The 56,194-nt window shown below is 61.8% G+C and carries 51 protein-coding genes and 5 pseudogenes (2 of these 56 only partly in view); 30 read left to right on the forward strand and 26 right to left on the reverse strand.

Annotated features, from left to right (window positions below; all coding sequences use genetic code 11):
- Positions 1-1,600, forward strand: a pseudogene (locus AC15MQ_RS02045) (DUF3427 domain-containing protein); its annotated part reaches 908 nt to the left of the window's first position; the annotation flags it as partial.
- Between the two features lie 283 nt (positions 1,601-1,883).
- Here AC15MQ_RS02045 and AC15MQ_RS02050 read toward each other — a convergent pair.
- Entirely contained in the window at positions 1,884-2,693 is an 810-nt protein-coding gene (locus tag AC15MQ_RS02050; protein WP_287670797.1) for an inositol monophosphatase family protein, read from the reverse strand.
- A gap of 65 nt (positions 2,694-2,758) precedes the next feature.
- On the opposite strand from AC15MQ_RS02050, the gene AC15MQ_RS02055 reads away from it, so the two are divergent.
- The 12 genes from AC15MQ_RS02055 to AC15MQ_RS02110 all read left to right on the forward strand — a co-directional run bounded on the left by AC15MQ_RS02055 (position 2,759) and on the right by AC15MQ_RS02110 (position 11,717).
- On the forward strand, positions 2,759-3,550 hold the full coding sequence (locus AC15MQ_RS02055; RefSeq protein WP_483079167.1) for an RNA methyltransferase: 792 nt from the start codon (positions 2,759-2,761) through the stop codon (positions 3,548-3,550).
- 60 nt (positions 3,551-3,610) lie between these two features.
- Complete coding sequence (gene cysE / locus AC15MQ_RS02060) at positions 3,611-4,363, forward strand: serine O-acetyltransferase (RefSeq protein ID WP_287655015.1); 753 nt, start codon at positions 3,611-3,613, stop codon at positions 4,361-4,363.
- 60 nt (positions 4,364-4,423) lie between these two features.
- The gene (gene iscR / locus AC15MQ_RS02065) at positions 4,424-4,918 is read left to right on the forward strand and encodes a Fe-S cluster assembly transcriptional regulator IscR (RefSeq protein WP_324571919.1); all 495 of its coding nucleotides are present in this window, start codon (positions 4,424-4,426) and stop codon (positions 4,916-4,918) included.
- Between the two features lie 13 nt (positions 4,919-4,931).
- Entirely contained in the window at positions 4,932-6,089 is a 1,158-nt protein-coding gene (locus AC15MQ_RS02070; protein WP_483079168.1) for a cysteine desulfurase family protein, read from the forward strand.
- Positions 6,090-6,142: 53 nt separating this feature from the next.
- A complete protein-coding gene (locus AC15MQ_RS02075) occupies positions 6,143-7,354 on the forward strand; it encodes an IscS subfamily cysteine desulfurase (protein WP_287670801.1) in 1,212 nt (403 codons plus the stop codon).
- Between the two features lie 23 nt (positions 7,355-7,377).
- Positions 7,378-7,773, forward strand: a complete 396-nt coding sequence (iscU, locus tag AC15MQ_RS02080; protein ID WP_287655011.1) for a Fe-S cluster assembly scaffold IscU — start codon at positions 7,378-7,380, stop codon at positions 7,771-7,773.
- A 36-nt stretch (positions 7,774-7,809) separates the two neighbouring features.
- Positions 7,810-8,133: an iron-sulfur cluster assembly protein IscA gene (gene iscA, locus AC15MQ_RS02085; RefSeq protein WP_287655010.1), complete on the forward strand. Its 324-nt coding sequence runs from the start codon at positions 7,810-7,812 to the stop codon at positions 8,131-8,133.
- Positions 8,134-8,203: 70 nt separating this feature from the next.
- On the forward strand, positions 8,204-8,731 hold the full coding sequence (hscB, locus tag AC15MQ_RS02090) for a Fe-S protein assembly co-chaperone HscB (RefSeq protein ID WP_483079169.1): 528 nt from the start codon (positions 8,204-8,206) through the stop codon (positions 8,729-8,731).
- 169 nt (positions 8,732-8,900) lie between these two features.
- Positions 8,901-10,802, forward strand: a complete 1,902-nt coding sequence (hscA, locus tag AC15MQ_RS02095; RefSeq protein ID WP_350496830.1) for a Fe-S protein assembly chaperone HscA — start codon at positions 8,901-8,903, stop codon at positions 10,800-10,802.
- Entirely contained in the window at positions 10,799-11,140 is a 342-nt protein-coding gene (gene fdx, locus AC15MQ_RS02100) for an ISC system 2Fe-2S type ferredoxin (RefSeq protein ID WP_287670806.1), read from the forward strand. The genes hscA and fdx overlap by 4 nt, the downstream gene beginning before the upstream one ends.
- Positions 11,137-11,331 carry a Fe-S cluster assembly protein IscX gene (iscX, locus tag AC15MQ_RS02105; RefSeq protein WP_287655006.1) on the forward strand — a complete coding sequence of 65 codons (195 nt, stop codon included), beginning with the start codon at positions 11,137-11,139 and terminating at the stop codon, positions 11,329-11,331. The genes fdx and iscX overlap by 4 nt, the downstream gene beginning before the upstream one ends.
- Positions 11,328-11,717 carry a DUF2237 family protein gene (locus AC15MQ_RS02110; protein ID WP_287655005.1) on the forward strand — a complete coding sequence of 130 codons (390 nt, stop codon included), beginning with the start codon at positions 11,328-11,330 and terminating at the stop codon, positions 11,715-11,717. The genes iscX and AC15MQ_RS02110 overlap by 4 nt, the downstream gene beginning before the upstream one ends.
- A 42-nt stretch (positions 11,718-11,759) precedes the next feature.
- On the opposite strand, the gene AC15MQ_RS02115 is transcribed toward AC15MQ_RS02110, so the two are convergent.
- From AC15MQ_RS02115 to AC15MQ_RS02125, 3 genes are all read right to left on the reverse strand, one after another.
- Entirely contained in the window at positions 11,760-13,445 is a 1,686-nt protein-coding gene (locus tag AC15MQ_RS02115) for a mechanosensitive ion channel family protein (RefSeq protein ID WP_483079170.1), read from the reverse strand.
- A 42-nt stretch (positions 13,446-13,487) separates the two neighbouring features.
- Positions 13,488-14,078, reverse strand: coding sequence for a lysophospholipid acyltransferase family protein (locus AC15MQ_RS02120; protein WP_287655002.1), 591 nt, complete (start codon positions 14,076-14,078; stop codon positions 13,488-13,490).
- Between the two features lie 280 nt (positions 14,079-14,358).
- A complete protein-coding gene (locus AC15MQ_RS02125) occupies positions 14,359-14,826 on the reverse strand; it encodes a hypothetical protein (RefSeq protein ID WP_483079171.1) in 468 nt (155 codons plus the stop codon).
- A 375-nt stretch (positions 14,827-15,201) separates the two neighbouring features.
- On the opposite strand from AC15MQ_RS02125, the gene AC15MQ_RS02130 reads away from it, so the two are divergent.
- From AC15MQ_RS02130 to AC15MQ_RS02155, 6 genes are all read left to right on the forward strand, one after another.
- Complete coding sequence (locus AC15MQ_RS02130) at positions 15,202-15,933, forward strand: c-type cytochrome (RefSeq protein ID WP_483079172.1); 732 nt, start codon at positions 15,202-15,204, stop codon at positions 15,931-15,933.
- A gap of 128 nt (positions 15,934-16,061) precedes the next feature.
- Positions 16,062-17,225, forward strand: a complete 1,164-nt coding sequence (locus tag AC15MQ_RS02135; RefSeq protein WP_483079173.1) for a cytochrome D1 domain-containing protein — start codon at positions 16,062-16,064, stop codon at positions 17,223-17,225.
- Positions 17,226-17,230: 5 nt separating this feature from the next.
- The gene (ahbB, locus tag AC15MQ_RS02140; RefSeq protein ID WP_287654995.1) at positions 17,231-18,214 is read left to right on the forward strand and encodes a siroheme decarboxylase subunit beta; all 984 of its coding nucleotides are present in this window, start codon (positions 17,231-17,233) and stop codon (positions 18,212-18,214) included.
- Entirely contained in the window at positions 18,207-18,686 is a 480-nt protein-coding gene (locus AC15MQ_RS02145; protein WP_483079174.1) for an Lrp/AsnC family transcriptional regulator, read from the forward strand. Before ahbB (AC15MQ_RS02140) ends, AC15MQ_RS02145 begins: the two co-directional genes overlap by 8 nt.
- Complete coding sequence (gene ahbB / locus AC15MQ_RS02150; protein ID WP_483079175.1) at positions 18,683-19,168, forward strand: siroheme decarboxylase subunit beta; 486 nt, start codon at positions 18,683-18,685, stop codon at positions 19,166-19,168. The genes AC15MQ_RS02145 and ahbB (AC15MQ_RS02150) overlap by 4 nt, the downstream gene beginning before the upstream one ends.
- A gap of 107 nt (positions 19,169-19,275) precedes the next feature.
- Entirely contained in the window at positions 19,276-19,788 is a 513-nt protein-coding gene (locus tag AC15MQ_RS02155; RefSeq protein WP_483079176.1) for a PilZ domain-containing protein, read from the forward strand.
- A gap of 84 nt (positions 19,789-19,872) precedes the next feature.
- Here the strand turns inward: AC15MQ_RS02155 and AC15MQ_RS02160 are convergent, their stop codons facing one another.
- From AC15MQ_RS02160 to AC15MQ_RS02185, 6 genes are all read right to left on the reverse strand, one after another.
- A complete protein-coding gene (locus AC15MQ_RS02160) occupies positions 19,873-22,071 on the reverse strand; it encodes a mechanosensitive ion channel family protein (RefSeq protein ID WP_483079177.1) in 2,199 nt (732 codons plus the stop codon).
- Positions 22,072-22,354: 283 nt separating this feature from the next.
- A complete protein-coding gene (locus tag AC15MQ_RS02165) occupies positions 22,355-23,344 on the reverse strand; it encodes an aldo/keto reductase (protein ID WP_483079178.1) in 990 nt (329 codons plus the stop codon).
- Positions 23,345-23,425: 81 nt separating this feature from the next.
- Entirely contained in the window at positions 23,426-24,778 is a 1,353-nt protein-coding gene (locus AC15MQ_RS02170) for a carbonic anhydrase (RefSeq protein ID WP_483079179.1), read from the reverse strand.
- Between the two features lie 150 nt (positions 24,779-24,928).
- The gene (locus tag AC15MQ_RS02175) at positions 24,929-26,593 is read right to left on the reverse strand and encodes a cation acetate symporter (RefSeq protein WP_287654983.1); all 1,665 of its coding nucleotides are present in this window, start codon (positions 26,591-26,593) and stop codon (positions 24,929-24,931) included.
- A complete protein-coding gene (locus tag AC15MQ_RS02180) occupies positions 26,590-26,910 on the reverse strand; it encodes a DUF485 domain-containing protein (RefSeq protein ID WP_287654982.1) in 321 nt (106 codons plus the stop codon). The genes AC15MQ_RS02175 and AC15MQ_RS02180 overlap by 4 nt, the downstream gene beginning before the upstream one ends.
- Positions 26,907-27,119 (reverse strand): hypothetical protein, encoded by a 213-nt coding sequence (locus tag AC15MQ_RS02185; RefSeq protein ID WP_287654981.1) that lies wholly within the window; start codon positions 27,117-27,119, stop codon positions 26,907-26,909. Before AC15MQ_RS02185 ends, AC15MQ_RS02180 begins: the two co-directional genes overlap by 4 nt.
- A gap of 134 nt (positions 27,120-27,253) precedes the next feature.
- Here AC15MQ_RS02185 and AC15MQ_RS02190 point away from each other — a divergent pair, with 134 nt between their 5' ends.
- The 6 genes from AC15MQ_RS02190 to AC15MQ_RS02215 all read left to right on the forward strand — a co-directional run bounded on the left by AC15MQ_RS02190 (position 27,254) and on the right by AC15MQ_RS02215 (position 34,336).
- Positions 27,254-29,212 (forward strand): AMP-dependent synthetase/ligase, encoded by a 1,959-nt coding sequence (locus tag AC15MQ_RS02190; RefSeq protein ID WP_483079180.1) that lies wholly within the window; start codon positions 27,254-27,256, stop codon positions 29,210-29,212.
- Entirely contained in the window at positions 29,212-29,994 is a 783-nt protein-coding gene (locus AC15MQ_RS02195) for an ABC transporter ATP-binding protein (RefSeq protein ID WP_332336243.1), read from the forward strand. Before AC15MQ_RS02190 ends, AC15MQ_RS02195 begins: the two co-directional genes overlap by 1 nt.
- Positions 29,995-30,005: 11 nt before the next feature.
- Positions 30,006-30,935 (forward strand): branched-chain amino acid ABC transporter permease, encoded by a 930-nt coding sequence (locus AC15MQ_RS02200; RefSeq protein WP_483079181.1) that lies wholly within the window; start codon positions 30,006-30,008, stop codon positions 30,933-30,935.
- 15 nt (positions 30,936-30,950) lie between these two features.
- Positions 30,951-32,027, forward strand: a complete 1,077-nt coding sequence (locus AC15MQ_RS02205) for a branched-chain amino acid ABC transporter permease (RefSeq protein WP_287670826.1) — start codon at positions 30,951-30,953, stop codon at positions 32,025-32,027.
- 83 nt (positions 32,028-32,110) lie between these two features.
- Positions 32,111-33,448 carry an ABC transporter substrate-binding protein gene (locus AC15MQ_RS02210; RefSeq protein WP_287670828.1) on the forward strand — a complete coding sequence of 446 codons (1,338 nt, stop codon included), beginning with the start codon at positions 32,111-32,113 and terminating at the stop codon, positions 33,446-33,448.
- A gap of 78 nt (positions 33,449-33,526) precedes the next feature.
- Positions 33,527-34,336, forward strand: a complete 810-nt coding sequence (locus tag AC15MQ_RS02215) for an ABC transporter ATP-binding protein (RefSeq protein ID WP_287654974.1) — start codon at positions 33,527-33,529, stop codon at positions 34,334-34,336.
- A gap of 366 nt (positions 34,337-34,702) precedes the next feature.
- Here AC15MQ_RS02215 and AC15MQ_RS02220 read toward each other — a convergent pair whose 3' ends face one another.
- Positions 34,703-34,915 carry a hypothetical protein gene (locus tag AC15MQ_RS02220; RefSeq protein WP_287654973.1) on the reverse strand — a complete coding sequence of 71 codons (213 nt, stop codon included), beginning with the start codon at positions 34,913-34,915 and terminating at the stop codon, positions 34,703-34,705.
- Between the two features lie 216 nt (positions 34,916-35,131).
- On the opposite strand from AC15MQ_RS02220, the gene AC15MQ_RS02225 reads away from it, so the two are divergent.
- Positions 35,132-37,531: a penicillin-binding protein 1A gene (locus AC15MQ_RS02225; protein WP_483079182.1), complete on the forward strand. Its 2,400-nt coding sequence runs from the start codon at positions 35,132-35,134 to the stop codon at positions 37,529-37,531.
- A 131-nt stretch (positions 37,532-37,662) separates the two neighbouring features.
- On the opposite strand, the gene AC15MQ_RS02230 is transcribed toward AC15MQ_RS02225, so the two are convergent.
- The 12 genes and pseudogenes from AC15MQ_RS02230 to nhaR all read right to left on the reverse strand — a co-directional run bounded on the left by AC15MQ_RS02230 (position 37,663) and on the right by nhaR (position 49,993).
- Positions 37,663-40,347, reverse strand: coding sequence for a DEAD/DEAH box helicase (locus tag AC15MQ_RS02230; protein WP_483079183.1), 2,685 nt, complete (start codon positions 40,345-40,347; stop codon positions 37,663-37,665).
- Entirely contained in the window at positions 40,344-41,297 is a 954-nt protein-coding gene (locus AC15MQ_RS02235) for a PDDEXK nuclease domain-containing protein (protein WP_483079184.1), read from the reverse strand. The genes AC15MQ_RS02230 and AC15MQ_RS02235 overlap by 4 nt, the downstream gene beginning before the upstream one ends.
- A 3-nt stretch (positions 41,298-41,300) precedes the next feature.
- A pseudogene (locus AC15MQ_RS02240) lies at positions 41,301-42,023 on the reverse strand (DNA methyltransferase); the annotation flags it as partial.
- Position 42,024: 1 nt separating this feature from the next.
- A complete protein-coding gene (locus tag AC15MQ_RS02245) occupies positions 42,025-42,543 on the reverse strand; it encodes an IS630 family transposase (protein ID WP_483079185.1) in 519 nt (172 codons plus the stop codon).
- A gap of 37 nt (positions 42,544-42,580) precedes the next feature.
- Positions 42,581-43,027, reverse strand: a complete 447-nt coding sequence (locus tag AC15MQ_RS02250) for a helix-turn-helix domain-containing protein (RefSeq protein WP_483079186.1) — start codon at positions 43,025-43,027, stop codon at positions 42,581-42,583.
- A 77-nt stretch (positions 43,028-43,104) separates the two neighbouring features.
- A pseudogene (locus AC15MQ_RS02255) lies at positions 43,105-43,998 on the reverse strand (site-specific DNA-methyltransferase); the annotation flags it as partial.
- Positions 43,999-44,035: 37 nt separating this feature from the next.
- Complete coding sequence (locus AC15MQ_RS02260) at positions 44,036-45,784, reverse strand: AAA family ATPase (protein ID WP_483079187.1); 1,749 nt, start codon at positions 45,782-45,784, stop codon at positions 44,036-44,038.
- A pseudogene (locus tag AC15MQ_RS02265) lies at positions 45,774-46,071 on the reverse strand (DUF2130 domain-containing protein); the annotation flags it as partial. The gene AC15MQ_RS02260 and the pseudogene AC15MQ_RS02265, both read right to left, overlap by 11 nt.
- Entirely contained in the window at positions 46,051-46,749 is a 699-nt protein-coding gene (locus AC15MQ_RS02270; protein ID WP_483079233.1) for a helix-turn-helix domain-containing protein, read from the reverse strand. The pseudogene AC15MQ_RS02265 and the gene AC15MQ_RS02270, both read right to left, overlap by 21 nt.
- 170 nt (positions 46,750-46,919) lie before the next feature.
- A pseudogene (locus AC15MQ_RS02275) lies at positions 46,920-47,756 on the reverse strand (ISAs1 family transposase); the annotation flags it as partial.
- Between the two features lie 100 nt (positions 47,757-47,856).
- Complete coding sequence (locus AC15MQ_RS02280; RefSeq protein WP_483079188.1) at positions 47,857-48,762, reverse strand: Tim44 domain-containing protein; 906 nt, start codon at positions 48,760-48,762, stop codon at positions 47,857-47,859.
- A gap of 211 nt (positions 48,763-48,973) precedes the next feature.
- The gene (gene nhaR, locus AC15MQ_RS02285; RefSeq protein WP_287655418.1) at positions 48,974-49,993 is read right to left on the reverse strand and encodes a transcriptional activator NhaR; all 1,020 of its coding nucleotides are present in this window, start codon (positions 49,991-49,993) and stop codon (positions 48,974-48,976) included.
- A gap of 111 nt (positions 49,994-50,104) precedes the next feature.
- Between nhaR and AC15MQ_RS02290 the strand changes: the two genes are divergently transcribed.
- Complete coding sequence (locus AC15MQ_RS02290; RefSeq protein WP_287655419.1) at positions 50,105-50,506, forward strand: HPF/RaiA family ribosome-associated protein; 402 nt, start codon at positions 50,105-50,107, stop codon at positions 50,504-50,506.
- Positions 50,503-51,384 carry a protease HtpX gene (gene htpX, locus AC15MQ_RS02295; RefSeq protein ID WP_287655420.1) on the forward strand — a complete coding sequence of 294 codons (882 nt, stop codon included), beginning with the start codon at positions 50,503-50,505 and terminating at the stop codon, positions 51,382-51,384. The genes AC15MQ_RS02290 and htpX overlap by 4 nt, the downstream gene beginning before the upstream one ends.
- Before the next feature lie 158 nt (positions 51,385-51,542).
- On the opposite strand, the gene AC15MQ_RS02300 is transcribed toward htpX, so the two are convergent.
- The 3 genes from AC15MQ_RS02300 to AC15MQ_RS02310 all read right to left on the reverse strand — a co-directional run bounded on the left by AC15MQ_RS02300 (position 51,543) and on the right by AC15MQ_RS02310 (position 54,800).
- Positions 51,543-52,442 carry a recombination-associated protein RdgC gene (locus tag AC15MQ_RS02300; RefSeq protein ID WP_483079189.1) on the reverse strand — a complete coding sequence of 300 codons (900 nt, stop codon included), beginning with the start codon at positions 52,440-52,442 and terminating at the stop codon, positions 51,543-51,545.
- 162 nt (positions 52,443-52,604) lie between these two features.
- Positions 52,605-53,693 carry a calcium:cation antiporter gene (locus AC15MQ_RS02305; protein ID WP_483079190.1) on the reverse strand — a complete coding sequence of 363 codons (1,089 nt, stop codon included), beginning with the start codon at positions 53,691-53,693 and terminating at the stop codon, positions 52,605-52,607.
- Between the two features lie 216 nt (positions 53,694-53,909).
- Positions 53,910-54,800 carry an SdiA-regulated domain-containing protein gene (locus tag AC15MQ_RS02310; protein WP_483079191.1) on the reverse strand — a complete coding sequence of 297 codons (891 nt, stop codon included), beginning with the start codon at positions 54,798-54,800 and terminating at the stop codon, positions 53,910-53,912.
- 242 nt (positions 54,801-55,042) lie between these two features.
- Between AC15MQ_RS02310 and AC15MQ_RS02315 the strand changes: the two genes are divergently transcribed.
- Positions 55,043-56,071, forward strand: a complete 1,029-nt coding sequence (locus AC15MQ_RS02315; RefSeq protein WP_483079192.1) for an amino acid ABC transporter substrate-binding protein — start codon at positions 55,043-55,045, stop codon at positions 56,069-56,071.
- Positions 56,052-56,194, forward strand: the 5' portion of a protein-coding gene (locus tag AC15MQ_RS02320; RefSeq protein WP_483079193.1) for an amino acid ABC transporter permease. 829 nt of this gene lie beyond the right edge of the window; the window shows 143 of its 972 coding nt (coding positions 1-143); it begins with the start codon at positions 56,052-56,054; the stop codon falls past the right edge of the window. The genes AC15MQ_RS02315 and AC15MQ_RS02320 overlap by 20 nt, the downstream gene beginning before the upstream one ends.

Here is a 56,194-nt window from a genome sequence, read left to right on the forward strand (position 1 = left end):
CGCTTGCGATGACGACACCGATTTTTCTCAGGTGCCCTGGGAGCAGCCGGGAGAGCTGGCGGCCATAGACGAGTTGGTCACTGGCAATGAGGTGCGCGCCCGGCTTGTTCTCAACGAGTGGCGTCGTCTGGCTGGCGACCCTGCCCGGTGCCGTGCCTTGGTGTTCTGTGTTTCTGTGGCGCACGCGCTGTACATGACCCAGAAACTGAATCAATCCGGGATCCGAGCGCTTTGCGTGGTGGGAAACACCCCTGACCAAGAGCGACGTCGCGCACCCGAACTGCTCGCAAGTGGTCAGATCTGTGCCCTGGTCACCTGTGATCTCTACAACGAGGGGGTGGATCTGCCTTCGGTTGATACGCTGTTGTTGCTGCGGCCCACCCAAAGCCCGGTCTTGTTTCAACAGCAGATCGGTCGTGGCCTGCGACTGGCCAAGGGCAAGGAAAGCTGTCTGGTGCTCGATTTTGTGGGTCGCCATCGGCAAGACTTTCGTTTCGATCGTTTGCTCGCTACCATCACCGGCCTTTCGCGTGGACAGTTGATCGATGCAGTCGACCAAGGGTTTGGCTCACTTCCGCCAGGCTGCCACATCCACCTGCAACGTCAGACCCGCGATCAGGTATTGAGCAGTCTGAAACGATTGGTACAGCAAAACTGGCGTCGCTTGCGTGCCGAGTTGCAAACCTATGTGGCTCTCAAAGGGCGCGTCAACGTTCGTCTGGCGACCTTTCTACGCGAGCAGGCTGTTGATCTCGAAGACATCTATCGAGGCGCCGGCCGTTCCGGTTGGACAAACCTGAAGCGCGATGCCGGACTATTGACGACTCCGACTGGGCCAGAAGACGATTATTTTGGCGGTCGCTTCGCAGACCTCCTGCATTTCGATGACCCGGCACGCATCAACTTGCTTCTCAAAGTGGGGGAACCGGACGCCTCTTATTTTCCCGAAGTCAAGTCTGAGCAGCCACTGCTACAGATGCTGGCGTATCAGGTGGATGGGCAACACCACCGGACCGGGCGGGGTGCAGATTTTCTGCAGCGATTGAGTGTCCAGACCGATACGAGAAACGAACTGGCCGAGATCGCGGAAGTGCTGCAGGGGAGAAGCACCCTCAGTCATCAGGCGGTTCCGGGGCTGGAAGGCACGCCTCTTTGCTTGCATGGGGCGTATGGTATCCGTGAAATCCTGACCGCCGTGGATTGGCTGACTGCAGAGCGCCGTACGCCATTTCGGGCAGGCGTGCTAGCTTTGCATGCGCAAAAGATTGAACTTCTGTTCGTGACCCTGGACAAGCGAGTCGGATATCATCAGCGCATTGCTTACCACGATTTCGCCATCAGCACCGAGCGTTTCCATTGGCAATCCCAGAATAGTGCGGCTCCGGATACGCCATCGGGCCGCCGTTACCTCGACAGTTCCAGTAACGGCTGGAGTTTTCAGCTGTTCGTCCGCTGCGCCAGAGGAAGTCCATACCGGGCATGTGGCCCAGTCACTTTAGAGCATGCCGAAGGCGCAAGGCCGATGACCATCTATTGGAAACTCGGTAGACCGCTTCCGCTTCGCCTGTTTCAGGAGTTCAGCATCTTGCGCGGCGAGTAGACCAGCATGACCATTGGCAAGGCCGGTACCGCAGTTTCTGTTCGAGGGCTTGAGGATTGCCCGGCACTATGGTGCCGCATTTGAAATGCGGCAAGTCCCGGGGCTTTCGTCCGGCCACAATCGAGGGCTGTTGTCCGCCGCCGGCCTTGGTGACGTCGTTAAGGTAAGAGCGTCTGTCAGTGCCGTCCATCCCGACGCGAGCTTGCCTGGAGCGGGTACCCTTGCTTACGCCAATCGCAACGCACGCCGGACACGCCATCGGCGGTCAACCCGCGCTACGCCCTCACGCCATCAACCCCGGCGTCCGGTGGCCGTCGATCACCTGCAGCAGTTGCGCAAAGACTTTCGGGTTGCCGGCGACCAGGTTACCGGTCTGCAGGTAGGTTTCGTTGCCGGCAAGGTCGCTGATCAGGCCGCCGGCCTCGGAAATCAGCAGCGCGCCACCGGCGATGTCCCAGGGCGACAGGCCGAACTCCCAGAAGCCGTCGAAGCGCCCGCAGGCGACGTAGGCCAGATCGAGGGCGGCGGCACCCGGGCGGCGGATGCCGGCGCTCTTGCGCGCCAGTTCCTTGAAGATCGCCAGATAGGCGTCGATGTGGTCATAAATGCGGTAGGGGAAACCGGTGCCGATCAGCGCTTCTTCGAGGCGCAGGCATTTGCTGACCCGGATGCGGCGTTCGTTGAGGAAGGCGCCGCCGCCCTTGCTGGCGGTGAACATTTCGTTGCGTACCGTGTCGTAGACCACCGCTTGCGTGACCTGTCCGCGGTGAGCCAGCGCGATCGAGACCGCGTACTGCGGCAATCCGTGGATGAAGTTGGTGGTGCCGTCGAGCGGGTCGATGATCCACTGATACTCGCTGCCGCCGGCGCTGCCGGCGGTCTGGCCCGACTCTTCTGCTAGAATGCCGTACTCGGGATAGGCCTCGCGCAGCACGTCGATGATTGCCGCCTCGGCCGCCTTGTCCACTTCGGTGACAAAATCGCTCTGACGCTTGGTGGTGATCTGCAGGTGCTCCAGATCCAGAGAGGCGCGGTTGATGATCTGACTGGCGCGCCGCGCCGCCTTGATGATGATGTTGAGAGCTGGATGCATGGTTTTGGAGAACCTGACGGGCGGCGGTTGTCGCCCGATTGGTGTGGAGGAGTCCCGATTCTAATATGAACCGGCCTGCAAGGTCTCATTCTTCGGGCTCGCTGCTCGACAGGGTGCGCGTCGTGTTGTCGCATCCCAGCCATCCGGGCAACATCGGTGCCGCCGCGCGAGCGATGAAGACGATGGGCCTGTCGCGCCTGACCCTGGTCAATCCCAGGCGTTTTCCGGACGACGAAGCGGTGGCGCGTGCGGCGGGAGCCGGCGACATTCTCGCGCAGGCACAGGTGTGCACGAACCTCGATGCGGCGCTGGCCGACTGTATGTTTGCGTACGCCGTGTCGGCGCGCCACCGCAACCTCGGGCCACCGGCGCTGCAGGCACGTCAGGCCGCCGCTGAGGTACTGGCGAAGGCCAGCACGGGCGAGGTGGCGCTGTTGTTCGGCAACGAGACCGCCGGTCTGTCGAACGCCGAGGTGCAGCGTTGCCGGTGTGCGATCTTCATCCCCGCCAATCCGGAGTACACCTCGCTCAACCTCGCTTCGGCGGTGCAACTGCTGGCCTACGAACTACGGCTGGCTGCCTTCGACAGCCAGCCGCCGGTAGTGACCCGTGCTGTACCCTTTGCCTCGCCGGCGGCAAGCCACCAGGACATCGAACGCTTCCACGCGCATCTGGAGCGGGTGATGGTGAGCAGCGGTTTTCTCGATCCGCAGCAGCCCAAACGGCTGTTGCCCAAGCTGCGTCGTCTTTTCGCGCGTGCCGAGCTCGAACGTGACGAGATCAACATCCTGCGCGGACTGCTCGACGCGGTCGAGAAGCAGGTTGCCGGTGCCGCTGCTCCGGATAGTGCACTGTAATAGTATGGTATTGTACCAGCGCCCCGGCATTGAGGGGTGACCGCTTAGGACTCTCGTTTCATGTTCAACCACCTGCGTGAAGACATTCAATCGGTATTTGACCGTGACCCCGCTGCCCGCACGTTCTGGGAGGTTCTCACCTGCTACCCGGGGGTGCATGCGATGGTCACGCACCGTCTTGCGCACTGGTTGTGGGTGCATCGCCTGCGCTGGCTGGGGCGCCTGGTTTCGCACCTCGGGCGCTTCTTTACCGGCATCGAGATCCATCCCGGAGCGAGCATCGGACGCCGCCTGTTCATCGATCACGGCATGGGTGTGGTGATCGGTGAAACCGCGGTGATCGGGGACGACGTCACCCTCTATCACGGCGTTACCCTCGGTGGCACTTCCTGGAACAAGGGCCGGCGCCACCCGACCCTGGCGAACGGGGTGGTCGTCGGCGCCGGCGCCAAGGTGCTGGGACCGATCACCATCGGGACGTCGGCCAAGGTCGGGTCCAATGCCGTGGTCGTCAAGGATGTGCCGGTGGGGGCAACGGCGGTCGGCAATCCGGCGCGGATCATCGACAGTGCGCAGGCGCAGAAGCGCGAGGAGATGGCCGGGAAACTGGGGTTTTCGGCGTACGCGCTGGCGGGCGATCAGGATGACCCGCTGGCCAAGGCGATTCATGGCTTGCTCGACCATGCAGTCGAGGTCGATCGGCGGTTTGTCCTGCTGCTCAGCAAGCTTGAGGAGGCTGGCGTGCATGTCGAGGGTCCGCTGGTCACCAGCGACCAGTTCGACCCGCAGTACTTGAGTAAAATAGTTGACTAAGCTTCAGTGCGTCGCTATAGTGTACCAATCCAATCAACTATTATGATACGTGGAGGAACCATGAGACTAACGACCAAAGGACGTTTCGCAGTAACCGCGATGATCGACCTGGCACTGCGCTGCAGCGAGGGACCGGTGTCTCTGGCCGGAATCAGCGATCGGCAGAAAATCTCGCTTTCATATCTCGAACAACTGTTCGGCAAGCTGCGCCGCTATGGCCTGGTGGAAAGCGTGCGTGGTCCGGGCGGCGGTTATTGTCTGGCGCGCCGGACCAGCGAAATGACGGTCACCGACATCATTCGCGCCGTCGATGAGCCGCTCGATGCGACGCAATGCGGCGGCCGCGAGAACTGCCGCGACGACGAGCGCTGCATGACCCATGAGCTGTGGACGACGCTGAACGACAAGATGTACGAGTTCCTGAGTTCGGTGACGCTGGCGGAACTGGTTGATCAACAACTGAGAAAAACCGGCGGTCACGTGGCGATCATCCAGGACGCGCGGCGTTTCAAGCCGCGGGCACGTGCCAACAAATCGGTTTCCCTCACCAATTGAACGTCTCTTAGCCATGTTCGCGCCCGTCTATCTCGACCATAACGCCAGCACTCCCGCCGAACCGGCGGTGGTCGAGGCGATGCTGCCCTACCTCTCGGCGCACTTCGGCAACGCGTCGAGCCGGCACGAGTACGGTCGGGCGGCGCGGCGCGCGGTTGACGAGGCGCGCAGCAAGGTGGCCGCCGCAGTTGGCGCACATCCTACCGAAGTGATCTTTACCAGCGGCGGGTCGGAAGCCAACAATCTGCTGATCAAAGGCGCTGCCGCGTGTCTGAAACCCGGTGTGCTGGCAGTGAGTGCCATCGAGCATCCCTGCGTGCTCAAGCCGGCGGAGCAGCTGGAAAGGCGCGGCTGGACGCTGGATCGCTTGGCGGTGGACGCCGACGGACGGATCGACGCCAGCCGCTTCGCCGTGGCCATGGGCCGCAAACCGAAGATCGTTTCGGTGATGCTGGCCAACAACGAGACCGGCGTGGTGCAGGATCTGGGACTGCTGGCCGAGCGTGCGCGTCTCACCGGCGCCTGGTTTCATACCGACGCCGTACAGGCGGTGGGGAAGATTGTCGTCGATTTTCGCCGTCTGAATGCCGCGGGCGTGCATGCGCTGACCGTGTCGGCACACAAGATCGGCGGGCCGAAGGGCGCTGCGGCGCTGGTGCTCGACAAGCGCATCGAGCTTGAACCCCTGATTGCCGGTGGTGGTCACGAACGTGGTTTGCGGTCGGGTACCGAGAATGTGGCGGCGATCGTCGGCTTCGGTGTCGCCTGCGAACTGGCGGTGCAACGTCGGGCGGCGCTGGCACAGCGCCTGCTCAAGCTGCGCGGCGAACTCGAACACGGGCTGCGCGGCTGCGGTGCGACGCTCTTTGGCCAGGCCGCCGAACGCTTGCCGAATACCGTCTATTTCGCGATCCCGGACGTCGACGGTGAAACCCTGGTCGGCCACCTCGACCGTGCCGGATATGCGGTGGCCAGCGGCGCCGCCTGCTCAAGTGCCAATCCGGAACCTTCGCATGTGCTGCAGGCGATGGGTGTCGCGCCCGATCTGGCACGCGGAGCGGTGCGTGTCAGTCTGGGTTACGGCAACACGGCAGAACAGGTCGCCGGTTTTCTGAGTGCCTTGCAGGCCACCGTGGCCCGCCTGCAAGGGCTGACCGCGATGGCCGTCTAGCGGCCCGGCCACATGAAAAACTGCATAACCATGGACAACCCGGAGCAAGATCAATGTTGAAACAGCCTATCTATCTCGACTATTCGGCCACGACCCCGGTTGATGTACGCGTGGCGGAGAAGATGATTCCCTATCTGGTCGAGAAATTCGGCAATCCGGCCTCGCGCTCGCACGCTTTCGGTTGGGAAGCCGAAGCGGCGGTCGAAGAAGCACGTGAAGAAGTGGCCAGACTGGTCAATGCCGACCCGAAAGAGATCGTCTGGACGTCGGGCGCGACCGAGTCGAACAACCTGGCACTCAAGGGAGCGGCACAGTTCCTGGCCGGCAAGGGCAAGCATCTGGTAACGGTGAAGACCGAGCACAAGGCCATTCTCGATACCTGCCGGGAACTCGAACGACAGGGCTTTGAGGTCACCTATCTCGACGTCAGGGACGATGGCCTGCTCGACCTCGAAGTGTTCAAGGCGGCGCTGCGCCCGGACACCATCGTGGTGTCGGTGATGTTCGTCAATAACGAGATCGGCGTCATCCAGCCCATCGCCGAGATCGGCGACATCTGCCGCGCCAGGGGAATCCTCTTCCACGTCGATGCAGCGCAGGCGACCGGCAAGGTGGTGATCGATCTGGCGGCACTGAAGGTCGATCTGATGAGCTTTTCAGCGCACAAGACGTACGGCCCGAAAGGTATCGGTGCCTTGTACGTGCGTCGCAAGCCGCGCGTTCGCCTGACGGCGCAGATGCACGGTGGCGGGCATGAGCGCGGTTTCCGTTCGGGCACGCTGGCGACGCATCAGATCGTCGGTATGGGCGAGGCGTACCGACTGGCACGCCTGGAAATGGGCGCCGAGAACGAGCGCATCCGCATGCTGCGCGACCGCCTGCTGAAAGGCCTGTCGGACATCGACGAGGTATATGTGAACGGTGACCTCGAACGGCGTGTGCCGCACAACCTGAACATCAGCTTTGCGTACGTCGAAGGCGAGTCGCTGCTGATGGCGATCAAGGATCTCGCGGTGTCGTCAGGTTCGGCGTGCACCTCGGCGTCTCTGGAGCCCTCGTACGTGCTGCGTGCCCTCGGTCGCGAGGATGAGCTCGCGCATAGTTCGATTCGTTTCACGCTCGGCCGCTTCACTACCGAGGAGGAGATCGACTACGCGATCAAGCTCCTGCACGACAAGATTGGCCGCTTGCGCGAACTCTCGCCATTGTGGGAGATGGTGCAGGAAGGCGTCGACTTGAGCACGGTCCAGTGGGCCGCGCATTGATGAAGCATTGAAGGAGAAACAGCATGGCATACAGTATCAAGGTCCTGGACCACTATGAAAATCCGCGAAACGTCGGTTCCTTCGGCAAGGAGGAGGAGGGCGTGGCGACCGGCATGGTCGGTGCGCCCGCTTGTGGCGATGTGATGAAGCTGCAGATCAAGGTCGGCAAGGGTGGCGTCATCGAAGATGCCAAGTTCAAGACCTACGGCTGTGGTTCGGCGATCGCTTCGTCGTCACTGGTGACCGAATGGGTCAAGGGCAAGACCATCGATCAGGCTCTGGACATCAAGAACACCCAGATTGCCGACGAACTGGCGCTGCCGCCGGTGAAGATCCACTGCTCGATTCTCGCCGAGGATGCCATCAAGGCGGCGGTCGCCGATTACAAAAAGAAGCACAGCGAACAGGTTTCCGTTTGACACGGTTTGTCGCAACTACAGCAGGAGGTCTTTCGAATGGCTGTGACGCTTTCTGAACGGGCAGCGAGCCACGTCGCCAATTACATGGTCAAGCGCGGCAAGGGTATCGGGTTGCGCCTGGGTGTGCGCACCAGCGGCTGCTCGGGGATGGCCTACAAGCTCGAATTTGCCGATGTCGCCCACCCGGACGACATCCAGTTCGAATCTTACGGGGTCAGGGTGCTGATTGATCCGAAGAGTCTGCCTTACCTTGACGGCACCGAACTCGATTATGCGCGCGAAGGTTTGAACGAAGGTTTCAGGTTCAACAATCCGAACGTCAAGGACGCCTGTGGCTGTGGCGAAAGCTTCAATGTCTGAGTGCTGGCGTGACCCGGTGGCAGACGGGCTTGCTGTTTAAGCGCGCCCGGATCTGAAGGAGGCGCGCCGGATGGACTTCAACGCCGATCACTTCTCGCTGTTCGATTTGCCGCCAACGTTCCGGCTGGACCAGGCGCTGCTTGACCGCCGCTATCTGGAGATGCAGTCCAAGGTGCATCCGGATCGCTTTGCGAGTGCCGGCGAGGCCGAAAAGCGGCTCTCGCTGCAGTGGGCGACACGCGTCAATGAAGCCTACCAGACCCTCAGGAAGCCGCTGGCGCGGGCGCGTTACCTGCTGCATCTGGCAGAGTACGATCTTGGCAGCGAGAACAATGCCCTGATGCCCGCGGACTTCCTCGTTGAGCAGATGGAATGGCGCGAGGCGGTTGCCGAAGCGCGCGCTGCCGGCGAACACCATGAGCTGGAGCGTCTGCACCACCGCTTGCAGCGCGAGATGCGTGAACGCCATGAGGAAATCGCCGTGCTGCTCGACGATCGGCATGATCTGGAGCAGGCCGCTGATCGCGTGCGGCGACTGATGTTTCTGGAGAAGCTGCTCGCTGACATCGACGACGCGATTGCGGCGTGTGAAGAATAGGCCGTACACCTGTATGCGATTGGCCAGCCGGTTTCCAGGGGGCAAGGAGCCGTTGAACGTTTGCCTCACCCCCCGCCCATCGCCCGCAGGCAGGCGATGGGGAGCGCCGTGAGTCGCTGGCGCGACCTCCACGTCATCCACGAAACAAGCTTCAGGACCTCTTTTCTTCATGGCTCTATTACAGATTGCGGAACCGGGCGAATCGGCAGCGCCGCACCAGCACCGGCTGGCTGTCGGCATCGACCTCGGGACGACCAATTCTCTGGTGGCGACGGTGCGCAGCGGTTTGGCCGTCGTCCTCAGCGACGAGTTGGGTCGCCCCTTGTTGCCTTCGGTGGTGCGTTACCTGCCGGACGGCAGCAGCGAAGTCGGCTACGAAGCGCAGGCCAGACAATCGCTCGATCCGCGCAACAGCATCGTTTCGGTCAAGCGCTTCATGGGCCGCGGGCTGCAGGACATCGCTCATCGCGAGGGCATGCCCTACGTCTTCGACGATGCGCCGGGAATGCTGCGCCTGCAGACCGCCGCCGGCCGGAAGAGTCCTGTCGAGGTCTCGGCCGAAATCCTGCGCACCCTGCGGTTGCGGGCCGAGGCCTCGCTCGGTGGGCCGCTGGTCGGTGCGGTGATCACCGTCCCGGCCTATTTTGACGACGCGCAGCGCCAGGCGACCAAGGACGCCGCCAGGATCGCCGGACTGCCGGTTCTGCGCCTGCTCAACGAGCCGACGGCGGCGGCGATCGCCTACGGGCTCGACAACGCCTCCGAAGGCATCTATGCGGTCTATGACCTCGGTGGAGGCACCTTCGACATCTCGATCCTCAGGCTCGCGCGCGGCATCTTCGAGGTGCTGGCGACGGGCGGCGACTCGGCGCTGGGTGGCGACGATTTCGACCATCGCATCTTCTGCTGGATGCTCGAAGCGGCCCAACTCAAACCCTTGTCGGTCGAGGATTCGCGGATGCTGCTGACGCGCGCGCGCGAGGCCAAGGAATACCTGACCTTTCATGGCGTGGCCCCGATCAACGCCCGTCTGAACAGTGGCGAGGCGGTGGATCTGACGCTGACTACGGAGATCTTTGCCGAGATCAGCCAGACGCTGGTGGCGAAGACCATTCAGCCGGTCAAGAAGGCCCTGCGCGATGCCGGGCTGTCGGTGGCCGACGTCAAGGGGGTAGTCATGGTCGGCGGCGCGACGCGCATGCCGCAGGTGCAGCATGCGGTCGGTGAGTTCTTCCGGCAGGAGCCGTTGAACAATCTCGATCCCGACAAGGTCGTGGCCATTGGTGCGGCGAAGCAGGCCAATCTCCTGGTCGGCAACGGTCTGGCCGGCGACGACTGGCTGTTGCTCGACGTGATTCCCCTGTCGCTGGGGCTGGAAACGATGGGTGGTCTGGTCGAAAAGATCATCCCGCGCAATGCCACCATTCCGACGGCGCGGGCGCAGGAATTCACGACTTTCCGCGATGGCCAGACGGCGCTGGCTGTCCATGTGGTGCAGGGCGAGCGCGAACTGGTCAGCGATTGTCGTTCATTGGCCCGTTTTGAGCTGCGCGGCATTCCGCCGATGGTCGCCGGCGCCGCACGCATCCGCGTCACTTTCCAGGTCGATGCCGACGGTCTGCTGGCGGTGACGGCCCGCGAGCAGACCGCCGGAGTCGAAGCCAGCATCGTCGTCAAGCCGTCCTACGGGCTGTCGGATGGCGAGATCGCCGGCATGCTCAGGGACTCGATGCTGCACGTCAGGGATGACGCGCTACAGCGCGCTCTCAAGGAATCGCAGGTGGACGCGCAGCGGCTGATCGAGGCGGTAAGTTCGGCACTGGCGACGGATGGCGACCTGCTCTCCGGCGAAGAACTGGCGCGGGTAGAGCACGGCATCGTCAAGCTCCAGGGTGCGGCCGGCGGTGAGAACCGTCGGCAGATCATGCTGGCGATGGACGACCTCGAAGCCGAGACCAAGGATTTTGCGGCCAGGCGCATGGACAAGTCGATCCGGCGGGCCTTCGCCGGGCGCAACATCAGCGAACTGGACAGCGAAGTGCTCGCCACGCGGGCGGGGGAAACAGCATGACCCAGATCATCGTTCTGCCGCATGTCGAACTCTGCCCCGATGGCGCGGTGATCGACGCCCGTCCTGGTGAATCGCTGTGCCAGAATCTACTCGAGAACGGCATCGCCATCGAACATGCCTGCGAGATGTCCTGTGCCTGCACCACCTGCCACGTCATCGTTCGCGAAGGCTTCGAGGCGCTCGAACCGTCCGATGAGGTCGAGGACGATCTGCTCGACAAGGCCTGGGGACTGGAACCGAATTCTCGCCTGTCGTGTCAGGCGATGGTCAATGAAACGCCGTTGCTGATCGAGATTCCGCGCTACTCGATCAATATGGCCAGGGAGGGCAAGCGATGAAATGGACCGACATCAACGACCTCGCCGTCGAACTTGCGGAGAGGCACCCCGACGTGGACCCGATGAAGATCAACTTCGTCGATCTGATGCACTGGGTCCTCGCCTTGCCCGGCTTCGAAGACGACGCGAAGCATTGCGGCGAGAAGGTGCTGGAGGCGATCCAGCAAGCCTGGATCGATGAACTGACATGAAACCAGATGATTTCGGCGGCAGCCAGCGCAACGTCCTCGGCGGTTTGCTCGGCTCGTGCAGCGAGGCACCGATTACCGGGTTCTTTCGTGATGGTTGTTGCAACACCAGTGACGAAGACCTCGGCAGTCACACCATTTGCGTCGTGCTCACGGCAGATTTTCTGGCGTTTTCGAAAGCGCGCGGCAACGACCTGTCCACGCCCAGGCCGGAGTTCGATTTCCCCGGCCTGAAGCCCGGCGACCGCTGGTGTCTGTGTGCCGCCCGCTGGCGCGAAGCCCTGCAGGCCGGCAAGGCGCCGCACGTCGTGCTCAATGCCACCAACGAAGCCGCTTTGCTGATCGTCAGCCTGGACGACCTCAAGCGCCACGCGATCGACCTCAACTGACGAGCTGGCCGGTGGGAGGCGCGCTTGCCGGGCGTCCGCCCCTTAACCCGGCAATGGCCGTTGCGTGCCACTCGCCGTTGCCGGCGCGTCGTCGACGGGTCCGGAGACCGCCGGCGCCGCATACCATTGATCCCTGGGGACCACCTTGGGCTGCTTCGGATCGCCTTCATAGGCCGGGGTCATGATCTGAACGTCGTATTCGTTGAACAGATCAAGGATGTTGCGGCGGAGTTCGGTATACAAGTGCTCCATCATCCTGGCGTCGTTGCAATAGGCATTGATCTCGTAACTGACGCAGAAATCCCCGAGTTCCTTGTGCATTACGAAGGGTGTGGGTTCCGCAAGCAGCCCCGGAGTGCGCGCCGCCGCCTGCAGCAGCATCGCCTCCACCTGCCGCCACGGCGTCTCGTAGCCGATACCGACTGTCGCGTGCAGGATCAGGCCCTGTTTCTTGGCCAGGGAACTGTAGTTCATCACGTGCCCATTGAGGATCTGCGAGTTGGGAATCGTCACCTCTTCGTTCTTCAGGGTACGCAGATGGGTGACCTGCAGCCTGACCTGCGTCACGTCGCCGGTCACTTCGCCGATGCGCACCCGGTCGCCGACCCTGAACGCGCGTCGGTAGGTGATCATCAGGCCGGCGATCAGGTTGGCGATGATCGACGAGGAACCCAGCGAAACGACTACGCCCAACATCAGTGTAACCCCCTTGAAGGCAGCCGATTCCGATCCGGGGATATACGGGTAGGCCACGATCACTGCCAGGACCAACAGCGCGAAGCGTGCGATCTTGTAGGTTGGCCGGGCCCATTCGGCTTCGAAGTGCAGGAGGGTGACCGAACCCTGTGCAACGGCGTCGAAGAACAGCCGCAACAGGCGCAGGACGAAACGGACCAGCAGCGCCAGCACGATCAGGAAGATCAGGTCCGGGAAGTAGCCGATCAGGCCCTCCCCGATGAGTCGCAGGGGGCGAAGGGCGAAATCGGTCAGATTCCCGGCCAGCCAGCGCGTCCACGGAAAGCGGCTGAGCACGAAATCGAGGTAGATGAAGCTGACGATCAGGATTGACAGCATGCGCAGTGCCGACAAGGCGGCGCGCAGCCCGGCCCAGATGCTTTCGGCCCGTACAATCTCGAAAGACTGGATACCGAGGTGATGGATTCGGCTCCGGAAGCGCCGCTCCAGCAGGCCATTGAGCTGGCGTGCCAACCACAGCAGCAGTGTCACCATCGTTGCCAGCGCCGCCGTGGCACCCGCAGCCTCCAGGCCGCGTCGCTGCAATACCTGCGTGTCCCGGTCGTGGCGGTATTCGTCGATGGCCTTGCCGATCCGCTCGCACAAGGCCAGTCCAAGGGTTTCGCGTGCGACTTCTTCGATGCGCGCGTCCGAATCGAAGAGCGCCATGATCCTGCGGTCGCCGGCCATGATCGAGGAATAGCCGCCGGACTCGACGAGCCGTACTGAATCCGCCGGCAGCGCCGGATCACCCGCCAGTCGCTTGATCCGCTCGGTGATCGCCGCCGCACGCTCGCGTGCGGGGAAACTGCTGACGCCGCGCACGCGGAACAGTACGCGGCCGTCGACTTCGACGGCTGCCGTCGCGACGGTGGCGTCGGGATGGAGATCCAGATCCGCCGGTTGAACGCTGCCGGCGGCGGCAAGCGAACCGCCGCTGGCGGCGCTGAGCAGAATCAGGATCAGCAGCCACCGCACACGCTCAATCATCATTCCTCTACTCTCCTCAAACAGCCTGCCCACGATCACGCTGGCCTATTCGGGGTCGAACAGCCTGGCGTTGCGACCCTTGAAGGGCGCGTAGAACGACTTGATCGATGCCATGTCGCGTTCGATATCGCCGGTGGGCGTGAATACCGGACCCAGACCGCTCACTTTGCGATCGTAGTCCATGTAGGCCATGACGATCGGCACTTCGGCGCCGAGGGCAATGTGGTAGAAACCGGTTTTCCAGTGGCGCGTACGGCCGCGTGTGCCCTCCGGGGGGACGACCAACTGCAGTCCGTCGGTGGCGGCCTTGATCGCCGCCACCGACGCGAGCACGAAGCCGGTCGACTTCTCGCGGTTCACCGGGATGCCGCCCAGCCACATCATCAGACCGCGAAAGGGTGGATTGAAGAGGCTCTGTTTGCCCATCCAGTAGATGTGCAGGCGCAAGCTGAACGCCACCATCAGCGTGTAGGGCAGGTCCCAGTTGCTGGTATGCGGTGCGGCGATCAGTACGCATTTGGCGGTGCCTGGTGGCAGACGGCCTTCGACAGTCCAGCCGGTGAAGTGCAGAAAGGCCACGGAGCCGGCGCGCAACAGCGTGCTCACCACCGGGGTATCGAAGATCGTGCGGTGCATGCGGGCAGTGTCCCAGGCGACGAGTCGGTTGCCGAGCCGCTGCGTGTCGCGACGCCGAGCGCGTGACCGGCAATGGTGCAGGACTCGAGGTGTTGCTGCGGTTGCAGTGGATCGGGCGTCGCCACCCTGATTCCCGGTCAATGGATTGTGGCTGCAAATGTAAACACTTTGCGCATCATCGGCAAGGCGGAGGCGCTGCAGGGCGTTGCCCTGGAATCATCTCCGGGCTTGCGGATGGACGCGAGCTCCGGCGAGCGAGGCCGGTAACGCGGGCAGGGTATTACTTGCCGCTGAGGAAGCGGAACGGCACCGCGACGATCGCCCTGCCGGTATCGATCAGCAGCGTCGCTTCCCATTCCATGCTTCCGGTGATGCATACCGGCAGGCTCGCCATCCCCACGAAATGATCGCTGCTGCCTTCCTGCCTTTCCAGTTGCAGTCGGTTGTAACCCATTTTCATGTCCGTGCCGGTGAAATCGACCTCGATCCTGCGTACCTCGCCACCCGTGAGCGTGGCTTGCAGCTTCAGCGGTCGGAGTACCGGAATCGGTCGCGGTTCGATCGCGAACTCGATTCGAGTCCCGTTGGGGAGCGTCGCCGCGCAGGCTCCCTGACCGAGGTCGCAACTCGAAAGCGGCAGGGCAATGTCGGTTTTCGGGTTGAGCAACGGCGCCAGTTGGTAGCCGACGGTGCCGAGGATGGCGAGTCCCAGCAGGATGGCGACGTCGAGCAGCAGGTTCTTGGTCATCGGTTCAGTGTAGCGCGGGTCGGTGCGTGCAGGGTGCCGAGTGTTCGGGAATACCGCCCCGAATCTGCGGGATAGGCCTGAAAGATCGACGGATTGGCGGGGCTGTGGTGTGCGGCAGGGGCAGCCTGGCGAAAATTGATTCACCCAAATTATCTCGCAGGGCTTGTCCGCACAATGTGCGATATATTGCCGCAGAAGCGTTCAGTCGCACGGCAATGGGGGTGAGGAGTCGTCAAGTGGAACTTCTTCAAGCCTTGATCCCATAAATGCGTGGTCGATACGCACCGCTTGCGCGCGTCTTGACAATCATCAACGCCGGGCGGCGGGTTGCTTGCTAGATTTGCGGGTATCGATTCTCAAATAATGGGGGTAACGATGAACAAGCTGATACTGGCGGTTTCCCTGGCGACGATCGCCGGTATTGTGCAGGCCGGCCCGCCATCGCCGAAGACTCAGGGCATCGAGAGCAAGGATTACAAGTGGAATGCCCAGGGGGGCGAGAAGAGTGAAGCGCTGAAACTCAAGGGCGACAGGAAGCGCGGTGAAGAAGCGTACGAGGTCTGCAGTGATTGTCACTTGCCGTCGGGTGCCGGCCGTCCGGACGGTACTTTCCCGCAACTTGCGGGTCAGCACACCACCGTGCTGATCAAGCAGATGGCCGACATCCGTGCCGGCCTGCGCGACAACCCGACGATGTACCCGTTTGCCGTGACCTTGACCGATCCACAGGAACTGGCTGATGTCGCGGCCTTCATCGAGCAGTTGTGTATCCCTGTCGAACATGGTCGTTACGAAGGCAAGGATCTCGCCAGGCAGTTGGCGACAGGCAAGGAACTCTACGAGAAGGGGTGCAAGGAGTGCCACGGTCAGAACGGCGAAGGAGCCAAGGAAAAGTTCTTCCCGGTGATCGCCGGTCAGCACTACAAGTACCTGTTGCGCCAGATGACCGAAATTCGCGACGGTCACCGCCGCAACGCCAATCCCGACATGGTGAAAATCATCCAGAAGTACAACAACGATCAATTGGTCGCTATTTCGGCCTACCAGTCCAGCCTGGTGATGCCGGGCAATATGTGCAAGGCCAAGGCTGCGGCCAAGAAGAAGTGAGTTCGATGATCGCGGGGCGAATCGCTCTCAACATGGTCTCGCGCCAAGTTGACCTTCTGTCCCCTTGCCTGGCCAGGATCGTCTCGATTTGTCATGCGCCTTGCTGGCGCTGTTTGGAGTGAAGACCCATGGGCAGACTGCTGACCGTGTTGACGATGGTGCTACTTTGTGGCTGCGCCGCGCAGCAATGGCGTGGTACCGGCGACCTTGGGCTGGTCATCGAGCGTGCGAGCGGGCAGATCAGCCTTGTCGATACCAGTCGACGTGCGCCTTATGCCCATGTGGCAGGGCTTGGTGACCTGTCGCATGCCTCGGTGGTCTACTCGCGCGATGGCCGCTACGCCTACGTCTTCGGTCGCGATGGCGGACTGACGAAAGTCGATCTGCTCGCCGAGCGGATCGTCAAGCGGGTGCTGCAGTCGGGCAATGCCATCGGTGGCGCCATCTCGCAGGATGGCAGCATCGTCGTCGCCCAGAACTATACACCCGGAGGCATCAAGGCTTTTGACGCCGAAACGCTGGAACTGCTCGCCGAAGTGCCCGCCGAATACGCGCCGGGGAGATTTTCCAAAGTCGTCGGGCTTGCCGATCTCTCTGGCAACCGCTTTGCATATGCCCTGTTCGATGCCGGCGAGATCTGGGTGAGCGATTTTTCCGATCGGCGACGCCCGCAGACGCAGCGCTACCCGGCCGGGCTGCAACCCTATGACGGACTCGTCACGCCGGATGGGCGATATTATCTGGCCGGACTGTTCGGCGAGGACGGCGTCGCGCTGCTCGATACCTGGCAGCCGCAGCCGGTAACCCGACGCATCCTGCAGAGCTACGGGCGCGGCCAGGAGAAGTTGCCGGTTTTCAAGATGCCGCATCTGCGTGGTTGGTCGTTGGCGCAGGGCAAGGCGTATCTGCCGGCGATCGGGCGCCACGAGGTGCTGGTGGTGGCCGTCGGTAGCTGGCAGGAGGCCGGCCGCATCCAGGTCAGGGGTCAGCCGGTTTTCGTCATGGCGCAACCCGATGGCCGGCAGGTGTGGGTCAACTTCGCGTTTCCCGACAATGGCTGGGTTGAGGTGATCGATACGCTGAGCGGCAAGGTGGTGCGCACCCTTGCACCAGGGAAAGCCGTCCTGCACATGGAGTTTACCCCGCGTGGCGAGCACGTCTGGATTTCCGCACGTGACGACAACCGCGTGCTGATCTACGATACGGCGACTTTCGAAAAAATTGGAGAATTTGCCGCCCAGGCACCGAGCGGCATATTCTTCACCAGCCGTGCCAACCGCACCGGATTCTGACCAAGATGCTCAATGAGGCGCTCGATTTTCGCTTGCTCAATGATTTCCAGAGAGACTTCCCGCTCTGTTCGGCGCCTTTCGCGGAATTGGCATCGCGGCTGGGTGTTGCCGAAGCGGCGGTCCTGCGGATGCTCGAAGGGCTGCGCCGCGAAGGAAAGATTGCACGCGTCGGCGCGGTCTTTGCTCCGAAGCGCATCGGCGCCAGCATGCTGGCCGCGATGGCCGTGCCGCCCGAGAAACTGGCCGCTGCCGCCGAGGCGGTGAATCGCTTCCCCGAGGTAAACCACAATTACGAGCGCGAGCACCGCTACAATCTGTGGCTGGTCGTCACGGCCGGTTCGGAAGGCCGCCTGCAGGCCGCCCTCGGCGCCATAGAACAGGCGGCTGGCTGGCCGCTGCTACGCTTGCCCCTGCTGCAGGAGTACCACATTGATCTCGGTTTCCCACTGGATGGCAAAGGGCAGAAGCCGGCCACCAGCGGTGGTGTACGCTGGCAGCCCTTCGTGCCGCCGAAGCCGCTGGATGAGGGTGAGCGCCGTCTGGTCAGTGCCTTGCAGGAAGGCTTGCCGCTGTTCATTCGTCCGTTCGCGGTTCTTGCCAGTCGTGTCGGCTGCGACGAGAGCGAGGTTCTCGAAAGAATCCGTCGCTGGTGCGCCGAAGGCATCATCAAGCGTTTCGGAGTCATTGTCAGGCACCGCGAACTCGGGTATATGGCCAATGCGATGCTGGTTCACGACATCCCCGACGCCGATGTCGGCGAGATCGGCGAGAGGCTGGCCTGTGCCACCGGAGTGACGCTCTGCTACCAGCGTCCGCGGGTGCCTCCCGAGTGGCCCTACAATCTGTTCTGCATGATTCACGGTCAGGACCGTGCGCAGGTCGAGGCAAGTATCGCCGAACTGCGCGCCAGGCTCGGTCTGACTGGCTACGCGCATGACATCCTGTTCTCGCTGACCCGTTTCAAGCAGCGCGGCGCGCATTATGCGTGAGGCGATCGAACTCGACACGATCGATCGCGCGATCATCGACACGCTGCAGGGCGGTTTTCCGATCTGCGAACGGCCCTACGCTGAAGTGGCCGGGGGGCTGGGGATTGCCGAGGCGGACTTGCTCCGGCGCCTGCAACGCCTGCTCGACCGGAGCGTGCTGACTCGCTTTGGCCCGCTCTTTCAGGTCGAACGTATGGGTGGCGCCTTCGTTCTGGCGGCGATGCGCGTTCCTGAATCGGACTGGCAGCGAGTGCTCGCGGTCGTCAATTCACTGCCCGCGGTTGCCCACAACTACCGCCGCGAGAGTGAGCGGAACAGCGAGTTCAACATGTGGTTCGTTCTTGCTGCCGAGAGCGAGGCCGGTATCGATGCGGCCATCGGGCAGATACAACAGAGCAGTGGTTTGCAGGTCTTCAGCTTCCCGAAGCTGCAGGAGTATTTCGTCGAGATGAAACTGCCGGTGCGGCCATGACGGGCGGCCTCGACCCGATCGATCGCCGCCTGGTGTTATCGACCCAGAGCGGTCTGCCGTTGGTGCCGCGCCCCTATCACCAGTTGGCCGAGGAGGTCGGCATTTCGCCGGCAGAGGTGATGACGCGGTTGGCGCGCATGCTTGAGAGTGGCGCCATTCGCCGCATAGGCGCCGTGCCCAATCACTACGCGATTGGTTATACCGCCAACGGCATGAGTGTTTGGGATGTTCCGGACGAGCGTATTGATCAACTTGGCGCTCGTGTCGGAGCGCTCGATTTCGTCACCCACTGTTATCACCGGCCGCGCCGACTTCCCGAGTGGCCGTACAACCTGTTTGCCATGGTGCATGGTAGTTCACGGGCGGAAGTGCGGGACAAGGTGGCGAAGATTGCGGCGGTCATCGGGTGCGATTGCCGTTCGTACGATGTCCTCTTTTCGACCAGCATTCTCAAGAAAACGGGCCTGCGGATCGGTGCTTGAGTAGTGCTTCCCTGCGCGTACCTAGGCCGAGCCGCTGCTGCACGGCCGATCGACATCTGCCGTACAATTCGACCGTCGGTGCTCAAACCGGCTTGCACACTTGCCTGATGGAACTGTTGGTGATCGCTTTCCCCGACCGGGGTCAGGAGGTCGAACTGGAGGAGGGCTGGCAGATGGGATCGGCACAGGTGGGACGCGGTTTTCTTCGGCATCCGGCAGACATTCCGATCGAGATCGATGCCGAGGTGCCTTTGCCGACGAGGTTGCGTCGTCTGAAGGACATCAGCCTCGGTGGGTTGGCCTGTCGCTCGGAGCGGCCCCTGGAGGTCGGGTCCGGTGTACGGCTGACCATCCCGCTGGTCAAGCCGGCCTTTCACGCGGCGGGTTCGGTGGTATGGTGCCGTCGCCATGGCCCGTACTACGAAGTCGGTATCCGGTTCATGGAATCCGATGATGTTTTCGCTGCCCGCATGGTGGAGCAGATCTGCCAGATCGAACACTACCGCAAGGAAGTGTTGCACAGCGAAGGACGAGTGCTCGACGGCGAGGCCGCGGCGCTGGAGTGGATCGCGCATTACGCTGCGAAGTTTCCATCCCTGGACACGACCAGTCGCCACTGAGGATCTGCAATGCCGATCACCGTCAGCGCTGCGGTACGCATCGGCGATGGGCCTGTAACGCCGGCCGGCAATCGTGCAGGGGTTTCAAGCGTTGTCGGCGGGGGTTCGCGTCAGCCGTACCGGTAACGGTTGTGAAATGTCGAGATGCACATCACGCTGCGGGAACGGAATCGGAATTCCTGCGGCTTCCAGACGCTGCCCGACCGCATGCCGGAGGTCGCTATCCACCCTGCGGGCAACCAGATTCGGTCCCAGTTCGACCCAGAAGACGAGGACCAACAGCAGCGCATTGTCGCCGAAGTCTTCGAAGAAGACTTCCGGTGGCGGATCCTTCAGGACCTGCGCGTGATCCTCGGCACAGCGCGCAATAATCTCGGCGGCCGCTCGGATCGGTGACCCGTAGGCGATGCCCAACCGGATCTCACGGCGGATGCGCGGGTTCGAATAGGTCCAGTTGACGACCTGGTTTTCGAGAAAGCTGGAATTCGGCACCAACGCTTCGACACCGTCGAAGCCACGCACCGTCGAAGCGCGCAGGTCGACGGCAATGACATGGCCGGTCATGCCGCCCAGGGCGATGATGTCGCCTACGCGGATCTTGCGTTCGAAGAGGATGATGATCCCGCTGATCACGTTCTTGATGATGGTCTGGGTGCCGAAACCGATACCGATGGCCAGTGCCCCACCCATGAACGCGAAGACCGTCAGGGGAATGCGCGCCAGATTGAGAATGAAGATGATCAGCGCCACCGCCAGGGAGATCATCGCCCAGCGACGAATCACGCTGGCCATTTGCTCGTTGACCCCGAAGCGGCTCACCATCACTCGCTGCAGGCGCCGTGAAAGCAGTGCGAACAACCAGTAGCCGAACAGGAAGAGCAGCAGTGCACCGATGCTCTTGCCGACCGTAACCCCGTAGGTGACGGTCACCGTCTTGCCATCGATGACTGTCGAATCCTCGACGGCAAACATCTCGAAGTTCCAGATCGACTTCAACGTCTGCGCCAACTGCAGGGCGCCAAGCTGCCAGTCGTCGGCGCTGGTGGTCCTGGCAGTGAATCCGAAGTCATCGAGCCAGCGATCGAGTTGACGTTCCATCCGGGCACTCGCCCGTTGCAGGCGCTGGTACGCCCGCGCCCGCTGTTGCAGCGCTTCGTACAGGCTCGAATCCTTGTCCGTGGCGTCCGGGTCAAGCGACGTTCCACCCAGGCGCAACTGCTGCTCGTGGACCGCAACGCGCGCTGCCTGCTGCAGTTCGTCGACAATCTGCTTGCGGCCGGCCAATTCTTCCCTGCTCTGGCTCAGACCCGAGATCACAGACTGGCGGGTGTTGGCATCCTCGGAATGAAAGCCGACGTAACGCTGTGCCCAGGCGTCGCTTGCCACCTGCAGCGTCGTCTGCAACCAGGTCAGCGTCAGCAGTAGCACGCGGTCGGTTTCCAGGCGTGCGTCAAGCAACTCCAGTCTGTCCGCCTGCGACGCGCTGCTGCCGGCCTCCGCCACGAGTTTGTTCAGTTGTTGACGTTCCGTGGAGCGCCGGCCGTTAGCGATCACGAGCGCATCGATCTCCGCGATGACCACGTTCAACTCCTTGCGCAGCAGCGCTTGTTGCTGTTCCAGTTCCTCCTTGCCGAGGCGTTGTTCAGGTCGCACGCGGGTCAGCAAACGCTCCAGTTCGGAGTTGAGTGTCTGCACCCCCTTCCTTTCCAGGCGGACCCTTTCGAGTCCCATGCCGATGTTGGCCAGTTCTGCTTCGGCGAGTTGCCGACGCAGAATGGCCAGTTCCCGGCCCAGGCGTTCCTTGTCAATAGCGCTCTGACCGTCGGCCCGGGCGAGTTTGTCCTCTGCCAGGCGAACCGCTTCCGCCGCGCGCTGTTGCGTCTCAAGCCGTCCGACTTTGAGCGTCTCCAGTGCGCGTTCCGTCGACGCCAGACTGTTCAGGCGTTCCTTTCCTGAATCCACAAGGTCGCGCAAGGCATCGACCCGTAGCGCGGAGTAGGGCGGCGGGCCGGCGAACTCCGCCATCAGGGTCTGCTTGTGCGGGTTGTCAGGTTGCGCGGTTTTCACGCTCTCCAGTTCGTCCAGCAGTTTGAGTTGTTCGCTATAGGCAATGACCAGGCGGTCAAAGAGCCGCTGGCGATCGCTCGCCGGCAATTCCTCGGCACCCGGAGTTCCCCCCTCTTCCAGATGCCCGGTTTCCTGCCGACGGCGCGCCTCGCTCAGTTGTGCTTCGATCTGGGTACGCTGGTCCACCGTGGTGGCGACCGCTTCAGGCTTGGGCACGCTGCTCTGCGCTGTGGGTATCGGGATCTGGCCGTGCGCCAGCGTCGTGCACACCGCTACCAGGAGGGTTCCGAGCCATGTTGTGAAGTTGCGGGAGCCGGACTTCGCGGATGTGGCAGCGTTACGCCTTTGCCAGCCAAATAAACGCGGGATCTGCTGGCCGCAGCACGCGGGTGTTTGCGGAGCGTCATCAACATTCCGAGGTGCATCTGTTGCCATCAGGTTTTTCCAGATGGCGGCGAACTGAGCGCGGCTTGTCCGGCGAATGCGCGCTGTCCGATCGTCAGCGATTGAGCGCGCCCATCATGTTTGCCGGGTAGCGCTCCCCTGCCGCGGCGTTGAGCGGAAAAATCGCATCCAGCGCCGCCAGTTGTTCCGGCGTCAGCCGCACCGCCAGAGAACCGATGTTCTCGTCAAGATATTTTCGCCGCTTGGTGCCGGGGATCGGGACGATATGTTCGCCCTGTGCGAGTACCCAGGAGAGCGCGAGTTGACTGGGTGTGCAACCGATCTCGGTGGCCAAGGCCCTGACCTGTTCGACCAGGGCCAGGTTCTTGGCGAAGTTCTCGCCCTGGAAGCGTGGGCTGTAACGGCGGTAATCGTCGGCCGCGAAGTCGTCGGGGTGGGCAATCGCGCCGGTGAGGAAGCCGCGCCCGAGTGGGCTGTAGGGCACGAAACCGACTCCGAGCCGGCGGCACGCGGCGAGCACGCCCGCTTCCGGGTCGCGAGTCCACAGCGAGTATTCGCTTTGCAGCGCGGTGATCGGATGCACTTTGTGCGCGCGTTCGAGCGTCGCAACCGAGGCTTCGGAGAGACCGAGGTAGCGTACCTTGCCGGCGCGCACGAGATCGGCGAGTGCACCGACCGTGTCCTCTATCGGCACCTTCGGGTCGACCCGATGCTGGTAGTACAGGTCGATGGTGTCGACGCCCAGGCGCCGCAGACTGCCTTCGATCGCGCTGCGTACATACGCCGGTCGGCTGTCGAAGCCGCGCAGCGACGCGTCCTGCGGATCGCGCAGAATACCGAACTTGGTGGCCAGGAAGACCTCGTTGCGACGGCCCCTGATCGCACGTCCGACCAGTTCCTCGTTGGTGAACGGACCATAGATGTCGGAAGTGTCGAGGAAGTTGAGGCCGAGGTCGAGCGCGCGATGGATCGTGGCGATCGACTCCACATCGTCGCGACCCGCATAAAAGTCGCTCATGCCCATGCAGCCCAGGCCAAGAGCCGATACCGAGGGGCCACCAGAACCCAGTTGTCGCATTTGCATTGACGTCTCCGGCAAGACAAAGCAACAGCTTAGCACTTCACGGCAGGCGACCGCCAGAACAACCGGGGCGCGTCGCGGGATTCAGCGTGACTCCTTGATCATGCGGGCGAAGTTTGCCTGCACCGGGCGCGCGTTGTGTCGGTAGAGGCGCGCAAAAATGGCCAGTTGCTCGGGCGAGATCGGTTGTGCCTGCTTGAGCACCAGCCAGAGCACGCCTTCCGAGCACGGCGGCGTGGTCAGAGACCCCATATAGGTGTAGTAGCTTCGGTCTTCAGGTAGCAACTGTGCGACATCGATGGTGAGCCCAGGCGGTGTCACGTAGTCGTTCTTCTCCAGCGGCAGGTTGTTCCACACGCTCTGGATCAGCGGATGCTCCATCCCCTTTTCGAGCAGCACTGCGACGACCGCAAGCTTGCCATCCTCCGATTTGTGGACCAGGTGGGCGACCATGTCGAAGGACTTGCCATTCACCCGTTCCTCGGAAGGGCGGTGAAAATGGAATTGGGCCAGTTCGTAGGTCTTGCCGAGCAGGCTGATGTGGCTGCCGCTGACCTCCACCTGGATGGTGTGACCGTTGTCGACGACACGAAACGGTGATGGTCGGTAGCTGAACTGAATCGCTTCGAGATCGACGCGAAAACCGTCGCGAATATCAATCGGTGATTGCCGTTTGCCGCTCGCGCAGGTCGCATATTCGGGCTTCAGCTTGCCCCAGTTCTCCGGCCCCCCCTCACCCTCGTAGCTCCAGTGGATATGTGCATGCGTGTCGCCGGTAACGGCGTTGCCGGTGGGGAAGTGTGAGCGGGCGACGCGAGCGGGTACCGCGCCCGCGGTCACCGCGATCGGAGCGTGTGCCGCGGGCTTGGCATGCGCTGCGGGTTTCGCTTCGGGTTCGGTCTTTTCCGGAGACGGCGTTTGCAGGTTGGCCCGTTTGACTTCCTTCTGCACCAGCGCCTCATTGGCTTTGCGTAGCTCGCCGGCGGCCTCGTTGACCTTGTCGGCGGTGCGGCTGGCAGCCAGTGTGGCGTCGCCGCCAGGTTTCGGGCGGCAGACTTCGCGCAGCAGCTTGTCGTCTAGCATGCCGGTGCGCACCGGCATTTCGACCTGTACCTTGACGTCCTCTTCCCGCAGCAACTCGCCTTCGTCCTTGAAATAGCTGCGCTTCAGCGTGCTGTAGCTGCGCGACCCGCAATCGTAGCGGTTGACAGCCTCGACGATGCGATACGACATCGAGGTCTTGGGATCGATGATGGCCTTCTCGAGAATGATCCGTCCGCGCGCGATGCTCTTGCCGGTTTCGTCCTTCTTGATAGAGGCACGATCGAGTTCGACACGCTTCCCGGGTTCGGCCGAGATCACCTGCCAGGCAGCGCTAGCCATTCCCGGCACGAGTGTCAGCAGACAAAGGAGCAGTCGCCTGAGGGTTGGATACATGAAAGGACTCCCGTCGTTCGCTCTTCTCATCCTCCTGTCAACGGAGGAAGGGCTGGCAACTTTAGCCGGCGATGCCGATACGCCACTTCGCACGCGAAAAAAAAACCCTGGCGGGTACGCCGCCAGGGTCTTGTGTGGTGCAGCGAGTGCCTAGTGGCTGGCGCCGGAAGCGCCAAAACCGGTCTGGGCGCGCACGTACTGGTCTTCGAAAGCCTCCTTCTCCAGCTTCGAACGTGGACCGGTGTCGCTCTTCGAGAAGATATAGGCGAAGATGAACGCGATGGGCATGGCGAACAGCGCGGGTTGGGTGTAGGGGAACAAGGCGGCCTTGTTGCCCAGCACGTCGACCCATACCGACTTCGAGAACAGCACGAACAGCACCGCGGAAATGACGCCGCCGTAACCGCCCCACAACGCGCCGCGAGTCGTCAGGCCTTTCCAGTACATCGACAGGATCAGCACCGGGAAGTTGGCCGCGGCAGCGACGCCGAAGGCCAGACCGACCATGAAGGCGATGTTCATCTTCTCGAACAGGATGCCGAGAACGATGGCCAGCATGCCGAGGCCGATGGTGGCGAAGCGGGAAACGCGGATCTCTTCCTTTTCCGTTGCCGAGCCCTTGCGGATGACACGTGCGTAGATGTCATGCGAGATCGCCGAGGCGCCGGCCAGGGCCAGACCCGAAACGACGGCCAGAATGGTGGCGAAGGCCACCGCCGCCAGGAAGCCGAGCAGCATGTTGCCGCCGACGGCCTTGGCCAGGTGCATGGCGACCATGTTGCCGCCGCCGATGATCTTGCCGCCGACCACACCCCCTTCGAAGAACTCGGGGTTCTGACCGACGATGAGGACCGCGCACAGGCCCATCAGGAAGATCACGTTGAAGAAGAAGCCGACGAAGCCGGAAGCGTAGAGCACCGATTTGCGTGCTTCCTTGGCGTTGCCGACGGTGAAGAAACGCATCAGGATGTGCGGCAGACCGGCGGTACCGAACATCAGGCCGAGGCCCAGCGAGATCGCCGTGATTGGATCGGCCAGCAGGCTGCCCGGAGCCATCAGCTTGGGACCCAGCTTATGCACGGCTTCGGCTTTTTCGAGGAGCGTCGTCAGCGAAAAGCCGAACTGCGAGTAGGCCAGGATCAGCGTCAGCGTGCCACCGAAGAGCAGCATGCAGGCCTTGATGATCTGCACCCAGGTCGTTGCCACCATGCCACCAAGGGTGACATAGACCATCATCAGGATGCCGACGACGAAGATCGCGATGTTGTAGTCGAGGCCGAAGAGCAGCTTGATCAACTGCCCGGCACCGACCATCTGCGCGATCAGGTAGAAAACGACCACCACCAGCGACGAGATTGCGGCCATCGTCCGCACCTTGCCCTGGTCAAGCCGATACGAGGTGATGTCGGCAAAGGTGAAACGCCCCAGGTTGCGCAGCCGCTCGGCCATCAGGAACAGGATGATCGGCCAGCCGGCGAAGAAGGCCAGCATGTAGATATAGCCGTCGTAGCCCGAGGTGTAGGTCATCGCCGTCAGCCCGAGCAGGGTGGCCGCCGACATGTAGTCGCCGGCGATCGCCAGACCGTTCTGGAAACCGGTGATGCCGCCGCCGGCGGTGTAGAAATCGGCCGTGGACTTGGTGCGTCCGGCAGCCCAGTAGGTGATCCCCATGGTCATCGCCACGAAGATCAGGAACATGATGATCGCGTGCCAGTTGGTGGCCTGCTTGGCCCCCGAGGCATCCATCGCCGGGCCGGCAAAAGCCAGGCCGGAAAGGAGCAGCAGGGTGAGTGCCGATGTCAGTCGTTGCATCATAGCTTCTCCTTCTGGGCTTCCTTGATCAACTCCGCGGTCAGATCATCGAATTCCCCATTGGCACGACGGACGTAAACCACCGTCGTCAGCCAGAAGAAGACGAACAGACAAAGTTCGATGGTGTAGCCGATCGGCCACATCGATCCCTCGGCAATCTTCTGTCCGAGCAGGCTCGGGTTGAAAGCGACCAGCATGAAGAAGCCGTAGAAAAGGACCAGCACGATGGTTGCCAACGTCCAGGCGAAGCGTCCCCGCTCGTGCACCAGTTTCTGGAATTTGGGATTCACCCGCATTCGCTCGTACATAACACTACTCATGTTTTCTCATCCTCCGGTTTTGTTTTGTTGAAGCGGTATTGCTGCGGATTCTGCAGCGTATCGACCAGGTTTTGACAAGACCTTCCCCTCGCCGCGCGGAATACTAACCCAGATCCAACGGCTTGTTCAATCAAGGCTGCTGCCCGGTAGCGCAGCGGAATGAACAGCGAGGCCAGGAAACGTGCCAGACCGGCATCCGTGTCGAGCAAGCGTACATGCGATATCGTGCAGTTGCCGCGCTGCACAATTGCGATTGGCAAAAACCGACTAGAATCGCAAGCGAAAAATAGACAACAAGGGCTGGCCGTCACGCTGTGGCGGCGAATGCACCGGAGGAGACAAGATGCGGGAGATGGCTTCTTCCCAGGCGCGGGATACCTTTCCTCGCCTGCTGCTGCAGCACGCGCAGGTCCGCGGCGACAAACCGGCGATGCGCGAGAAGGACCTGGGTATCTGGCAGTCGTGGACCTGGCACGATGTCGCCGAGGAGGTGCGTGCGATTGCCTGTGGACTGGCCGAAATGGGCTTCAGACGGGGCGAGAACCTGGCCATCGTCGGCGAGAACCGGCCGCGCATGTACATGATGATGACCGCCGCGCAGTGCCTCGGGGGCGTGCCCTTGCCCCTGTACCAGGACGCCGTGGCCAGCGAAATGTTGTTTGTCCTGCTCGACGCGGAAATCCGCTTCATCTTTGTCGAAGACCAGGAACAGGTCGACAAGGTGCTCGAGATCCAGGCCGAATTGCCGCAGCTCGAACATCTGCTCTACGACGACCCGCGTGGCATGCGCCATTACACGTTGCCGTTCATCCACGACATCCGCGAGTTGATGGCCATGGGGCGGATACATAACCGCAACCATCCCGATCTGTTGGCCAGCGAGGTTGCGGCGGGCGCCGCCGATGATGTCAGCGTGATGCTCTACACTTCTGGAACCACCGGCAGGCCGAAGGGTGTGCGGCTGACGCACCACGCTTTCATCAGCGCGGCGCGCGGCGGCGCCGATTTCGATGGCCTGACCGCCGATGAAGACATCCTGTCCTATCTGCCGATGGCCTGGGTCGGTGACCACCTGTTTTCATTTGCGCAGGCGATGGTCACCGGGTTCACGATCAACTGCCCGGAGTCGGCCGAGACGGTGATGACCGATCTGCGCGAGATCGGCCCGACGTATTACTTTGCGCCGCCACGCGTCTTCGAGAACCTGCTGACGCAGGTGATGATCCGCATGGAGGACGCCAGTGTCGTCAAGCAGATGATGTTCCACTTCTTCATGGCGGTTGCCCGGCGCAGCGGCGCCGAGATTCTCGATGGTCAGCCGGTCTCGCTCGGCGATCGCCTGCTCTATGCTTTGGGCAATATCTTCGTTTTCGGTCCGTTGAAGAACGTGCTGGGGATGAGCCGTATCCGCGTCGCCTACACTGCCGGCGCGGCGATCGGTCCCGACCTGTTCCGCTTCTATCGCTCGATCGGCATCAATCTGAAGCAACTCTACGGCCAGACCGAAACCTGCGCCTACGTTTGTCTGCAGCCCGATGGGCAGATCAGGTTCGACAGCGTCGGCAAGCCGGCGCCCGGCGTCGAGGTGAAGATCGCCGACAACGGCGAAATCCTCGTCAAGGGGCCGATGCTGCTCAAGGAGTATTACAAGCGGCCTGATGCGACCGCCGAAGCGATCGACGCCGACGGCTACTTCATGACCGGCGATGCCGGATTGTTCGACGATGACGGCCATCTGAAGATTATCGACCGCGCCAAGGATGTCGGCAAACTGGCCAATGGGGCGATGTACGCGCCGAACTATATCGAGAACAAGCTGAAGTTCTTCCAGTACATCAAGGAAGCGGTGGTCTTCGGTGACCGCCGCGAGATGGTCTGCGCCTTCATCAACATTGACATCGGCGCCGTTGGCAACTGGGCCGAGCGGCGTGGCATTGCCTATTCGGGTTATACCGACCTGGCGGCGAAGCCGGAGGTCTATGGGCTGATCCAGGACTGTATCGAACAGGTGAATGGCGAGCTGGTGGGCGAGGGTGCTCTTGCCGATTCGCAGATTCACCGTTTCCTGATCCTGCACAAGGAACTCGACCCCGATGACGACGAACTGACGCGCACCCGCAAGGTGCGCCGTGCCTTCGTCGCCGAGAAATACGCGCCGTTGATCGACGCGCTGTATGGCGGCCGGAGTAGCCAGTTCATCGAAACTGCGGTCAAGTTCGAGGACGGGCGGCAAGGCAAGGTCGCCGCGGACCTCGTCATCGGCGATCCGAAGACCTTTGCAATCGCTCGGAGGGCCGCCTGATGAGTCGACAGATCGGCGAGGTCATTCTCGACTTGAAGAAAGTGTCGCTCTCCTTCGGCGGCGTCAAGGCGCTCACCGACATTTCCTTCGATGTACGCGAGCACGAGATTCGCGCGATCATCGGCCCGAACGGCGCCGGCAAGAGTTCGATGCTCAACGTGATCAACGGCGTGTATCGGCCGCAGGAGGGAGAAATCATTCTGCGTGGCCAGCGTTTCGCGCGCATGAACCCCTACAAGGCGGCCAAGGCCGGCATCTCGCGCACCTTTCAGAACATCGCCCTGTTCAAGGGCATGAACGTCATCGACAACCTGATGACCGGGCGCAATCTGAAGATTCGCACCAATCTGATCCAGCAGGCGTTCTGGTGGGGGCCGGCGCGGCGCGAGGAACTGGCGCATCGCGCGAAGGTTGAGGAAGTGATCGATTTCCTCGAGATTCAGCATATTCGCAAGACGCCGGTGGGTCGCCTGCCCTACGGTTTGCAGAAGCGCGTTGACCTCGGTCGCGCGCTGGCCATGGAGCCGAGCATCCTGCTGCTTGACGAACCGATGGCCGGGATGAACGTCGAGGAGAAGCAGGACATGTGTCGATTCATCCTCGACGTCAACGATCAGTTCGGTACGACGATCGTACTCATCGAGCACGACATGGCGGTGGTGATGGATATCTCCGACCGCGTGGTGGTTCTCGATTACGGCAGGAAGATCGGTGACGGGGACCCCGACGAGGTCCGCGCCAATCCGGAGGTCATCAGCGCGTATCTTGGCGCCAGTCACTGAGGAGCGGTCGCATGGGTTTCTTTCTCGAAACGCTGATCGGTGGCCTCATGGCCGGGATGTTGTACTCCCTGGTGGCGCTGGGTTTTGTGCTGATTTTCAAGGCCTCTGGGGTGTTCAACTTTGCGCAGGGAGCGATGGTGCTGTTCGCGGCCCTGGCCATGGCGCGCTTCGCGGTGTGGATTCCGGGCTGGCTCGAGATCGACAATCCGGTGCTGGGCACCGTGCTCGCCTTTTTCGCCGCTGCGGTGCTGATGTTTGCGGTGGCCTGGCTGATCGAGCGCCTGGTCCTGCGCCATCTGGTCAATCAGGAGGGCGCGACCTTGCTGATGGCGACCCTGGGTATCGCCTACGTTCTCGAAGGCCTGGGCACCAGCCTCTTCGGCAGCGACATCTACAAGATCGACGTCGGCATGCCAAAGGATCCGGTGATGATCCTCGAGGGGACCTTCGAAGGCGGGTTGCTGATCAACAAGGAGGACTTCGTGGCGGCGCTGATCGCCGCCGTGCTGGTCGGCTTGCTGGCCTTGTTCTTCCAGAAGACCAGTACCGGCCGGGCGCTGCGGGCGGTTGCGGACGACCATCAGGCCGCGCAGTCGATCGGCATCCCGCTCAATCGCATCTGGGTGATCGTCTGGTGCGTCGCCGGGGCGGTGGCTCTGGTGGCCGGCGTGATCTGGGGTTCCAAGCTCGGCGTTCAGTTCTCGCTGGCGACGGTGGCGCTGCGGGGCTTGCCGGTGGTCATCCTCGGCGGCCTGACGTCGATCCCTGGGGCGATCATCGGCGGATTGATCATCGGTGTCGGAGAAAAGCTGTCGGAGGTCTATCTTGGCCCGATGATCGGCGGCGGCATCGAAATCTGGTTTGCCTACCAACTGGCGCTGCTCTTTCTGCTGTTCAGACCGCAAGGGCTGTTCGGCGAAAAGATCATCGACCGCGTCTGATCGGGGAGCAGGCCAATGCTATATAGAGAAAACGGTCAGTTCAAGACTTCCTACGCCGCCGACCAGCAAATCTTTCCGATCGCTCAGGATCGCTGGGCCATTCTCGGGCTTCTGCTGTTGGCGTTCATCGGGGTACCGCTGCTGGTTGACGAGTACCTCTTCCGCGCCATCCTGATTCCCTTTCTGATCCTGTCCCTGGCGGCCCTGGGCGTCAATATCCTGGTCGGTTTCTGCGGCCAGATCACGCTCGGTGCGGGGGCCTTCATGGCCGTTGGCGCATACGCCGCCTATAACTTTCACATCCGCATCGAAGGCATGCCATTGCTGGGTTCGTTTCTGCTCGGCGGTTTCACCGCGGCGCTGGTCGGAATTTTTTTCGGAATCCCCAGTTTGCGGGTGCGTGGGCTTTATCTTGCCGTCGCGACGCTGGCCGCGCAGTTTTTTACCGACTGGGTATTCCTGCGTGTGCCCTGGTTCACCAACAACGCGTCCTCGGGATCGGTGTCGGTCTCGAACCTCCAGATCATGCACTGGCAGATCGTCACCCCGGTCGACAAGTATCTGTTCTGCCTGAGTTTCGTGACGGTATTTGCGTTGCTGGCGAAGAACATGACGCGCTGCGCCGTTGGCCGGCAATGGATGGCCATTCGCGACATGGACGTCGCCGCCGAGGTGATCGGCATCCGGCCGCTGTTTGCCAAGCTCTCGGCTTTTGCCGTCAGTTCCTTCTTCGTCGGCACCGCCGGCGCGCTCTGGGGTTTCATCCACCTTTCGTCGTGGGAACCGGCCGCGTTCTCGGTCGATCGCTCGTTCCAGTTGCTGTTCATGGTCATCATCGGCGGCCTGGGATCGATCATGGGCAGCTTCTTCGGTGCGGCCTTCATCGTCATCCTGCCGATCGCCCTGAATCAGTTCCTGCCGGCCCTCGGAAGCGTGTTCGGGATCAGCATCTCCACGGCCGGCGTTTCACACGCCGAACTGATCATTTTTGGCGGACTGATCATCTTCTTTCTGATCAAGGAGCCACATGGCCTTGCGCGCCTGTGGTCGACCGGCAAGGAAAAACTGCGGCTCTGGCCCTTTCCGCATTGAGCGGCGCTCCGGAGTTGGGTTTCGCGGCCATTCGTGGCTTTCGGGCAGCAACCGCACTTCGATTACAACAAGAGGAGACACTGATGAAGCTACGCAAGCTCGCACTGACCGCGTCGGCGGCCGCCGTCGTCCTGTCGTCGCTGTTCACCGCGCCGGCCGCGCTGGCTCAGGCCAAGGAGCAATTCTTCCCGGTCCTGGTCTACCGTACCGGCGCTTACGCGACCAATGGCGCGCAATGGGCCAATGGTTACGTGGACTACCTGAAGCTGGTCAATGCCAGGGGCGGTATCAACGGCGTCAAGATTTCCTTCGAGGAGTGTGAGACGGCCTACGCGACCGACCGTGGCGTCGAATGCTACGAGCGCCTGAAAGGCAAGAATGGCGGGGCAACCGTGTTCCAGCCCTTGTCGACCGGCGTGACCTTCGCGCTCACCGAAAAAGCCCCGGTCGACAAGATTCCGCTGATTACCGCGGGTTACGGTCGCAGCGAATCACAGAACGGTGCCGTCTTCACCTGGAACTTTCCGCTGCTCGGGACTTACTGGGTAGGCGCCGAGGTCGCCATCCAGCACATCGCCAAGAAGGAAGGCGGCGTCGCCAAGCTGAAGGGCAAGAAGATTGCTCTGGTCTACCACGACAGCCCGTACGGCAAGGAACCCATTCCGGTGCTGCAGGAGTTGGGCAAGACCTATGGTTTCGAGGTGCAGTTGCTACCAGTGGCGCATCCCGGCGTCGAGCAGAAAGCCACCTGGCTGCAGATCCGGCAGCAGAAACCGGACTACGTCCTGCTCTGGGGGTGGGGGGTGATGAACTCGACCGCGCTGCGCGAAGCCCAGTCCACGGGTTACCCGCGTGACCGGATGCTGGGTGTCTGGTGGGCGGGTGCCGAACCCGACGTCAAGGATGTGGCCGAAGGCGCCAAGGGCTACAGCGCGCTGACGCTGCAGCATGGTGCCGAGCCCAACTCCAGGGTCGTCAAGGACATGCTCGAACTGGTCTACGCCAAGGGCCAGGGTACGGGCCCGAAGGGCGAGGTCGGGCAGGTGCTCTACATGCGCGGTTTGCTGTCGGCGATGCTCGGCGTGGAAGGTGTGCGCAAGGCGCAGGAACGCTTTGGCAAGGGCAAGGTCATGACCGGCGAGCAGGTTCGCTGGGGGCTGGAAAACCTCAACCTCGACCAGAAGACGCTCGACAGCATGGGCTTTGCCGGGGTGATGCGGCCGGTGCAGACGTCCTGCCTGGACCACATGGGGTCGTCCTGGGTGCGTGTACACACCTGGAACGGCAGCAAGTGGGAGTTCAGCTCGGACTGGTATCAGGCCGATGAGAAGGTGATTCGCCCAATGGTGATGCTGGCATCGAGCAAGTATGCCGAGGAGAAAAAGCTCAAGCCGCGTACGCCCGAAGAGTGCAAGAAGTAGCTTTCGGGTAGACCCGAAGGAGAGTTTCTCTACCGCCCTCCCGCGTGCGGGAGGGCTTCCAGCCAGCGAAGAGACGCCATGAGCCCCAACATCCTGCTCCGGGTAAACAGCATCGAGGTGATCTACAACCACGTGATCCTCGTCCTCAAGGGGGTTTCGTTCAGCGTTCCCGAGGGGGGGGTCGTGGCTTTGCTCGGCGGCAACGGCGCCGGCAAGACGACTACCCTGCGCGCGGTCAGCAATCTGCTGCGCGGCGAGCGCGGCGAAGTGACCAAGGGCACGATCGAACTGCGCGACGAGCGCATCGAGGCGCTGACGCCGGCGCAACTGGTCAAACGCGGTGTGATCCAGGTCATGGAAGGACGGCACTGCTTCGCCCACCTGAGCATCGAGGAAAACCTGCTGACCGGCGCCTACACGCGCAGCGATGGCAAGGCGGCGATTGCCGAAACGCTCGACAAGGTCTATGCGTATTTTCCGCGCCTCAAGACGCGCCGCAGCAGTCAGGCGGCCTATACCTCGGGCGGAGAGCAACAGATGTGCGCCATCGGACGCGCGCTGATGGCCAGTCCGCGCATGGTGCTGCTCGACGAGCCGTCGATGGGCCTCGCACCGCAGATCGTCGATGAAGTGTTTGCCATCGTCAAGGATCTGAACCAGAAAGAAGGCGTGACTTTCCTGCTCGCCGAGCAGAATACCAACATGGCCTTGCGCTACGCGGACTTTGGCTACATCCTGGAAAACGGCCGCGTGGTGATGGAGGGTGCGGCCAGGGATCTGGCGGCCAACGAAGACGTCAAGGAGTTCTACCTCGGGCTGTCCTCGGTGGGGCGCAAGAGTTTCCGGGACGTCAAGCATTATCGCCGCCGCAAGCGCTGGCTTTCGTGAGGCAACTAAGGCGTTAAGCAAAAGTAACTTGAACCTTTGTGGAAATTGGCCTTTGGTTTCAGCACGGATCAAGAGTGATGCGTGCCGCCACCCTCGCACCCGAACTGGTCGGCCCAGGGACAGGAACGTCCGCAGTACCGCAAATGGCACGGTAATCGGGGGAAAGGCGCTGAAAAAAGGTAGATCCAGGCCGAAAAGCTAGTCAAAACATACATTCCGCATATTCCGGCTCAGGCTGGCGCCAGCATCCAGTCGCGCTGACTGTGGCGCAGAAGTGAAAAATTCACAGCCCCTGAGATCATTGAGCTCTGCTGAAGTCGTATCGGCGGCAGACGTCAGGCGGACAGTCTAGCCGCGCACAAGCGCTCACACCGTGCGTTTCGCCGAACGCTTTCCGTTGATCACCTCATCGGCAATCTCGGTCAAATCACGGATGAGCGCGGCGGGCGACTCGAAGCTGCGAAAGCAGCCAGCGTCGGTGTCGACCATACCGATGTGGGCGGCTTCGCGCAGCGCATGGAGTCGGGCAGTGTCCTGTGCCTTGCGATCCTCAACCAGCCGCAGCCCATCGCACCTCACCTCGCTTTACGTTTTGGTCGCGTCCGGTGCGCGACATTGCCGGCTTTCGAAGCGCAGGAGGCCTATAGGCTCTTCGGCGCCCATGGGCCGTGAGAAAATCCCCGAAGCAGGGGGACATGCCGATACACTGTCCTGTAAATATTGCTTCTCCCTCCCGAAAAATCCTTGGCAAGAACGCTTGCGCACGAGCCCATTCGTGCTTGATACGAACCCTTCATGGCCTCAATACGTTCCCTGCTCGGTGAACTGAAACAGCGGGCGACCCGGATTGCCCCGGGCCTTTCTAGCCGCCTCGCCGGCACGCTCGACGCTTGCCGCCATCCCACCCGGCGGGGGGTCATCCGGGCACTGCTGGCGGTGCCTGCGCTGTTGCTGCTGTATGTGTTGATCCTGATTCCCTTCACGCCAAGTATCAGCAACATCCGCAAGGCGTCATCGGAGCAACCGGCTCAGGTCGTCTCGGCGGATGGCAGGAAACTGGCCGAGTTCAAGCAATCCAACCGGCAATGGGTGGCTCTCTCCGAGATTTCGCCACAGGTCATCAACGCCCTGATCGCCACTGAAGATCACCGCTTCTACGACCATTTCGGTCTCGACTGGCGACGCACCGCGGCTGCCGCGCTCAACACCTTCCGCGGCGATCGCCAGGGGGGTTCGACCCTCACCCAGCAGCTTGCCCGCAACCTCTACCCCGAGGCGATCGGCCGGGACCAGACGCTGACGCGCAAGATCAAGGAGGCGATCACGGCGTTGAAGATCGAGGCCATCCACAGCAAGGACGAAATCCTCGAAACCTACCTCAACACCGTGCCCTTCCTCTACAACGCCTACGGCATCGAGATGGCGGCACGCACCTATTTCGATACCTCGGCCGACCAACTCGATGTACTGCAAAGCGCCACGCTGGTCGGCATGCTCAAGGGCAACAGCTACTACAACCCGGTGCTCAATCCCGAGCGATCCTTGCAGCGCCGCAACACGGTGCTGAAACAGATGGTCAGGCGCGAGAAATTGACTCAGGCGCAATTCGACGCGCTCAGCAGGAAGCCCTTGCGTATCGACTTCGAGCGGCAAACGGAACCCCCGGGGCCGGCCCCGCATTTCGCCAGGTATCTGCGCAAGTGGCTGATCGCCTGGGCCGACCGCAACGGTTACAGCATCTACGGCGACGGGCTGGTGGTACGCACCACCATCGACTCCCGGCTACAGGCAACGGCCAACCAGGCCGTGACGCGCCAGGGCAACAGCTTGCAGAACATCGCCAACGCGGCCTGGGGAAAACGCTCGGCGTGGAGCACCGACTCCAGCCTGGTGCAGGCCTTCATCCGCGAATCGCCGGAATACGCCGCCGCCATCGCCAAGGGCCGGACACCTGAGCAGACTCTGCAGGAATTGTCGGCCGACAAGGCCTTCATGCGCGCGCTGCAGCGGCAAAAGACGCAGATCCAGATCGGTTTTCTGGCCATCGATCCGCGCAACGGCCACGTCAAGGCCTGGGTCGGCAGCCGCGACTTCGAGCAGGATGCCTTCGACCATGTCGAGCAGGCGCGTCGCCAGCCCGGCTCGACCTTCAAACCCTTTGTTTATGGCGAGGCGTTCCGCCAGGGCGCCAGCCCGGACGACCGATTGATCGACCAGGCGGTGGAAATCCACGTCGGCGGCGCGGAGGTCTGGCGGCCAACGGATGGCACGCCGCCAAGCGGCGAGGCCATGCGCCTGAGCGATGGGCTCGCCTATTCGAAGAACACCATCACCGCGCAACTCATCCAGCAAGTCGGCCCCGCCAAAGTGGCCAAACTCGCTCGCCACATGGGCGTGCGCCAGAGCAAGCTCGAAGCCGTGCCATCGCTCGCCCTGGGCACCAGCCCCGTCACTCTCAAGGAAATGGTTGCCGCCTACGGCACGATCGCAAACGGCGGCGGCTACCTTGAGCCGCTGCTGGTCAGCCGCATCGAAGACCGCGACGGCCGGGTCATCGAAGAATTCGGCCCGCCAGCCCCCGACGTCGCGCTCGAGCGCGACGTCGCCTACACGCTGCTCGACAGCCTGCGCGGGGTCATCAACCGCGGCACCGGCAGGGATATCCGCGGCCGCTACGGCATCCGCGCCGACGTCGCCGGCAAGACCGGCACGACGCAGGACAATGCCGACGGCTGGTTCATCCTGATGCACCGGCAGTTGGTGGGCGGGGCATGGGTCGGTTTCAACGACAGCCGCGTCACGCTGCGCAGCGACTACTGGGGGCAGGGGGCACACAGCGCCCTGCCGGTAGTCGGCGACTTTTTCGGGAGTGCCTTGCGCGCCCGCCTCATCGACCCGCGTGCCCGCTTCGCGGCGCCGGAGGAGAGTGGCCTCTGGGCACGCGTCAGGAACTGGTTCCGGAGCCTCTTTTCACAGGAACCCGCCGCCGAAGCCAGGCCACAGCGGATCGTCAAACCCACCCGAAAACAGGAACCTCCCCAGGAACCGGCAACGCCTGCGCCGGTCGCATCGCCCCCACAAGCTCAGGGCGATCCGCTGCAGGAGAAGATCGATCAGATCATGAAGGAGAGCGACGAAGCCGAACGGCCGCCAACGGATTCCTCACCGGCGGCGAAGGCGGAGGAGTCCCGGTGAAGCGGGGCGTGCCGCGCTTCTCTTTTCGTTGGAGCGGTGACCGGGCAGGCGGGCTGGCCCTTGTCGGCATGGCGCAGGTGTCTCACCGCTCCCGGCTCCATGAGGACATTACCCTCTTTACGGGAACAAACTCAAGCAAACCGTGCCGCAAACCCCTCAAGCGTAATGTTCTCTGCGATCGCGTCATGCGGAATCAGCACGTAACACCAAGGCTTGCCGCCATAACTTGCCGCATGGTCTGAGGCATTCGCGCACCACTTCACGGCGGCTTCCTTCTTGGCGACGACAACCGGGTCTTCAAGCTCCGTGCGCTTCTTGGGTTCCAGCATGTAGATCGTTGCAGCAGTTTCGGCAACGAAGTCCGGCTGGTATTCCGGATGATCCGCGCCGTTCTGGTAGAAAATCTGGAACTGGCCCTTGGCAGGCTTGAACCACTTGAGTGAATCGCGCTCCAGAATCACCGCCAGCTTGCGTTCCGAGTCGGAATCGAACTTCTGCACCGGATACAGACACTTCTGGAAGCCGCCGAACAGGTACCTGGCCATGTTGCTCTTGTCGGCCGGCTCCACTCGGTAGTTGGCAGTCGGTTCCTGTACTGAATGTGAGTAGGCGCTTTGCTTCAGTTCGGTGTAGCCCTTGCTGATTCTCACCTCGTAGCCGGCCACGTCCTCCCAGTAATGCGCCTGCATCTGGGCGTGGATGAATCGCGCGATGTCCCGCTGATAGCAACGTAGTACCTTGCGGGTGTCCTCCTCGGACAGGTAAGTCTTGAAGTGCTGCACGGTCTGGGTGGCCAGGTCGTAGAGCAGATCGGCGTGTTCGTCGTAGGAAATATCATCGAAATCGACCAGGCCGCTGACCACGTAGTCTTCCAGCCGTGCTTCCTCGATGCCACCGTGGCCTAGCGACACCACTTCCAGATGATTGGTGCGCAGGTGCTGAATCCAGAGCTCGTCGGATACCGCCGGGTATTTGAGCGTGGAGAGCTCGAGTGTGAAAGGTTTGAAGCCGGATTTCACTTCACCCTTGGGCACCACCAGAATACGCGGAATGTCGATGGTCTGTTGCGTGACCAACACGACGGTTTTCGCCACCACGGCGGCGAAGTCCGGCTTCTCCGTCACCCCGTCCAGTTCCAGTTGAGTCGGCTGGTGCTGTTCCTCGACCGCCTTGACGATGGCGGCCTGGATATCCGGCTTCTTCAGGTATTCGATGGTGGGCAATGTCTGCGGCTGGTTTTCCAGTCTGCGGATGACTTCATAAGTGATCTGCGCGATCTTCTGCTCCTCCGGCCTGGTGAAGACAGGCGCCTGATCCTGCCCCGCCATCGTCGTGCTGCTCGTCGCGTGGGCAGGCTTCAAACCTAGCTGGGTCGCCAGTTGCGATTGCGACACCACCGTGGTTGTTTTCTGCCCGAGCGCATCCGCATCCAGCACCAGGGTCTGCAGGTGGATCGCCGAGTCCGGCTTGTTGGCCTCGGCGATGATCTCCTGAAACTTGTCATGGGCGACGATGTTCAGCCGATCCACGGCAGTCACTCCAGTACGCTTGCCATAGGGCAGGCGCAGGCCACGCCCGATGGATTGCTCGATGAGGATGCGGGCGTTGGCCGCCCGCAGCGGCACTATGGTGTAGAGATTGGTGACGTCCCAGCCTTCCTTGAGCATGTTGACGTGAATCACGATCTCCGTCGGCTCGTCGGTATGTTCCACCTTGAGCAGGCGGCCGATCATCTCCTCTTCTTCCGCGCCGGTCTTGCTCGAATCCACCTGGATGACCTTGTCGCGGTAGCGTCCCTCGAAGAAGCTCTCGGACTTGATCAGCTCGGAAAGTTGCCCAGCATGGGTGGTATCGCGGGCAATCACCAGCAGGAAAGGTTTGACGATGGGCTTCTCGCTCTCGCGGGCGTAAGTCTCCAGTTCCACCTTCACGCTTTCGTGCAGGCGCACGCCGTCTTCCAGCTTCAGGCGCTCGATCTCTTCCGCCGACATGCCGGCCGGGTTGAAGTTCTTGCGCGTCACGACGGCCGGTTCCTTGACGAAGCCGTCCTTCATCGCCTGCCCAAGCGGGTAGTCAACGATCACGTTCTTGAAGGCCAGCGCGCCACGCGGCGTCTCGACAAACGGCGTGGCGGTCAGCTCCAGTCCGAGGATCGGCCTCAGTTCGTTGATGGCGCGAATCCCGGCGCTGGCGCGGTAGCGATGCGATTCGTCCATCAACATCACCAGATCGGGCAAGCCGGCCAGATAGTCGAAGTAGCTCTCGCCGATGTATTCCGACAGCCGTTTGATGCGCGGCGACTTGCCGCCGCGCACTTCGGAATTGATCTTGGAAATGTTGAAGATGTTGATCCGCACATCGCCGAAGAGCGTGCCGCTGCGCGGGTCGTGCTGGTCGTAGTTGTCGCCGGTGATGATCGAGGGCGCGTTTACAGCGAATTCGGCGATGCCGCGGAAAACGTACTTGGGGTGATTGCGGTCGCTGAAGTCGGCGATCAGCTTGTTGTAGATGGTCAGGTTCGGCGCCAGCACGAAAAAGTTGTCGATACCGTGCGCCAGGTGCAGGTAGCTGATGAAAGCGCCCATCAGCCGCGTCTTGCCCACGCCGGTGGCGAGCGCGAAGCACAGCGAGGGAAAGTCACGCTCGAAATCCGTCACCGAGGGGAACTCGCAGCGGATCGCTTCCAGCATTGCCGGGATATCCGCCCCCTTGCCGGGCGGGGCAATCTCGGTGATACGGTCGAGGATTTCCAGCGAGCGACGCTGCGGATGTCGCAGACTGAGGCGGCCAGCGATGGCGTTGACGTAGCGGTTCATGACTGCGCGCTCCCGGAATCGAGTTCTTCCATCTCGCGTTTGATTTCAGCGCGCAATACGTCTTCGCTGGGCAATTGGAACTGGTAGCGGCTGGCAAAGATCTGTTTTGCCTTTTCGTCCAGCACGTAACGCACCATCGCCTCGTTCTTGTCCGCGCAGAGAATCAATCCGATGGTCGGCTGATCCCCTGACTCGGCGATCTCGCGGTCGTAATAGTTGACGTACATCTGCATTTGACCCAAGTCGCCGTGGGTCAGCTTTTCGACCTTGAGGTCGATCACCACGTAGCACTTCAGTTTCGCGTGGTAGAAGACCAGGTCGGGGTAAAAATGGTCGCCGTCCAGCGTCAGCCGCACCTGCCGGCCGATAAAGGCGAAGCCGCTGCCCAGCTCCAGCAGGAAGTCCTGCAAGCGTGAAATCAGCGCTTCCTCGACGCGGGATTCGACGAGACGATGCGACTCGGGCAAGGCATGCAGGCGGCCCGGCTGCCAGTCAGCCTCGGTAGTCAGTAAGGGGAGGTCACGCAGTGCGTGACTTTTCGCCTCAGGGCTTCCTTCTGCCGATTCAACACGCACCGCGTGTTGTACTTCCGATCCAACACCCGCCGCGTGTTGAATGTCCAGCAATGCCGGATAGCCAAGGTAAAAGGCCCGCATATATTGCAACGAACTGACGGAAAAACCGTTGCCATAGTCCTTCTCCAAGGTTTCGGACAAGGTTTTCAGCAACCGGCTGCTGTAGGCCGCGCGCGATTTTCCCCTCTGTTCGGCCTCGACGACCTGCCGGCCGATCAGCCAGTTGGCCTGCACCAACGCCGAATTGACGGATCGTGCTGCCTGCAAGCGCGCCGATTCCCAAATGTCGCGAATCGCCGCGAGCAACTCGGCCGTGCCCGCATCGTTCCTTGCCACGGCGCTGGGCGTGTCCTTGGTTCGCTTCGGGGTAGCCACGAGTCAAGCCTCCTCGCCAAAAAGCAACTGTTGTCCCGGCTTGGACGGCTCCTTGGGGAGGTTCTCCACCTGCAAGGAATAGTCGTCATGGCCCCATTCGCAGCGCGACAGCACCTGCCTGGGAATCTTCTTCACCGTCAGGTTGGGGTAGGCATCCGCCCTGGCGCGGAAGGCGGTGCACAGGACCAGCAACGAGCGATCCGGCCCCACTTCGTCGGAGATCTGCTGCAACTGCTCGTGGGTCAGGCTGGCGGTGGTGACATAGACGAAGTCGCGCTCGGTGGAATGGCCGTGCTGCCAATACACCGCGTCCGAAGGTGCATAGCTGAAGCCCTCGAGCTTGCACAGCGCCTCGGCCAGCATGGCGGCGTTGTAGTCGTGGTTGATGACCCAGTTGCCCCACTTGTCCTTTTCCAGCAGCGAGGGCGCCAGGCGGTAGTAGCGGAAGCCGCCGCCGCCTTTCCAGTCAACGGCCTTGGTAACGCCACCGGGGTCATCGCCGTCAATGACTTTCTTCAGGCGTGGAATGATGTGGGTGTGGCAATGCTCGCCGAGCTCGACCATGATCCAGCGGCGGCCCATCTTGTGGGCGACGGCGCCGGTGGTGCCGGAGCCGGCGAAGGAGTCGAGGACGAGGTCGCCAGGCTTGGTGGCGATCTCTATTACGCGCTTAAGAAGACGCTCAGGCTTGGGAGTGCCAAACGATTCATCGCCTGGAAATAAGCGCCTAGCAAAAAGTCATTCGATAATGAGAGCCGAAACCGTCCAGAATTTTGTCGACGTCAGCCTCAAGCCCGGCAGAGTTCCGTGCTTTGAAGGCCATCCACTCGTACTTCATTTTGTGCCAGAGCTTCTCGACGCGGTTCAGTTCCGGACTGTAGGGTGGCAGGAAGTAAAGCGTGAGGCCCTTCTCTTTCAGCAGGGCCAACAGGGGCTGGATTTCCTTCGCCTTGTGGATGGAAGCATTGTCCAGAATCACCGTCAGGGGTCTGCCGACGCTTTCCAGGAGGAGACCGAGGAAGCCGCCAAAAAGAGCTGCGGTCGTTGTCTCCCAGAACTTGGCCGTGAACAATTCACCCGTCGAGATCAACGCGGCCATCACATTCAGACGCTTTCCCCGCGCGGCCGTGATGCGGTGCACCTCTCCTGTCTCGGTCCAGGCGCTCCGATTGGGCTGGGTCTGCACAAAGCCGGCTTCATCCATATACGATAACGTGAGTTCGCCAAGCTTTGTTTTTTCAAGCAATTCATCTATTTCTACCTGGGCTGCTCGAAATTTCGCCTCATCCCGTTTTTTTTAGACTGTGCCGGGTCCTTTTCCAGACATAGTTCTTCTCTTTCAAGGCCGCCTGAACCACTCCCACCGAAACCTGTACGCCATGTTCCTCTGACAGGCGGTCCCTCAACTGGGGGGCCGTACAGGCATCAGCCGTCGCCCAGGCGCAGAGTACCTGCTGATACGTTTCCGATAGTTTGCGAGGGGCACCACTGCGCGGCAGGTCGCGCAGCCCGATGAACCCCCTGGCCAGCCAGGCATCCCTGTGGTTGGCTACGGTTTCCTTGTGGAGCTTCTGCTGTTTCGCCACTCCGTCAAGGGACCCTCCTTCAGCCAGGAGAAGTACGGTCCGGGCTCGCCGGCGTTCGCGCCAGTCACTGCCTCGCTCCTCTACCTGCGTCAGTTGCTGGCGCTCTTGTGCTGTGAGGGTCAACGTTTTGGCTCTGCGGGACATGGCGAGGCATTCGGGAGGTTGGAGCGGACAGTATGCAGGCATACTGGCTTAACTCGAAATATTTATCAGGAAGCGCTTAGGGCGCGCATCTCATTCTTCGATGTGCGATTACTTCCTACCTCATCTTTCGACCAAAGAGTTCGAGGAACTAAGTCGCCAACCTCCGACAGGTAACGCTTTAGGCTTGGCCTTGCACCTCCCGTAGGACCCCACCAGATTCGCCCGTCGTGGTCGAGTTCCGAGAGCTTCTCCTCCGAAATTCGCCAATAGCGGCCTGCTGGTGGTGAAAACTCGCGGCCGGTAGGCCCTGTTATGGTGTATTTCCCTTTTGAGTAAGGCTTGTTGGCATAAGGGTCACCTGGTAACCAAGGCCCGCGAGGATCGTTATCCGGATTTGCGTAAATTGAGTTTGCTTCATCTGTTCGCGCCAGCTTCCTCGGAATCCAATCAGGAGACTTTGAATAAACCAGCAAGTGGTCATGATCAGTTGAGAATTGTCGAGCCGAGTTTCGTGGGGAGTCTGCCTTTTCCCAAATGGCATTGCATACAAAATTTGCTCGTCCAAACACCTCATCGCACAACACCTTCAGGTAATGCGCCTCGTTGTCGTCGATGGTGATCCACAACGAACCGTCGTCGGACAGCAGCCGCCGGATGATCTCCAGCCGGTCGCGCATCAGCGACAGCCAGATCGAATGTTCCACGCCGTCGTCGTAATGCGTGAAGGCACTGCCGGTGTTGTAGGGCGGATCGATGAAGACACATTTCACCTTGCCGGAAAACTCCCCCTCCAGCGCCTTCAGCGCCAGTAAATTGTCACCGAAGATCAGTCGGTTGTCGAACAAGTCGGCACTGGCGAAACGATGCTTGGCGTGGTAACTACGGGCAGGGTCTTCCAGCAGGATGCGCGGCTCCAGCTTCGGCCGGTTTTCCTTGCCGATCCAGGTGAGTTCGAGCTTCTGCTTTTTCACGCCAGCAGCCTCGTTATTATGGCGACAACAATCTCATTCACGAGTTATTTCCTCGCGGTTTGGCGCGCGCGGCGGTCGCCACGATGGCATCCAGCTTTTCGATGATTTCGGGCTCGATCCGTTGTCTCGACAAGAAACTGGCAAGCAAATGGTAATCGCGCTTGCGGAACGTCAAGGGCAGTCCCATTTCCTTGAAAAATATCCTGAAAATCCGATCAAGAACTTCGTCAGTGGCTTTTACATCGGGTGACCAAGGCGATTTTTCGTCGATCTCCAATAGGTGCGTAACCTCGACAATGGCCTTTTCCATTACCTGCTGACGTTTGCCTCGTTCGGCAATTCCAAACAAGTCGTCTGCCACATCATGGACGGCCCACGCACGCAAAACCTCGGGAGTGCATAGATAGTTTTCGATCTCTCGCCTGGCCCACATGATCTCGTTCAGGTTTTCGTTGGGTTGAAGCGCACGTTCGAGGCGGTCAAACAGGGCAATACCCACCAGATCGCTCTTGGCTTCACGCAAACCGTTGAAGTGGTCACGAGATTTTTGCGGCAAGTTTGTTGAAACATAATGAACAAACGGCATTTCCAGCAATGCTTGGGCCGGGTGCGCCAGGATTCTGGCGAATGCCTTGAGAATGGCCAGATCGGTCGAGTCTTCGACATACAACACCCAGCCCGTTTCCTCAGCCTGATAGTATTGATCCCAGCCCATATCAGTCAGGGCCTTCATCACTTGGCTGCCACGGTCGTTCAGTAGATGCGGCTTGCCGACAAAGGCTACCACCATGCCGCGATTCGCCGCTTCGGCCAGCACGACTTCGGAATGGCTTGCCGCAACGATTTGCGAGCCCTTTTCCTCGGCAATATCGTTGATCAATTGGTAAGTCTGGCGTTGGCGGAGTACCTCAAGATGCGCATCCGGTTCATCCAGCAACAGCACCGTGCGAGGATTGGCATATAGGTGAGCAAGAATCAGCAAGGTTTGCTGCAAGCCCCGTCCGGACGACGAGAGATCGAGCCGGGTGCCGGACTTTTCCTCATACTCCATCACAATTTCGCTGCGCTCGGCAACAAACTTCGGGTTAAGCAGTTTCACTCCAAACAGGCGAGATAACTGCCCTGTCAGCGCAATCCAGTCCGCAGATGGTTTTGCCACTTTATCGTCTGGCCAACATACTCGGTAACACAGGTTGCGGAGAACCTGTGCCGTTTGGCCTTGCCCGATCAGTACACCAATTTCCCCCGGCTGCTTGATGAATTCACGATCCGTCAGCCCGGACATGGGAGGCAATAACGCCACCTTGGCTTTGGTCGCGTGCTCCGGGATGCCCATCCGTGCAGGCTGCTTATTCTCGTCAAGTCTGAGTGGGCGGCAATAAAACGACTCTTCGTTGGCATAGTCGAACTCAAGCCCGCAAGACCATGCCTGATCATCGGTAATTCCCTCGACCATGATGTCCACACGAACGTTTTGCGTTTTGGGTTTTCCTTCTTGCCGTTCCGCGTTGCGGACATGCAGGTCGCGCCAGAGAAGATTGGCGACGGGAACAGGAAGTGCTACCAAATCGCGCCGGTTGATTGCCACACCTTGCCGCTGGAGTGCCGTTGACTTCCCTTGACGCTTTTCAGTCCATCGACGCAATCCAAGCTCCCAGAGGGCTAGTGCCTGAAGCGCGGTTGTCTTCCCGGAGTTGTTTGGGCCGATGAGCACAACAGACTTGCCTAGATCAACCTCGGCCTCGTCAAACCGTTTAAAGTTTTTGATGGTCAGTTTAGTTAGCATTCATATCCCCTTCGTGACTCAGGGCAAGCAAGTCCAGCCCCTCAATCTCCTGTAACGACTTCCCCGCTATCCCCTGCAAGTCGCCATACGTCCCCCACCGTCGCCCCCATCACGCGCTCGATCTGCTCCTCGCGCTTGGCCCACTGTTTCATGATCATATTGCGCTCCTTGTCCAGGTCTTCCTGCATGGACGGAAATGCCTCGACGATGGCTTCGACGCGCTGACGGAAGCACGGACCGGTGAGGTACTGATAGACCATCTCGGTCTAGGTCTGCTGGCCTTCGGAATTCAGATCATTCCGTGCGACAAGCTCGCCCAGGCCGTCCCAGACGCTTTTGAAGACGCGTGGATAGATGACCGGCAGATGCTCGTCCATCAGGCAGAAGCCGGAGATGTCCTTCTGCTTGAAAGCGGCCTTGAAGATGAAGACGCCGCATCCTTCAATCGTTTTGCGCCACGCTTCCAGCGCCCGCTCGTCGCTTTTCCAGGCCGTCTGCTGATCGAGCAAGATGCCCAGGTAATCGCGAATGGCTGCTGCTTGCAATGCGACCTCTTGCGATTGCGAAAGCGTGATGGCTTTCCAGATAGGGCGCTCGGCGGGGTTGTGTCCGTCGAACAACTCCTGCAATCCAATCTGGTAGGCGTGGGCGCGGCGGATGTGCAGGTAGGTATCGCGCGCGAGGGTTTGCATATCCGCTTCAGGCAGGGTGCGGAACTCCCGCTGCGGAAGGGATTCTTCCGGCGGCGAGGGCAGAAAAAAGATCGCCAGTGGGCGCTTGTATATTTGATACGCCAACTTTTCCAGTTGCGGATAGGTCGGCGCAGCCCTGCCGTCCTCCCATGCCTCGATCTCTTCCGGATGTCGCTTGAGCATGTCGGCAACATCGGTAACTGTTAGCCCGACCGATTTCCTGGCCCAACGAAGAATCTCAGGCTCAACGCCGGTGACTGAATCATGTTTCATAAGGGGCATTCCCAAGCTACCAATCCTCCCGAATTCGAGGGAATTAAACCTCTCGAAAACGATAGGCTATTGCTATTCTCTCTTGCCGTGGGAGCGATATTTTCAAATGACAGGGCAAGTTTAACCGCATCAGGGCTCACTAGGCGAGCCACAGGGCAATCGCATGAATCTTATACAAGACCCAGGAGTTGGGTGCGGAAGGCGTCCGAAGAGGCGGCGATCAGTCGCTGAACCTTGAGGCCGCCCTTTCGTTTTACCGGAGCAAGGCGCAGGAGATTCAAGACGAACTGGCGCAAGACGGCGAAATTCTGAGCGGCATGATCGGTGCGAGCGCGCATCTGGTCGTCGCCGAAAACGACATCCATGCACCAATGCAGGCTGTTCTCGACGCGCCAGTGCCTGCGGACGGCCTCATTCATGCGTTGCGCATCGGGGACCAGGCTGCTCACGTAGAAACGGCGATCAACGGAGGTTTGTCCCTTGATCGTCCGCTCGCTCGTCACCATCGCGAACGACTTCAGGTCTGGCCAGCGCTCGGGGGCGTGCAGGCAGTCCAGCGGGTCGAAGACATGGCAGCGCCGGACTTCCAGGCGACCATGATCCTTCTGGACGACTTCATGAAACTGGTGAGGCGTCTTGCCTGGCGCCGCCTCGAAGGCGCTGACAAAATCCTCGATCGACGCGGCCAGGGTGGGCTGGTTATCCTTGACCGCCAGAACATAGTTGGCCCCCCGATCGCGAATCGCTTGGGCAATGTTGGGCTGCGTGCCCATGGCGTCAATGGTGACGATGCAACCTTCCAGTGCCAAGGTCACCAACATTTCGGGAATGGCGGTCTTCTCGTTCGACTTCGCGGCCGTCGCGCGCTGTCCCAGGACCAGACCCGCCTGGGCGGCAAACGCGCTGACCAGATGCAACGGCGTGCCCCCCACCTTTCCCGATCGACGACTCGTTACTCGACGCTGTCCGGCGGGCAACGGCGGGTCAACCCATAGGCCAAATACTTCGTGTGGTAGGCAGAAATCACTGGCGAATTTTCGACCGCCATAGCCGGCGGCCGAAAACGGTTTCGACATGTCTCTGCATCCTGGCCGCCTCGCGCGGCGCTTACTGCATCTGCTGGATGCCGGCCAGGACCCAGCCGCTGCTGCCATCGCGCGGCTTGACCATGTGCCAGATCTCGTCGATCGGCTCGGCGGTGGCGTCCTTGTCCTCGCGGATCAGGCCGTTGAAGCGCACGCTGACCACGTAGCGGTTGGTTTCTTCGGTGACCTCCACCACTTCGGCGTTGAGGGTCACGACATCGGTTTCCTGTTCGGCTTCGCCGCGCTCGGCAATGTTCATCCTGATCTCGGCAAACATCTCAGGGGTCGTGAATTCGCGAATGTCGCCCAGGTTGCGGTGGTCGTTGGCCGCCTGCAGGCGGATGAAGCTGAGCTTGGCGTTGCGCACGAAGCCGGCGGCGTCGAAGTCTTCAGGGATATGGCTGTCGGTGCTGGAGCCCGTTGCCGCGGCACCCGATGCCGGCAGCGCAAGTTGATGTGCGCCGCGGTTCAGTGGGTTACCATCGGCGCCGGCTGCCGCGTACTGCAGGCCACCCGCTTCGGCCGTCGCCGGCTGCTGAGCACCGGCGCGGCGGCGCATGACGAAGCCGATGACCAGTACGACCGCCATCACCAGCAGCCCGATCATGAGCATCGAAGCGAGTTCTTCGCCGAAACCGAAGTGCGAGGCGAGGGCAGCGAGGCCGAGGCCGGCGGCGAGGCCGGCGAGCGGCCCCATCCACGAACGCTTGGGCTGGGCTTGCGGTGCGGCCGCAGGCGACGGGGCTTTCGCGGCACTGGTCGCGGTTGCAGGCGAAGGTGTCGTGGTCAGCGATCTTTCCGCGGTGGTTTCGCGTTGCATGCCGCTCGACTTGCCGGCACCAAAGCGCTTGCTGGCGGCCTCGGCGTCGCCGATTGCCAGCGTGAAGGCGAAAGCCAGAATGGCTGTGAGCAGTGAGAAGGTCTTCATCGTTGTCTCCTGTGGGTCAGTGGTCGTGGAAAGGCAACCATAAACGCTCTGTCAGCGTTATAAAATCAGAATTATCGATACTAATACTTCGTGGAAAACTGATGTTTCACCGTTCTCGGCCGTTCTCCGTCAGGCAAGCGTTGGGCCAACATGTCGGCAGCGCATCCGGGGGATTCCTTCGGCTTTGTCGCGCGTGAGCGGCGCGGCTGGGTTACGGAAGGGGCTTCCTGCGCGGTCTGGCTGGGCCGGCGGCGTGCCCGTTGCGGGCCGCGACTGTCGGCTCCCGGTGATGGGCGCCGTCGTCGGCGCGCGGGCTGCGCGCCGCGTCGCCGAAAACCTCGTTGCGCGCCACCTGGCTGATGGCGACGATCGCCGGGTGTGTCAGCCGACGCTCGGTGGTAATCGCGAAGAGTTGTTCGGCGATCGAATCAATGCGCCCCAGGGAAGTGACGCGATACTGTTCGCAAACGTAGGCGGCGATTGCCGTCGGAGCGACGAAGAGGCCGTCGCCTGCCTGTCCGAAGGCCTTGAGCAGCGCGCTGTCGTCGAACTCACCGATGATCCGCGGATGCAGGCGCTGAGCTTCGAACCAGTGTTCGAGGCGGGGCCGAATGGCGACGTCTTCGCCCGGCATCAGAAACGGAGCGCCGTCGAGCATGGCCGGGAAGCTGTCGCTCGGTCGCAGCGTCTCGACCAGCGCGGCGGCGCCGAAAACCGTCAGCGTGCTCTCGCCAAGCAGATGGTTGTAGCCGCGCACGTTGAGATTCGCGGGCATCGGGCGGTCGGCGATCACCATGTCCAGCCGATGGATGGCCAGTTCCGCCAGCAGGGCGGTCAGGCGGCCCTCGCGACAGATCAGACGCACCGGCTCCGGCAGGTGCAACGCGGGCTCCACCAGTCGGTGGGCCACCGATTTGGGCACCGAGTCGGCAATGCCGACCGCGAACGGCAGGCTCTTCGTTGCTGTCTGGTCGCGCACGGCGTCGAGCAGTTCGTCGCCGAGCGCAAAGATCTCTTCGGCGTAGCCGAGGATGCGTCGGCCACTGTCCGTGAGTTCCAGGCCACGCCCGACGCGGCGGAACAGGGCCACCCCGAGGGCTTCCTCGAGTTCGCGAATCTGGCCGCTGATCGACTGTGGCGTGAGATGCAACTGTTCGCCGGCACGTGCAATGGCGCCGGATTTGGCGACTACCCAGAAGTAGCGCAGGTGTTTGTAGTTGAGTGCGGCCATGTCTATAAATACATCCAGAATATCGATCTGTTGATCAATTATATTCGATTTGTTGGATTGGTTGCCGTGCGCTACAGTTTTCCCCGTTGCCAACCCACCAGGAGTTCCTCCATGCACATCATCATCCAGGCCGCAGGTTTCGATCTCTCCGCCGGTTTGCGCGAGCACGTCGAGAGGCGCATCCATTTCGCGCTTGATCGGGCCAGTCAGTACGTGCGCAAGGTTTCGATCCGTCTTACCGATGTCAATGGTCCGCGCGGCGGGGAAGACAAGCGCTGCCGTATCCAGGTGACGGTTGCCGGGGCTCCCGACCTGCTGATCGAGGATACCGAGCCCGACCTTTATGTTGCCATCGACCGGGCGGCCGACCGTTCGGGACGGACGCTGGCGCGCCTGTTGGCACGACTGCGCGAACATCGCCACGAAAGCCCGCGTGGAACCCGGTCCAGGGGCGTGGCGATCGCCGGGAAGCCAGAACATGACGGAGCGGCCCTGACCGGGGACGCAGCATGAAAAGGACGCTCCTGTTCATCGGTACCAACCTGGCGATCATGCTGGTGCTGGGTCTCGTCACCACCCTGACCGGCGCTCACAGGTTCTTCTCCGGCGCCGGGCTTGACCTCGGCAAGTTGCTGTTCTTTGCCTTGATCATGGGTTTCGGCGGTGCCTTCATCTCGCTATGGATGTCGAAGACCCTCGCCAAGTGGAGCACCGGAGCGCAGGTGATCGAATCGCCGGGCAACTCCACGGAGTACTGGCTGTTCGAGACGGTGCGCCGATTCTCCGAACAGGCGGGTCTGCCGATGCCCGAGGTGGCGATCTACGAGGGCGAGCCGAATGCCTTCGCGACTGGCGCCACCCGCAATCGTTCGCTGGTCGCCGTCTCTACCGGCCTGCTGCAGAACATGACGCGCGCCGAGGCGGAGGCGGTGATCGCCCACGAGGTGGCGCACATCGCCAATGGCGACATGGTGACGCTGACGCTGATCCAGGGGGTGGTGAACACCTTTGTCGTGTTCATCGCCCGCGTCGTCGGCTGGCTGGTGGATTCGGCGCTGCGCAAGGGAGATGCCGAGTCTTCGGGGCCGGGCATCGGCTACACGATCACGGTGGTGGTGTGCGACATCGTGTTCGGCATCCTGGCCAGCATCATCGTCATGTACTTCTCGCGCAGTCGCGAGTTTCGCGCCGATGCCGGAGCCGCGAAGCTCCTGGGCACGCCGCGGCCGATGGTGGACGCGCTACGTCGCCTCGGCGGCATGGAAGCCGGCGAACTGCCGCAGAATGTGGCGACCGCCGGCATCAATGGCCGGCCGGGCTGGATGGCCCTGTTTTCCAGCCATCCGCCGATCGAAGAGCGCATCGCGGCACTGGAAGGCGGCCGCCGCTGAAAGCGGCTGATTGCCCGGCACGCGAGCAGGTTCAAGCGGGTGCTCAAACGCGGAATGCTGGATCGTTCGATGCGCTACGCTGACCGCCAGTCCGCCAGGGACGCGGTCAGCCCTTGCCCCTCCGCGCGGCGGCGGTCTGTCTCAGCCTCTGTCTCAGCCTAATTCGCGGCCACCGGCTCGCCACCGAGCGCGGCCAGCAGGTCGCCGAGCAACTGCGCCACTTCTCCGCTCATCAGCGTGAAGTCGATATCGAAGCGCTCGTCTTCGTTCTCCCCCTGGCCGTCCGCCTGCTCCTTGAGAATGTCCAGGAAGGCGAGGCGCTTGATCTGCAGAAGGTCGTTGAGGACAAAGGAAATGCGGTCGTTCCAGGTCATGGCCAGGCGCGTGACGATCTTGCCGGTGGCGATGTGCTGGCGGATCTCCTCGCCATCGAGCGTGTGATTGACGTAGCGCACGGTCGCCTTTTCCGTGGAGCGCAGTTCCAGGTCCTGATCGAGAGTGAAGCCGGCCGGCGCTTCGCCGCTGGCCACCCAGCCGGTCATCGCTGCCGAGGGCGATTGAATGACCTTGAGCACCTTGGCCGGCAATCCGTCTACCGACTTCTGCAATTGTTCGAGAAATTCCTCGGCCTTTGCCGGCGAGGCGGAATCGATCACCAGCCAGCCGTTGATCGGGTCAATCCAGCCGAAGGTGCTGCGGCTGCGGATGAAGGCGCGCGGCAGCAGTTCGAGGGTCATCGCCTCCTGGATCTCGCGCATCTCGCGGCGCCCGATGCGGCGGCCTTCGGCTTCTTCGATCTCCTTCGCCTTGTCACTGGCGAAACGCTTGACGATCGACGCCGGCAGGAGCTTCTCTTCGACGCCGAGGGCGAGCAGCCACTGCTGATTGACGCTGTGAATCAGTGTACCGCCGGCACGTGGCGGCACCCAGCCGATACTCTTCGGATCGGTGGCATGACATCCTTGCAGGGTCAGTTTGGCGAGTTGCTCTTCAAGCCGGGCGGTGTCGGTCGCCCAGTTCCTGGGCAGGCGGTAGAGATGAAGATTCTTGAACCACATGGTCGGACCCGAAAAAGTCGAGGATTATAGGCCGGAAAGGGGGCGACCATCGGGTTGATCCCGATCCGGCCGTCGGCACCCTGGCCGCAGGCTGCGCCGAAATTCACCAGCGCGGGCCTGGCCCGGCTCAACGTTCACACCGGGCCGGCACGGGTTGCGGTATCACGGGACCATGGCCAGAAAGACAAATACGGCGAACACCACCAGATGAACGGCACCCTGAAGAATCGTCGCGCGTCCTCCGGACAGTGTCGTCGAGGTCAGCAACAGCGTCAGTGCCAGCAGGGCCACTTCCTTGGGAGGCAGTCCCAGGTCCAGCGGTAAACCGAGCAGGATGGATGTCGCGGCCACGGCGGGAATCGTCAGGCCGATGGTGGCGAGCGCGGAGCCCAGCGCCAGGTTGAAGCTGGTCTGCATCCGGTCGCTGCGTGCCGCGCGCACGGCTGACATCGTCTCGGGCAGCAGCACCATCAGCGCGATGGCGATACCCACCACGGCATGCGGCATGCCCGCGCCAACGACGGCGGCCTCGATGCTGGGCGCGAGCACCTTGGCGAGGCCAACCACCGCGACAAGAGAAACGAGCAGCAGCACCAGGCTGATCAATGCGGTTGCTCCCGAGGGTGGGGCCGCGTGCGCGTCTTCGGATTGGCCGTTCTTGGGCAGGAAATAGTCGCGATGCCGAACCGTCTGGACGAAAACGAACACGCCCCAGAGCACGAAGGAAACGACGCCGGCGAAGACGAGTTGCGGTGCCGAAAAAGTCGGACCCGCCGTGGACGAGGTGTAGGTGGGAAGAACCAGGGTGAGGGTGGTGAGAGTGGCCAGTACCGCCAACGCGGGGGTGGTTCCCTCGACGCGAAAGCCGATGGTCCGATGCCGGATACTGCCCATCAGCAGACAGAGACCGATGACGCCGTTGCAGACGATCATCACCGTGGCATACACTGTGTCGCGTGCCAGAGCGCTGGAACCCTCGCCGCCGGCCCGCATCATCGAGACGATCAACGACACTTCGATGACGGTTACCGCCAAAGCGAGAACGAGCGTTCCGAACGGTTCGCCAAGTCGGTGCGCAATCACTTCGGCGTGATGAACTGCGACCAGCACCGACGCGATCAAGGTCGAACCCGCAATGGCGGACAGGAACCATCCGGGAGCGAGCCCCCAGATCGCGGCGAGCATGATGCAGGCCAGAACCGGTACAGCAATACTCCAGACAGGCACACTGGCAAACAGTCGACGGGTCATGGGAGGCAGCCTCAGGTTGATGAAGAGCGCGCTTCAGTGCGGCGGCACGAAGTGTAATGTGAAAGTCGCACCAGCGACTCACGAACCTCCCCTCGCCCACTTGAGGGAGAGCAACCGCTGGACGGTGGGGAAGAGCAATCGACGAGTGCAGGAGCGCAGACAGCCGCAGACAGCCACAGACAGGAAACCGGCTGCAACGCTTCGCACATTCCGCCGTTACTGCGCCGCCACCTTGCGAAAGACGTAGAACAGATTGCGCTCGCTGACCAGGTACAGGTTGCCGGCCTCGTCGAGGGCCACGCCTTCGGCCTGCGGAATATTGTGCTCAAGGCCGTTCAGACCGCGTAACAAGGCGATGAAATTGCGTGGATCGTAGTGCTCGTCCAACTCGACCAGCAGGTGTGACTCCTGCGACAGCGCGACGATATGGCCACTGCGCGGGTCGACGGTGAGCGCCGCGAGATCGGTCATGTGGTCGCCCAGATCGACAAGCGCGTGCAGCTCTCCACTTGCCCGGCAGCCATCCGAAGCCAGGCCATAGACCATCACCGGATGTTTCTCCTTGCCCAACAGCAGGCGCCGATGACGCTTGTCCCAGGCAAGCCCCTCGAAACCTTTGTTCGGGGGATCCGGATGGCCGAGTTCGATCTGCTGGACGAACTCTTCCCTGCGCAACGCCTTCGTCTCGGCAGCGATGCGGAAGAACGACAACCGCTCCTGGCGCTCGTCGGCGATTGCCATGCAGTCGCCTTCCAGCACCGCCACCCCTTCCAGATTCGACGCGCCGCTCACCGGCATGCGACGCAGAACTTCTCCCGCTGTGGAGATCTCGATCAACAGCGGCGTCTTGCCGCTGACCGCAAACAGGGTGCCGCTTGCCGGGTTGTACGCCAGGTCGGAGAGTTCCTCGCTTTCGAGTCCGGGGAGTGCAACCTGCAGGACTGCACGGTAGCCCGGCAACCACAGGCTCGCGGCACGCTCTGCGGGCGCGCTGAGCGACTCCTGGAGCCAGAGCAGAGCACGCGCATCCAGGCGCAGGCCATGCAGGATGCCGGCAAGCAGGGCCGCAAGAGCGACCAGGCTCCAGAAATGAAAGGCTCTCGACATGCGTAAAAAGCAATCTTCTTGCACAAAAGCAGAGAGTAGAACCGATTTCTTCCGGATTTAAAAGATGACGTGATGCCGGCCAGGCCAGTTGCGGCATCCACCGGCACGATGCCTGATCCGGTCGCTGCGCGGACATCGGGACGCGCGCCTGTAGCGGACACCCGCACGACCGTACCGGCAAGCAGGCGTCCTTTGACTGTGGGACAATTCGCGCCTCATCATTCAATTCTGCGGGCTGACCCATGAACATTGCCGGCTGGAAATGCTGCTCCGCTTTGATTGCCGTCCTCGCGCTGACCCCATTGGCGGCGCACGCCGGCAAGACCCTGGATTCGGTCCGCCAGCAGGGGCGCGTCGCCTGTGGGGTGAGCACCGGTCTTGCCGGGTTTTCCGGGGTGGACAGCAAGGGAAACTGGAGCGGGCTCGATACCGACATCTGCCGCGGCATCGCCGCGGCGGTGCTGGGAGACCCGGGCAAGGTGAAATGGCTGCCGCTCAATTCACAGCAGCGCTTCACCGCCCTGCAGGCAGGTGAGGTGGATGTGCTGTCGCGCAACACCACCTGGACCCTGACCCGCGACGCTTCGATGGGCCTGCATTTCACCGCCATCACCTACTACGATGGCCAGGGCTTCATGGTCCCGAAGCAGTCGAAGGCGAGCAGCGTCAAGCAACTCAGGAACGCCGAAATCTGCGTCCAGTCCGGTACCACCACCGAAAAGAACCTGAACGACTACTTCCGCGCGCAGGGGGCGAAGGTCAGGCCGGTGGTTTTCGAAAGCTTCGAAGCCTCCCTCAAGGCGTTCTTCTCCGGGCGTTGCCAGGCCTATACGACCGATGTGTCCAGCCTGGTCTCGATTCGCGACAAGGAGGCGCCGAAGCCCGGCGACTATGTGATCCTGCCCGAAGTGATCTCCAAGGAACCCCTGGGACCGGCAGTCCGGCGCGGCGACGACGAGTGGTTCGCGATCGTCAAGTGGCTGGTCTTCGCGCTCATCGAAGCCGAGGAACTGGGCATCACGCAGGCCAACGCCGACAGCTTGCGCAACAGTCCCAACCCCGCCGTGCAGCGGCTGCTCGGCAGCGGCGACGATAGCGGCCGCCTGCTCGGCCTCGATCGCGAGTGGGCGCTGCGGGCGATCAAGGCGGTGGGCAACTACGGCGAGATCTTCGAGCGCAATCTCGGTTCCGGTTCGTCGCTCAAGCTGCCGCGTGGGTCGAATGCGCTGTGGACCAAGGGTGGCCTGATGTATGCGCCGCCCGTTCGCTGAGTTCCGGCGCCACGCTTCATCGCGCGCTTTCTGCTATCAGCTACTGGTCGCCGGGCTGGCGCTGGCCCTCGTCTGGCTGTTGGTCGAGCAGACCGGCGCCGAACTGCGGACGCGCGGCATACG

This window comes from Candidatus Accumulibacter propinquus, from assembly GCF_056856495.1.

Bases quoted from the DNA above. Each gene is read 5' to 3' on its own strand.
- nhaR (WP_287655418.1), bottom strand. From the start codon at position 49,993: ATGGCCGCACTCAACTACAAACACCTGCGCTACTTCTGGGTAGTCGCC.
- AC15MQ_RS02120 (WP_287655002.1), bottom strand. From the start codon at position 14,078: ATGCACCGCACGATCTTCGATACCCCGGTGGTGAGCACGCTGTTGCGC.
- ahbB (WP_483079175.1), top strand. From the start codon at position 18,683: ATGACGGGCGGCCTCGACCCGATCGATCGCCGCCTGGTGTTATCGACC.
- AC15MQ_RS02200 (WP_483079181.1), top strand. From the start codon at position 30,006: ATGGGTTTCTTTCTCGAAACGCTGATCGGTGGCCTCATGGCCGGGATG.
- AC15MQ_RS02195 (WP_332336243.1), top strand. From the start codon at position 29,212: ATGAGTCGACAGATCGGCGAGGTCATTCTCGACTTGAAGAAAGTGTCG.
- AC15MQ_RS02135 (WP_483079173.1), top strand. From the start codon at position 16,062: ATGGGCAGACTGCTGACCGTGTTGACGATGGTGCTACTTTGTGGCTGC.
- iscX (WP_287655006.1), top strand. From the start codon at position 11,137: ATGAAATGGACCGACATCAACGACCTCGCCGTCGAACTTGCGGAGAGG.
- iscU (WP_287655011.1), top strand. From the start codon at position 7,378: ATGGCATACAGTATCAAGGTCCTGGACCACTATGAAAATCCGCGAAAC.
- hscB (WP_483079169.1), top strand. From the start codon at position 8,204: ATGGACTTCAACGCCGATCACTTCTCGCTGTTCGATTTGCCGCCAACG.
- AC15MQ_RS02070 (WP_483079168.1), top strand. From the start codon at position 4,932: ATGTTCGCGCCCGTCTATCTCGACCATAACGCCAGCACTCCCGCCGAA.
- fdx (WP_287670806.1), top strand. From the start codon at position 10,799: ATGACCCAGATCATCGTTCTGCCGCATGTCGAACTCTGCCCCGATGGC.
- AC15MQ_RS02130 (WP_483079172.1), top strand. From the start codon at position 15,202: ATGAACAAGCTGATACTGGCGGTTTCCCTGGCGACGATCGCCGGTATT.
- ahbB (WP_287654995.1), top strand. From the start codon at position 17,231: ATGCTCAATGAGGCGCTCGATTTTCGCTTGCTCAATGATTTCCAGAGA.
- AC15MQ_RS02290 (WP_287655419.1), top strand. From the start codon at position 50,105: ATGCACATCATCATCCAGGCCGCAGGTTTCGATCTCTCCGCCGGTTTG.
- AC15MQ_RS02145 (WP_483079174.1), top strand. From the start codon at position 18,207: ATGCGTGAGGCGATCGAACTCGACACGATCGATCGCGCGATCATCGAC.
- AC15MQ_RS02250 (WP_483079186.1), bottom strand. From the start codon at position 43,027: ATGTCCCGCAGAGCCAAAACGTTGACCCTCACAGCACAAGAGCGCCAG.
- AC15MQ_RS02270 (WP_483079233.1), bottom strand. From the start codon at position 46,749: ATGAAACATGATTCAGTCACCGGCGTTGAGCCTGAGATTCTTCGTTGG.
- AC15MQ_RS02280 (WP_483079188.1), bottom strand. From the start codon at position 48,762: ATGAAGACCTTCTCACTGCTCACAGCCATTCTGGCTTTCGCCTTCACG.
- AC15MQ_RS02050 (WP_287670797.1), bottom strand. From the start codon at position 2,693: ATGCATCCAGCTCTCAACATCATCATCAAGGCGGCGCGGCGCGCCAGT.
- AC15MQ_RS02300 (WP_483079189.1), bottom strand. From the start codon at position 52,442: ATGTGGTTCAAGAATCTTCATCTCTACCGCCTGCCCAGGAACTGGGCG.
- AC15MQ_RS02190 (WP_483079180.1), top strand. From the start codon at position 27,254: ATGCGGGAGATGGCTTCTTCCCAGGCGCGGGATACCTTTCCTCGCCTG.
- AC15MQ_RS02230 (WP_483079183.1), bottom strand. From the start codon at position 40,347: ATGAACCGCTACGTCAACGCCATCGCTGGCCGCCTCAGTCTGCGACAT.
- AC15MQ_RS02180 (WP_287654982.1), bottom strand. From the start codon at position 26,910: ATGAGTAGTGTTATGTACGAGCGAATGCGGGTGAATCCCAAATTCCAG.
- AC15MQ_RS02115 (WP_483079170.1), bottom strand. From the start codon at position 13,445: ATGATGATTGAGCGTGTGCGGTGGCTGCTGATCCTGATTCTGCTCAGC.
- AC15MQ_RS02125 (WP_483079171.1), bottom strand. From the start codon at position 14,826: ATGACCAAGAACCTGCTGCTCGACGTCGCCATCCTGCTGGGACTCGCC.
- AC15MQ_RS02305 (WP_483079190.1), bottom strand. From the start codon at position 53,693: ATGACCCGTCGACTGTTTGCCAGTGTGCCTGTCTGGAGTATTGCTGTA.
- AC15MQ_RS02310 (WP_483079191.1), bottom strand. From the start codon at position 54,800: ATGTCGAGAGCCTTTCATTTCTGGAGCCTGGTCGCTCTTGCGGCCCTG.
- AC15MQ_RS02165 (WP_483079178.1), bottom strand. From the start codon at position 23,344: ATGCAAATGCGACAACTGGGTTCTGGTGGCCCCTCGGTATCGGCTCTT.
- AC15MQ_RS02075 (WP_287670801.1), top strand. From the start codon at position 6,143: ATGTTGAAACAGCCTATCTATCTCGACTATTCGGCCACGACCCCGGTT.
- iscR (WP_324571919.1), top strand. From the start codon at position 4,424: ATGAGACTAACGACCAAAGGACGTTTCGCAGTAACCGCGATGATCGAC.
- AC15MQ_RS02155 (WP_483079176.1), top strand. From the start codon at position 19,276: ATGGAACTGTTGGTGATCGCTTTCCCCGACCGGGGTCAGGAGGTCGAA.
- AC15MQ_RS02170 (WP_483079179.1), bottom strand. From the start codon at position 24,778: ATGTATCCAACCCTCAGGCGACTGCTCCTTTGTCTGCTGACACTCGTG.
- AC15MQ_RS02225 (WP_483079182.1), top strand. From the start codon at position 35,132: ATGGCCTCAATACGTTCCCTGCTCGGTGAACTGAAACAGCGGGCGACC.
- AC15MQ_RS02215 (WP_287654974.1), top strand. From the start codon at position 33,527: ATGAGCCCCAACATCCTGCTCCGGGTAAACAGCATCGAGGTGATCTAC.
- AC15MQ_RS02315 (WP_483079192.1), top strand. From the start codon at position 55,043: ATGAACATTGCCGGCTGGAAATGCTGCTCCGCTTTGATTGCCGTCCTC.
- AC15MQ_RS02210 (WP_287670828.1), top strand. From the start codon at position 32,111: ATGAAGCTACGCAAGCTCGCACTGACCGCGTCGGCGGCCGCCGTCGTC.
- htpX (WP_287655420.1), top strand. From the start codon at position 50,503: ATGAAAAGGACGCTCCTGTTCATCGGTACCAACCTGGCGATCATGCTG.
- AC15MQ_RS02055 (WP_483079167.1), top strand. From the start codon at position 2,759: ATGAACCGGCCTGCAAGGTCTCATTCTTCGGGCTCGCTGCTCGACAGG.
- AC15MQ_RS02110 (WP_287655005.1), top strand. From the start codon at position 11,328: ATGAAACCAGATGATTTCGGCGGCAGCCAGCGCAACGTCCTCGGCGGT.
- hscA (WP_350496830.1), top strand. From the start codon at position 8,901: ATGGCTCTATTACAGATTGCGGAACCGGGCGAATCGGCAGCGCCGCAC.
- AC15MQ_RS02205 (WP_287670826.1), top strand. From the start codon at position 30,951: ATGCTATATAGAGAAAACGGTCAGTTCAAGACTTCCTACGCCGCCGAC.
- iscA (WP_287655010.1), top strand. From the start codon at position 7,810: ATGGCTGTGACGCTTTCTGAACGGGCAGCGAGCCACGTCGCCAATTAC.
- AC15MQ_RS02260 (WP_483079187.1), bottom strand. From the start codon at position 45,784: ATGCTAACTAAACTGACCATCAAAAACTTTAAACGGTTTGACGAGGCC.
- cysE (WP_287655015.1), top strand. From the start codon at position 3,611: ATGTTCAACCACCTGCGTGAAGACATTCAATCGGTATTTGACCGTGAC.
- AC15MQ_RS02175 (WP_287654983.1), bottom strand. From the start codon at position 26,593: ATGATGCAACGACTGACATCGGCACTCACCCTGCTGCTCCTTTCCGGC.